Genomic DNA, 56,049 nt, shown 5'->3' with positions numbered 1-56,049 from the left:
CAGCCCGGCAGGGCCGGCGCCGATGATGGCGACGCGCGTCTTGATGTTCATGGAATATCTCCTCTGGATATGGTCTGAATCATGCGCCTCTCCAATCTCTTTTTGAATGGATTTTTGAGGATTAAACTTTCCCATATGGCATATTTTGAACACACGCCGATCTTCAAACTTTATGGCGGCCAGGAAGAATGGGCCCGGGCCGAGCGGGTGCACTGCGAGACCATCGCCTCGCGCAGCCGATTGCACAATTGGCATATCCGCCCACACCGCCATTCAGGCCTCTACCAGATCCTCTATCTGCATCGGGGACGGACCGTCGTCTGCCTGGACGGGACGCGGCACGCCGTCGCAGGTCCGGCGATCGTCGAGGTCCCGCAGGCCTTCGTACACGGATTCGAGTTCGATGAGGACTGCGCCGGCCACGTCGTGACGATCGCCTATCCCCTGCTGACGCGCCTGGTCCAGTTGCTGGGGCCACGCGCCGCCCTGCCCGCCCAGCCCCTCATCCACGCACTCGGACGCGGCGCAGGCACAGGCCTGCGCGATGCCTTCACGCACCTGAACGCCCAGTATCTGTCTCGGGACGATTTCCGCGACGCACGCATCGAGGCCTGGCTGACGCTGATCTACGCACAGCTACGCAGCCGCCACGCCGGCACGGCACCGGACGGCCCGCCCCGCGCTCGGGGCCTGGAGCACCACAGCCGCTTCGGCGAATTGCTGGAATCGTCCTATGCCACGCATCACGACGTGGCCTGGTACGCGGACCGGATGGGCATGACCGCCGCCCACCTGAACGTGATCACCCGCGCCCACGCCGGCAAATCCCCGCTGCAACTGATCCACGAACGGCTGGCGCTGGAGGCCGGGCGCAGCCTGGTCTACACGTCCATGGCCATCGGTGAAATCTCGGACGCCCTGGGGTTCTCCGAGCCCGCGCATTTCACGCGCTTCTTTCGGAAAACGGCCGGAGAATCGCCGCGCGCCTTCCGCCAGCGGGCCTGGGATGAGGGACATGCGGCGGACCGGGATCAGCGCCCGGCATCCCCCACGGACGCCCCGATCCCAGCATCGCCGCGCGCATAGTCCTGCCGATCGATGCCGTAGCGGCGCAGCTTGTCGTAGAGCGTCTTGCGCGGCAGCCCCAGGGTTTCAAGCGTGCCCCGGATCTCGCCCCCATGCGCGGCCAGGGCCTCGCGGATCAATTCCGCCTCGTAACGCTCCACCCGTTTGGGCAAGCTGCCGGCGCCCGCCGCCGACGCAAGCGGATCCCCGGCCGGCGCCGGCTGCACGCCCAGCACGCAGCGATCCGCGAAGTGCGCCAGTTCGCGCACATTGCCAGGCCAGTCGTGGTCCATCAGATGGCGCCACAGCGCGGGGTCCGCCGTCGGCACCGGGCAACCGAAGCGGCGGGCGGCCAGGCCCGCGAAATGGGCGAACAGCACCGGGACGTCCTCGCGGCGCTCGCGCAGCGGCGGGATGTTCACCGTCACGACATTGAGCCGGTAGTACAGATCCTCGCGAAAGCGCGCGCGCATGGCTGGATCGCCCAGGTCGACCTTGGCGGCCGCGATCACCCGCAAGTCCACGGCCCGCTGCTCATTGGTGCCCAGCGGCGCGACCTGACGCGTTTCCAGTACTCGCAGCAGCCGCACCTGCATCGCCGGTGACATGCTCTCGACCTCGTCGAGAAACAGGGTGCCGCCGTCGGCGTGTTCGATGCGGCCAACGCGACGCTTCTGCGCGCCGGTGAACGCGCCCGCCTCATGGCCGAACAGTTCGCTCTCGATGACGGATTCGGGCAACGCGCCGCAATTGATGGCGACGAAGGGCGCATCGCGCCGGCGACTGAGCCGGTGCAGGACCTGAGCCACGACTTCCTTGCCGCTGCCGGTCTCGCCGCGCACCAGCACGTCCACGTCCGCGTCGGCCACGTGCCGCAGCAATTCGCGGATCCGCACGATGGCCGGCGCATTGCCGATCAGCAACGATTCGGCAGCATCTCCGGGATACTGGGCCTGCGCTCGCAAGCGGCGGTTTTCCAGGGTCAGCCGTCGCTGCGCAGTGCCGTGGCGGATGGCGGCCAGCAGCCGTTCAGGCGCATAGGGCTTGGACAGGAAATCATAGGCGCCCTCGCGCATGGCTCCCACCGCCATCTCGATGTCTCCATGGCCGGTGATCAGGATCACCGGAATCTCGGGATCCAGGCGCCGCACCTGGCGGAACAGCGTCAGGCCGTCCATGTCGGCCATGCGCACGTCCGTGACCAGCACGCCCGAGAAGGTGTCCGTGAGAATGCCCAGCGCCTCGCGCGCGCTCGCGCAGGCCCGCACAGACACGCCCTGGAGGTCGAGCGCCTGCGCGTTGGCGTCGCGCACGTCCTCGTCATCGTCCACGAACAGCACTTCCATCGGACTCATTCCGTCGCCTCCATCAGTTCCAGTATCACCTCGAACGCCGCGCCCTCCGGGACGTCCAGGGCCTCGAGCGTCCCGCCGAACTCGGCCAGGATGTCGCGCGAGATCACCAGGCCCAGCCCCACGCCCTGCGCCCGGGTGGTGAAAAAGGGCGTGAACAGGCGCTCGCGCGCCGCCGGATCGATACCCGGCCCGTTGTCCTCGATCCGCACCCGGATGCCCCCCCCGTCACGTTCGACACTCAGGCGGATGCAGGGCCGGGTGGTGTCCGAGAGCGCCTCCAGCGCGTTGTGCAACAGGTTGACGAAGACCTGCTCCAGGCGCATGGCGTCCGCCCGCACCCGGGGCGACGGCCGCCCGGCACGCCCGTCCTCCAGGCGCACGCCCTGTCGGCCCAGGCGCGGCTCCGCCAGCATCAGCGCGCCGTCCAGGGCCGCGTCGAGCTCGACGGCGCCAACGCTCGCTGCTCGCTTGCGCGAAAACGCCCGCAATTCCTGCGTGATGCCGCCGATCCGCTCGGTCAGGCGGGCGATCGTCGACAGGTTCTCGCGCGCACGGTCGGCCTGGCCGCGTCGCAGGAACTCGCCGGCATTGTCGGCATAGGTCCGGATCGCGCCGACCGGCTGATTGATTTCGTGCGCCACGCCCGCAGCCACCTGTCCCAGCAGTGACAGCTTGTTGGCCTGGACCAGTTCGTCCTGCATCTCGTGCAGGCGCGCCTCGGTCCGGCGGCGTTCGTCCATCTCGGCGCGCAACCGCTCGTTGGCGTGCCGCAGTTCGCCGGTGCGCGCGCGGACTTCGGCCTCGAGCGCATCCCGCGCGGCCAGCAGCGTCCGGGCCCGGCGTCGGCGCTGCACGGCCCACCATCCCGCCATGCCCAGGGCGGCCAGCGCCAGCAAGGTCAGCGCCTGAGCGGCCAGCGCAGCCCGGGCCAGATCGACCGACACGGGCTTGAGCAGATGCAGGTGCCAGCCCCCCATGCGCGCCACCGCTTGTTCGATGTGCAGGACGCGCGCGCCCTTTTCCAGGCCGGCCGCTGCCCGGGTCAGGCGCAGCAGAGGCGCCGGGGATGCATCCTCGCTCGCCGGCAGAGGATCCAGGGGCAGCAGGTCCAGGGGCGCCGCGCCGAACTGCAGGCTGGTCCGGACCTGGACGGCCTCGGCCGGCGACATCGGCCGTGCCACCCGGTAATGCCAGTCCTCCGGATAGCCCAGCAGCACCACCTGGCGGTCGTCGGTGACGAATTGCGGCATGCCGCTGCGGGCCCAGGCGGACTCCAGGTCGCGGAAGCCGATCTTGAGCACGACCACGCCCAGCGGACCCTGCGCCCCGTTGATCCGCCGCGACAGATACAGGCCCGCCTCGTGGCTCACCACCCCAAGCGCAAAATGGGCAGCGTCCCGGGCGCCCATGGCATCTCTGAAATACGGCCGGAACCGGTAATCGTGGCCGACGAAGGAATCCGGCTGGCGCCAGTTGCTCGACGACACCGTCCAGCCGGACGCGTCCAGCACGTAGAGGACGGAAGGACCCAGTTCCCGAGCCAGCGTCTCCAGCCGGCGGCTCAGGTCCTCCAGTGCGGCTGGCGAGGGGGATTCGAGCACGGCTTCCAGCGCCGTGTCCTGCGCCAGCACGCGCGGAATGGCACGGAACTTGTCGAGCTTGTGGCCCAGCGCGGTCAGGCTCAGTTGCGCCGACACGCGGGCCTGCGCCTCCAGGTCCCGCAGGGTGCGGTCCCGCGCCCAGGCGCCAGCGCCCCAGAGCGCGCCCGCCAGCAGGGTCACGCCCACGATCGACAGCAGCCAGTGCGCCGCCCAGCCGGAGAGGCGGCGCGTCGAGGCACGCGGGGCGGCGGACGGACTCTGGAGCGACATATTCAATCTGGCGGATTTTCGGACATTCTATCGCATGAGCGTGCGGAATTCCGCCACATCAATCATGACAGCCACACTCTCACCCAATCAAAAATTAAGAAAATATCTTTTAAATCAAATAGATAATAAATAAACCAGTGATTGAAAAAACTGGCACAAGCTTTGCTTAGCTCTGTTCAGGCGGGCCGGTCACAGGCGCCGCCTTTCCTTGAAAAAATGCCGGTACCCACGAGATGGACTCGTCCCGCCCGGCCCTGTCTGGAGACACAGACCATGCTCGACATCCCGACCCCCGCCGCCCCCGCGCGCAGACTCCCGTTCTACCGGATTCTCTATGTCCAGGTGCTGTTCGCGATCGCCGTTGGCATCCTGCTCGGACACTACGCGCCTCAACTGGGAGAATCCATGAAACCGCTGGGCGACGGTTTCATCAAGCTCGTCAAGATGATCATCGCCCCGGTGATCTTCCTGACCGTCGCCAGCGGCATCGCCGCCATGAGCGACCTGAAGCAGGTCGGCCGCGTCACAGGCAAGGCCATGCTGTATTTTCTGACTTTCTCGACGCTGGCCCTGATCATCGGCATGATCGTCAGCCACGTCGTGCAGCCCGGCGCCGGCATGCACATCGACCCGGCGTCCCTGGACCAGGGCGCGGTGGCCTCCTATGTGGCCAAGGCGCACGACTCCACCATCAGCGGCTTCCTGATGAACATCATCCCGGCCACGATGTTCAGCCCCTTCGTCAGCGGCGACATTCTCCAGGTCCTGTTCATCGCCGTGCTGTTCGGCATTGCCCTGGCCATCATCGGCGAGCGCGCCAAACCCGTGCTGGACCTGCTCACCGCCCTGGCCGGCCCGGTCTTCAAGATCGTGGAGATCCTGATGAAGGCCGCGCCCATCGGCGCCTTCGGCGCCATGGCCTTCACCATCGGCAAGTACGGCATCGGCTCGATGCTGAACCTGGCGATGCTGGTGGGCACGTTCTACGTCACGGCCGTGCTGTTCGTGCTGGTCGTCCTGGGCGCAGTGGCCCGCTACAACGGGTTCTCGATCCTGAAACTGGTGCGCTACATCCGCGAGGAACTGCTGCTGGTGCTGGGGACCAGTTCCTCGGAAGCCGCCCTGCCCACCCTGATGCAGAAGATGGAAGGCGCCGGCTGTTCGAAATCGGTCGTGGGCCTGGTCATCCCCACGGGCTATTCCTTCAACCTGGACGGCACCAACATCTACATGACCATGGCGGCGCTGTTCATCGCCCAGGCCTGCGACATTCCCCTGAGCCTGGGCGACCAGATCCTGCTGTTGCTGGTGGCCATGCTCAGTTCCAAGGGCGCAGCCGGCGTCACTGGCGCCGGCTTCATCACGCTGGCGGCCACGCTGTCGGTCATCCCCTCGGTGCCGGTGGCGGGCATGGCCCTGATCCTGGGCGTGGACCGCTTCATGTCGGAATGCCGCGCCCTGACCAACCTGGTGGGCAACGCCACCGCCACCTTGGTGGTGGCCCGCTGGGAAGGCGAACTGGACAAGCGCCGTTTGGACGAGGCGCTGTCCTCGGGCGCAGCGCCGCTGACCACCGACGCCCACGCCCAGCCGATCGCCCCCATCGGCGCCGAGAACCAGGCCCAGGCCGCCTGAGGGCTTAGAAGAACCCCAACGCGTCAGGGCTGTAGCTGACCAGCAGGCACTTGGTCTGCTGGTAGGCATTCAGCGCCATCTTGTGGTTCTCGCGGCCGATGCCGGACTGCTTGTAGCCGCCGAAGGCCGCGTGCGCCGGGTACAGGTGATAGCAGTTGGTCCAGACCCGCCCTGCCTGGATCCGGCGCCCGGCGCGATAGGCTTGCGCGCCGTCGCGCGTCCACACCCCGGCGCCCAGGCCGTAATAGGTGTCGTTGGCGATGGCAATGGCCTCGTCCTCGTCTTTGAAGGTCATGACCGACGCCACCGGGCCGAAGATTTCCTCCTGGAAGACACGCATGTCGTTCTCACCGAACAGCAGCGTCGGCTTGACGTAGAAGCCTTCGTCCAGACCCGCGCCCGGGGCGTTGCGCGCCCCGCCCGTCAGGCAGCGGGCACCTTCGTCACGGCCGATGTCGATATAGCCCAGGATCTTGTCCATCTGCGCCTTGGACACCTGGGCACCCACCATGGTGGTCGCATCCAGGGGATGACCGGTCTTCATGGATTCCACCCGCTTGACGGCGCGCTCGATGAAACGTTCGTAGATCGATTCCTGGATCAGGATGCGCGAGGGGCAGGTGCAGACCTCGCCCTGGTTCAGGGCGAACATGCTGAAGCCCTCCAGCGCCTTGTCGAAGTAGGCGTCATCCTGGTCCATCACGTTGGCGAAGAAGATGTTGGGGCTTTTGCCGCCCAGTTCCACGGTGCTGGGAATCAGGTTGTCGGCCGCCGCATGCAGGATGTGCTTGCCGGTGGGCGTGGAGCCGGTGAAGGCGATCTTGGCAATGCGTTTGCTGGAAGCCAGCGCCGCACCGGCTTCCTTGCCGAAACCGTTGACAATGTTCAGCACGCCCGGGGGCAGCAGGTCACCGACCAGTTCCATCAGCACCAGGATCGAGGCCGGCGTCTGCTCGGCGGGTTTGAGCACCACGCAGTTGCCCGCCGCCAGGGCCGGACCGAGCTTCCAGGCGGCCATCAGCAGGGGGAAGTTCCAGGGAATGATCTGCCCCACGACGCCCAGGGGCTCGTGGAAATGATAGGCCACCGTGGTCTTGTCGATTTCGGAGATCCCGCCTTCCTGGGCGCGGATGCAGCCCGCGAAATAGCGTAGGTGGTCGATGGCCAGCGGCAGATCCGCCGCCATGGTCTCGCGCAGCGGCTTGCCGTTGTCGATGGTCTCGGCCACCGCCAGCAGGCGCAGGTTCTGTTCCATTCGGTCGGCGATGCGCAGCAGGACGCCGGCGCGTTCCGCCGCCGAGGTCTCGCCCCAGGCCTGGCGCGCCGCGTGGGCGGCGTCCAGCGCGGCATCCACGTCAGCGGCATCCGAGCGCGGGACTTCGCAGAACACCTGCCCGGTGATCGGCGACAGATTGTCGAAATATTGCCCCGCCACCGGCGCCACCCAGCGCCCACCGATGTAGTTTTCGTAGTGTTTCTTGTAGGGAAAACCGATATCGATGCCAAAGTGCTTCAGGTCGGTCATGTCCATGTTTATCTCCTGGTCGATGAGCCGGACCCCGAGCGAGCGGGACCCGGACGCGCCGCCGCGACGCGCGGCGGGCTCATTTTTATCAAAGCAAGGACCATGCCAACTTACGCCGAACATACGGGACCGGCGGGGCTTTCAAAGGCCGGGCGACGATGGCATACTGAGACAAAATGGCTTTTAAAACATGGGTTTGTCGCATTTTGCGACACTTTTCGCCGCAACCGGCGACAGTCTTTGCCGCGAACCGCGACAGGTCCGCGACACCCTCGGACAGAGGACTCCATGCAGACACCGCCCACGATTCATCTGGCGCCAGGCGCCCGCCCGCAAACGGCGACGCTCATCCACCAGTCCTGGGCGCGCTGCGCCGACCTGGACCCCGCCCTGCTGGCCGACCCCAATCCCCTGCCCCGTGCCGACCTGGACCTGCGCCGCGAAGCCCACCGGCACCTGTTGCGCCTGGCCGAGCCCAGCCTCGGCGCGCTGGGCGCCCTGGCGGACTCGGCGCACAGCGTCGTGCTGCTGGCCGACGCCAGCGGCCTGATCCTGCACGAACGCGGCAGCCACAGCTTCCAGGACAAGGCGCGCCGCGTGGCACTGCAGCCCGGCGTCAGTTGGGCCGAGCCCGCGCGCGGCACCAACGCCATCGGCACCGCCCTGCACGACGGTCGCGCCGTACGCATCCACGGCGCAGAACACTTCCTGGCCTGCAACAGCATCCTCAGTTGCCATGCCGCGCCCATCTTCTCCGCCACGGGGGACATCCTCGGCATCCTCGATCTGTCCGGCCCCGCCGACGACATGCGGGACTACGTGCTGGCCCTGGTGCAGCGCATGGCACGCGGCATCGCCGACCAGATCCTGGGCGAAAGCCCGCTGCGCCGGCTGGATTTTCGCCTCGGTCAGGGACCACAGGATGACGACCACGCGATTCTGCTGCTGGATGACGACGCCCGCATCGCCGGCGCCAACGAGGCCGCCCTGCGGACGCTGGACGCCGACTGGGGACGGCTCATCGGCACGCCCTGCGCGCAATGGATCGACGGCCCGCTGCATGCCCGGGACACCGCGCTGCACCGCCATGACGGCCGGCCCCTGACCGGCCGTCTGATCACGCCGCCGCCCGCAGTGACGCGTCCCACGCTCCCTCCACAGGCCCCGAAATCCCCAGCCCAGACGGGCAAACGCCCGACAGCCCGGCCCCTGCCCGCACCCGACACCGTCAGCAGCCCCCTGCTGGATCAGGCCGTGCGCGCCCTGGACACGGGCCTGGCCGTGCTGTTGTGCGGCGAAACCGGCACCGGCAAGGAAGTCCTGTCGCGCCACATCCACGCTCGCAGCGCCTGGCACACCGGCCCCTTCATCGCCATCAATTGCGCCGCCCTGCCCGAGCACCTGGTCGAATCCGAGCTCTTCGGCTACGAGCCAGGTGCCTTCACCGGCGCGCGGCGCGAGGGTGCGCGCGGCCTGCTGCGGCAGGCGCAGGGCGGTGTGCTGTTCCTGGACGAGATCGGCGACATGCCACTGACACTGCAGACCCGGCTGCTGCGGGTGCTGCAGGAACGCGAGGTCCAGCCCCTGGGTTCCGACAAGCGCATTCCCCTGGAGTTCGGTCTGGTCAGCGCCAGTCATCAGGACCTGAAGACGCTGGTGGCCCAGGGCCGGTTCCGTGCCGACCTGTACTACCGTCTGCAGGACATGCCCCTGCACCTGCCGCCGCTGCGTGGCCGGCCCGATCTGGCGGTCTTCATTGACGAAGCCTATCGAGCACTGGGGGGATCTCTGGCGAGAGACGCGCTGCTTGCACTGGTCCGCCACGACTGGCCAGGCAACTACCGCGAACTGTTCAGTGTGCTGCGGCGGCTGCGCTGCCAGCACCCGGGGCCGACGCCCGTCGCCACCGAGGGCCTGTTCCCGGATGGCACGGCGCCGACATCAGCCTTCCAGGCAGACGAGGGCCACGCGCCAGAAGACGGCGCCAATGTGCGCTCCAGGCCAGACACCGGCCTGCGTGCACTGGAACGTCAAGCCATCGAACAGGCCCTGCAGGCTTGCCAAGGCAACATCAGCCGCGCTGCGCGCCGCCTGGGCATCCACCGCAGCACGCTGTACCGCAAGCTGCAATAAAGAGACAAGGGGGCCCCCACGCTGCGCAGCCTGCGGCCGATTGCTGCCCCCCGAGGGGGCGCTTTTTGCCTTGGGGCGGCCCGGCGGCAAAAAGGGCCCCCCACGCTGCGCAGCGTGGGGGCCCTTGTCCATCCGGCAGAAACTTACTGCCCTTCTAGGAAGGACTTCAGCTTGTCCGCGCGGCTGGGGTGGCGCAGCTTGCGCAAGGCCTTGGCCTCGATCTGGCGGATGCGTTCGCGGGTCACATCGAATTGCTTGCCGACTTCTTCCAGTGTCTGGTCGGTGCTCATTTCGATGCCGAAGCGCATGCGCAGGACCTTGGCCTCGCGCGGAGTGAGCGAATCCAGGACTTCCTTGACGACATCCTGCATGGAACCATGCAGGGCCGACTCCGCCGGCGAGAGCGTGCCGGTGTCCTCGATGAAGTCGCCCAGGTGGGAATCGTCATCATCACCGATGGGGGTTTCCATCGAGATCGGTTCCTTGGCGATCTTGAGGATCTTGCGGACCTTGTCTTCCGGCATGTCCATTTTTTGCGCCAGGGTCGCGGGATCGGGCTCGGCACCGGTTTCCTGCAGGATCTGGCGGTTGATCCGGTTCATCTTGTTGATCGTTTCGATCATGTGCACCGGGATGCGGATGGTGCGCGCCTGATCGGCGATCGAACGGGTGATGGCCTGACGGATCCACCAGGTGGCGTAGGTCGAAAATTTATAACCGCGCCGGTACTCGAACTTGTCCACGGCCTTCATCAGGCCGATGTTGCCCTCCTGGATCAGATCCAGAAACTGCAGGCCGCGGTTGGTGTATTTCTTGGCGATGGAAATCACCAGGCGCAGGTTGGCCTCGGTCATTTCGCGCTTGGCCTTGCGGGCCTTGGCCTCGCCGGTCGCCATGCGCTTGTTGACATCCTTCAGGTCCTTCAGGGGCAGCACCACGTTGCGCTGCAGTTCGATCAGCTTCTGCTGGACTTCCTGGATCGCCGGGGCGTGGCGCGCCAGGGTCTCGGCATAGTCGTGACCGGCGGCGATTTCCTCGTCCACCCAGGTGAGATTGGTCTCGTTACCCGGGAAGGCCTTGATGAAGTGGGTGCGCGGCATGCCGGCGCGCGTCACGCAGATCGACATGGCGGCGCGTTCCTGGGCGCGGACTTCCGCGACCTGGACGCGCAGGGCGTCGGCCAGACGCTCGACCATCTTGGCGGTGAAGCGCACGCCCATCAACTGGCCGTGGATGGCTTCGCGCGCCTGGATGTAGGCGGTGGAACGGTAGCCTTCGGATTCAAAGGCCACGCGCATCTTGTCGAACCAGGTCTCGACCTCGTCGAAGATCTTGAGGGCCTTGGTGCGCAGGTATTCGAGCTGCTTGCTGCTCATGCCGCCGGCCGGACCGTCGTCCTCGTCGGAGGCCACGCCCGAACCGGCGTAGTCCTCGCCTTCCTCGTCGACCAGGCCGTCCACGACCTCGTCGATCTGGGCGGAACCTTCGCGTACGCGGCGCACGTGCTCCAGGATTTCATTGACCGTGGTCGGGCAGGCCGCAATGGCCATGACCATGTGCTTCAGGCCGTCCTCGATGCGCTTGGCAATCTCGATTTCGCCTTCGCGGGTCAGCAGTTCGACCGTACCCATTTCACGCATGTACATGCGTACCGGGTCGGTGGTGCGGCCGAAGTCCGAATCCACGGTGGTCAGGGCGGCCTCGGCCTCGTCCTCGACGTCGTCGTCGCTGGCGGCCGAAGGCACGTTGTCGCTCATCAGCAGGGTTTCGGCGTCCGGCGCCTGGTCGTAGACCGAGATCCCCATGTCGCTGAAGGTACTGATGATGCCGTCGATGGCCTCGGCGTCCACCAGATCGTCGGGCAGATGGTCGTTGATCTCGCCGTAGGTCAGGTAGCCGCGATCCTTGCCGAGCTTGATCAGGATCTTCAGGCGGTTGCGCCGGGCTTCCTGTTCTTCGGGCGTCATCTGACTGCGCGAGGGGCTGTCCTTTTCACCCTTGGCGCGCTTGCCGCCACGCTTGGGCAGAGGCTTGAGGTCGGGGATGACCTCGCCGTCCTCGACGTCGTCATCCACATAGTCGCCGCCGTCATTGCCGGCGTTCTTGGCCGGACGGCCGGGCTTGCGCCCCGAAGGCACGGCCTTGGCGGCCTTCTTGGGCGCTGCGGATTTTTCAGCCGCCGTCTTTGCGGCTGCGGTCTTTGCAGCCGCCGTCTTTGTGGCCGCCGTCTTGCGGACAGCCTTTTTCGCCACGGCAACTTCCGGCTCCGCAGCCACCCTGGCCGACTTCACCTCGGCTTCGGGCGCGACGCCTGCGGCCTTGGTTTTCTTGGCAGTCGTTTTTTTGGCGGCCACAGGGGCCTTGCCAGTTCCTTGGGTCATGTGTGGGTTCCGTTCCGTAGACTTGAAGTCTGATTGCTTGACAGCTTGCTGCACGACAACTTATTGAAAACCATATAGTTTACTGCATTCGGCAGGCCGGGGCACCCCCTGCCGCAACACCCCCCACGTCGCGCCTTGCAGGGCGCTCCGATTCGGCAGGCACAGGACAGTCCGCAGGGACTGTCCTGTGTCCAGCCTCATCCCGCCCCGGCCTTGAGCCTGGCCAGGCGACGGCTGAGCTCCTGATAGCGGCGGCTGTCTTCCTCCGTCACGAGCCCGGAGGCGATCAGCCGATCGCATTGTTCCTGCACGGACTGGCGCTCGATGGCGCGCAAGGCGTCATCCCATTCGGCCTGCGGGTCGGGCAGATCCTGGGCCATCAACTCGGTGGACAGATCCTGGATCGCCCGCGCAAGGTCCGATTCGGGATCGGCAGCCTGCAGCAACGCCCCCGCATGCGCAGCGCCGCACGTGCTGGCCAGGCCGACGAGCTGCCTGACCATACCCAGATGGGGATGGTGGGCCAATAATTCAAGCTGCTGGTCTCCCAGCCCCGCCACCAGGGCGGGATGCGCCAGCAACAGCCGCAGCAGCCGTCGCGCCATGGGCGTAACCTGGCGCGAACCACCTCTGCCCCGAGGCGGCTTCCGGCCGGCGCCTCGCGGCGCCTGCGACGGCACGGCATCCGCCCAAGGCGGCGCACCGTCCAGATCCATCCCTGCGCCCGGGTCCTCATGGCCCAGCCACGGCGCACCCTCCGGTTCCGACGCATGGCCGCCCTCCGGATGAGAAAAACGCGCGGTGCCATACGTGCCGGAGCCCGTGACACCACCCTGTCCGGCCTGCCGTCCCGTACCGGCAGACGGCCCGGCGCCACCCGCCGCCGGGCCTGCGGCGGCCAGCAACTGCGCCAGTTCCTCCGGTGTCAGGCGGACCTGGCGGGCGAATTCGCGCTCCAGTTGCAAGCGGAACCCACCCTCGGGCATCTGCGCGAACAGTGGCCGGGCCTCGTACACACAGGCAGCACGGCCTTCGGCCTCGTCCAGATCATGGCGCGAACCGAGTTCGTCGAGCATGAAGCGCGACAGCGGCATGGCCTCGTCCAGGCAGGCGCGCAGGGCCTGGACGCCGTAGGCCCGCACGTAGGAATCCGGGTCGTGGCTTTCCGGCAGGAACAGAAAGCGCATGGAAATGTCTTCGGCCACCCAGGGCAGGCAGGCCTGCAGGGCCCGCCAGGCGGCCTTGCGCCCGGCGCTGTCGCCGTCGAAGCTGAAGACGATGCGGTCGCTGGCGCGGCGCAGCTTGCGCAGGTGTTCTGGTGTGGTGGACGTGCCCAGCGTCGCGACCGCGTTGTTCAACCCGTACTGGGCCAGGGCCACCACGTCCATATAACCCTCGACCACCAGCACGCAGCCCTCGGCGCGGATGCCGGCACGCGCCTCGTGCAGACCATAGAGTTCGTGGCCCTTGGAAAACAGGCCGGTCTCGGGGGAATTCAGGTATTTGGGCTCACCCGCTTCGATCAGCCGGCCGCCGAAGCCGATCAACTGGCCGCGCTGATTATGGATCGGGAACATGACCCGGCCGCGAAAGCGGTCGTGGCGCCGGCCGTCCTCGGACTCGATCACCAGCCCCGATTCCAGCAACGCCGGGTCCTCGTAGTGCGAAAAGACCGTCGCCAGCCCACGCCGGTCGCGGCTGGCCCAACCCAGGCCATAGCGGGCGGCGATCTCGCCGCTCAGACCCCGGCGCTTCAGGTATTCGATGGCTTCAGGCGCCTGTTTCAGGGCGGCGCGATAGTGCGCCTGAGCCTGATCCAGGATGCGGTGCTGACGCGAGCCCTCCTCGCGGCGCTCGCGGTCGGCGGCGCGCTGGCGAGGCGTGCGGGATTCTTCGGGCACCGATATGCCGACACTGGCCGCAAGACTGCGTACGGCCTCGGGAAATGGGGCCCCGGTGTGCTCGGTCAGGAAGCGCAGCGCGGTACCGTGCGCACCGCAACCGAAGCAATGATAGAACTGCTTGGTCGGACTGACGGTGAACGACGGCGACTTTTCATTGTGAAAAGGGCACAAACCCAGCAGGTTTGCGCCCCCTTTGCGCAGCTTGACGTACCGGCCGACGACGTCGACGATATCGACGCGCGCAAGCAGTTCCTGAATGAAAGATTCAGGAATCAATCAATAGAGTCGCGGCGGCAGTTGTTGGCTGCGGATGCGCTTGTAGTGGCGCTTGACGGCGGCAGCGTGCTTGCGCTTGCGCTCGGCCGTGGGCTTTTCGTAAAACTCGCGCGAACGCAGCTCGGTCAAAAGACCGGTCTTTTCGATGGTGCGCTTGAAGCGCCGCAGGGCGGCCTCGAACGGCTCGTTTTCTTTGAGGCGGACAATCGACATGTAAATCCTTGAAAGCCTGTAGCGCATGGGCGGCGGATAACCAGGCTATCCGATGCGCACATGGTGAAGTTAAAGGAAAGGTTCAAATTAGACGTAGGATTCTAGCATGAATCCCAGGCCATAGCCATGTTTCGGGGGGCCGGCATGCAGCCGGGCCCCCGGCCCTATTTCGAATCCGGGTACGCCGTGCGCACGCCCTTGCGGATCCACGCTTCGAGCTGGTGCGGACGCAGGCTGTCGTAGTCCTCGAAGGGCTGGTGAATCCAGGGGTTGGTGGGCAGATGCTCGACAAAGTAGTCGGGCTTCACCTTGGCGTGGCCCTTCTGCCAGAGCACGGCCGTGCGCAATTCGGTGATGCCGGGGAACTGCTGGACCAGGTGGTCGCGCACACGGGTGAAGGTCAGGCCGGTATCGACCATGTCGTCCACCAGCAGGACCCGGCCGTCCAGCGTGCCGCGCGTGATGGTGATGAACTGGGCGATGTCGAGTTGGCCCTGGACCGTGCCCGCCGCCTCGCGGTAGCTGCTGGTCGCCAGAATGCCCAGCGGCAGGTCGAAGATGCGCGACAGCACATCGCCCACGCGCACGCCGCCGCGCGCCAGACAGAGGATCTTGTCGAAAGCCCAGCCGGACTCATGGACCAGCAGACCCAGGCGTTCGATCAGGCCGTGATACTGTTCCCAGCTGACCCAGAGGTCGCGTTCAGTGCTCGGTGGCATGCTCATCGGTGTTTCCCGTTCGTGTAAAAAGATGAGGCGTATGAAAAAACCGCAAGCGGGCTTGCGGTTTCGTTTTCTCCCGGCGCATCAACCCTGGAAGGGGTTGCGCAGGACGATGGTTTCCAGCCGGTCAGGACCGGTCGAGACCATGTCGATCGGCACGTCGCAGACCTCGGCAATGCGCTCCAGGTAGCGGCGCGCATTGACCGGCAGCTTGTCGTATTCGGTGATGCCCACCGTCGATTCCGACCAGCCAGCCATTTCTTCCAGCACGGGTTCGGCCTCGGCGGCCGCATGGGCGCCGTAGGGCAGCACGTCCAGGAAATTGCCCTTGTAACGGTAGCCCACGCCGATCTTGAGCTGCTCGACGCCGTCGAGCACGTCCAGCTTGGTGATGCACAGACCAGTCAGGCCGTTGATCATGACCGAGCGCTTCATGGCTGCACCGTCGAACCAGCCGCAGCGGCGCGGACGTCCGGTGACCGAGCCGAATTCCTTGCCGACCGTGGCCAGGCGCAGACCGGTATCGTCCAGCAGTTCGGTCGGGAACGGACCCGAGCCGACGCGCGTGGTGTAGGCCTTGGCGATGCCCAGCACATAATCCAGGGCCTGAGGGCCGACGCCCGAGCCTGCGGCTGCAGCGCCCGCCACGCAGTTGCTGCTGGTGACGAAGGGATAGGTGCCGTGGTCGATGTCCAGCAGCGTGCCCTGGGCGCCTTCGAACAGCAGGCTGTGCCCGGCGCGGCGCGCGATGTGCAGATTGCTGGAGACGTCGGCCACCATGGGTTCGAGCTGCGGTGCCAGAGCCATGACGATGTCGTGCACCTGGGCGGCGTCCACCGGCTTGGCACCCAGGTACTGAGTCAGCACGAAATTGTGATAATCGAGGACTTCGGCGAGTTTTTCGTCGAACACGGCCGGGTCGTACAGATCCTGGACACGCAGGGCGCGACGCGCGACCTTGTCTTCGTAAGCCGGGCCGATGCCGCGACCCGTGGTGCCGATCTTGCCTTCGCCCTTGCGGGCTTCGCGGGCCTGGTCGAGCGCCACATGATAGGGCAGGATCAGCGGGCAGGCAGCGGAAATCTGCAGACGCGAACGCACGTCCAGACCGGCGGATTCGAGTTCGCCGATTTCAGCCAGCAGCGCCTCGGGCGAGAGCACCACGCCGTTGCCGATGTAGCAGGTGACGTGCGGGTGCATGATGCCCGACGGGATCAGACGCAAAATGGTCTTGCGGCCGTTGATCCACAGGGTATGGCCGGCATTGTGGCCACCCTGAAAACGCACGACGCCCTGAGCCGACTCAGCCAGCCAGTCAACGATCTTGCCCTTGCCTTCGTCACCCCACTGGGTGCCGATCACGACGATGTTCTTGCTCATAATTCTTTCGAAAGGCGACGGAATGCCGCCATGGGAAACGGGTTAGTTTATACCATTGGTGACGGGATTCGACGAACACCGCCCTCAGGCGGCGCTGTCCAGGGGCCGTAGCGCCCAGCCATCGCCGGTGGCGGCCAATTCCTGATCGACGAAAAACTCATCCGGATACTGGGGTTCGCCCGGCAGCGCCTGGATCACGACACGGCCCTGAGCCCGCAGGTCGCGGATGGCCGTGATCAGGTCGGGATCGTCCGACCAGGGCGCACGAATGGCCTGAACGGGTTGTGCGTCGGGCAAGCCCGCGGACAGTTTGCGCAGATCCAGACTGAAGCCGGTCGCCGGACGAGCACGGCCGAATTTGCGGCCGATGCCGTCGTAACGGCCGCCACGCACCAGCGCGTCGTGCCAGCCCGCCGCGTAGATGGCGAACATGACGCCGGAGTGATAGCCGTAGCCCCCACCCATGTCCGCCAGATCCAGCGCGATCGGCGCGTCCGGCAGCGCCGTGCACAAGGTCCGCAGATCGTCCAGAGCGATCAGCACGGCCGGCAGACCGGGCAGGCATTCGCGGGCCCGGTCCAGCACCGACAGGTCGCCGTACAGGGCAGTCAGGGCGCGCAGCGCGTCCAGAGTATCGGCGCGCGCGCCGACCTCGGTGCACAGCGCCTGCAAGCCAGGAGCATCCTTGGCGCTGAGCAGTTCGAAGACCGCGTCGGCGACCTCGGCCAGGGCCTGATCGGCGTCCACCAGCGCCCGCCCCACCCCGGGATGGTTCAGGTCCAGACGCGGCTGGCTCACCCCTGCCCGACGCACGGATTCCAGCGCCAGACGGATCGATTCGATGTCAGCCTGCACACCCGCATGACCGAAGATTTCCGCACCGATCTGCAGCAGTTCCCGATCCGACATCAGGCCGCCCGCCCGTGCATGCACCACCGGCCCGCAATAGCACAGCCGGGTGACACCCTCGCGGTTGAGCAGATGGGCGTCGATGCGCGAGACCTGGATGGTGATGTCGGCACGCACGCCCATGGTCAGACCCGAGAGCTGGTCCACCAGCTTGCAGGTACGCAGACGCAGGGCCTCGTCGTTGGCCGGCATCAGGGAATCGAGGTATTCCACCATGGGTGGCGCGACGAGTTCAAAACCGTAGGTCCGGTACAGGTCCAGCAGTTCGCGGCGCAATTCCTCGATGCGGCGCGCCTCGGCGGGCAGAACGTCCGACAGATTTTCCGGCAACAGCCAGCTTGACATCATGGTCCGTCGATCCTCGTTCAGCGCGCGGCGGGCTTGTCGCCTCGGGCACGATCCCAGAAGCGGAAGAAGTCCGAATCCGGGCTCAGAACCAGGGTGCCATTCTGATCGGCAAAGGCCGAACGGTACGCATCGAGGCTTTTGTAGAAGCTGTAGAACTCGGGGTTCTGTCCGTAGGACTTGGCGTAGATGGCGGCCGCCGTAGCATCCCCCTCACCGCGCTTGGCCTGAGATTCGGCATAGGCCTTGGCCAGGATTTCCTGGCGCTTGCGATCGGCCTCGGCACGAATGCGTTCGCTGTCGGCGGCACCGCTGGCGCGCAGACGGTTGGCTTCTTGCTTGCGCTCGGCTTCCATGCGTCGATAAACGGATTCGGAAATTTCCGGGGCAAAGTCGATGCGCCGCAGGCGCACGTCAACCACGTCCACACCCAGCGGCTGGGCACGACGCGCCACGGCACTCTGGATTTCCTTCATGATGGTGTCACGGTCGGTGGCAACCACCTGCTTCACGGTACGCACGTTGACGGCGGCGTTCAGGGCGTCGCGAATCTGCGCCTGGAGACGTTCGACCGCCGCGTTGCTGTTGGCGCCAAAGGTGACGTAATACTGACGCGGATCGGCGATGCGCCACTTGACGAAGGAGTCGATCAGCAGGTTCTTCTTTTCGGCGGTCTGGATGCGTTCCGGATCGCGCGTTTCGATGGTCTGCAGCCGTTTGTCCAGGTAGACGACGTTTTCAAAAGGCGGTGGAAACTTGAAGTACAGGCCCGGTTTGGTGATGGTTTCACGGACTTCGCCGAGGGCGAACAGAAGCGCGGAATCACGCTCGCGCACGATGAACATGCACGAGGACAGCACCGCGACGAGCACGAGCAGACCGACCAGGGCGGGGAAAAAGCGTTGCATCTTGGGCTCCTAGTCCTAGTTCGAGTACGGGCTGGTCATCAGGCCGTCCAGGCCGGACGGCACGCCACGCGGCGCGGTACGGCCGGACCCGGACTGTCCCTGAGCGGCCTGGGCGGCCCCGGCAGCGGCCGGCGCCGATCCGCTGGACGAACCAGCGTCACGCGAACCCGATGACGAGGAACCCTCGACCGAGCGCGCGGCCTGGCCCATGATCTTGTCCAGCGGCAAGTAGAGCATGTTGTTGCTGACCGAGGCGTCGATCATGACCTTGGCGCTGTCGCTGAGAATGTCCTGCATGGTTTCCAGATACAGGCGTTCGCGCGTGACGTCGGGCGCCTTGGTGTATTCGGCAACGATGCTGTCAAAGCGCGAGGTGTCACCCTGAGCCTTGCCGATGACCTGGGCGCTGTAGCCCTCGGAGTCCTGGATCATGCGGGCCGCCTGGCCCTCTGATTCAGGGACGACCTTGCTGGCGTAGGCATTGCCTTCGTTGACCTGGCGTTCACGGTCCTGACCGGCCTTGACGGCGTCGTCGAACGCGGCCTGGACCTGTTCGGGCGGCTGCACGTTCTGGATGGCCACAGTGGAAATCTGGATGCCGGTCTTGTAGCGGTCCAGGATGGACTGCGCCAGGGCCTGGACCTCGGAGGCGACCTCGGTACGACCCGAATACAGGACAAAGTCCATGGGCTTGCGGCCGACGATTTCGCGCATGGCGGTCTCGGCCGCCTGACGCACGGATTCGTCGGGCTGGCTGGTATTGAACAGATAGGCCGGCGCGCCATCGGGCAGCAGCCGGTACTGCACCACGAACTGCACGTCGACGATGTTCTCGTCGGTGGTCAGCATCAGGGATTCAGGCAGCACCTTGTTGCGCGACGAACCGCGGAAGCCGACCTCGAAGGTCCGCAACTGTGCGATATTGACCGGCTGGGCAGCTTCGATGGGATACGGCAGGCGCCATTGCAGACCCGGATTGAGCGTCTTGACGTACTGCCCAAAGCGGGTGACCACGGCCACCTGGCCTTCCTGGACGATCATGAACCCGCTGCCCAGCCACAGCAGCACGGCGACCACGACCAGCAACAGCACGAAGCGGGGCGACGGCCCAGGCAGCGACGGCAAGCCGCCCGACGGCGGACGGGGACCGCGTCCGCCGCCCCGGCGGCCGAACAGGCCGTTCAGGCGCTTGCTGAAATCGCGCCAGACCTCATCCAGATCGGGGGGACCGGAGGATTGATCGGGTTTGCCGCGCGGGTCGTCGTTATTCTGGTTCTGGTTGCCCCGTCCCCAGCCCGGATCATTCAGGTTGAACAGTTTCATCAAACGCATTGTTTCCCGTAGGCTCCCCACCAAATTCAACAATCGACTGCCGCAAACCGTCCAGCCCGCTGCGTTGCAGCGCACTGACGAAGACTCGCGCAATCGTACCATGTTCATTTCGCTCGACCCGGGGTTCATATCCGGCCGTGTCGATTTTGTTGTAGACCAGAATCTGCGGGATATCGTGGGCCTCGATGTCGCGCAGAACCTGATTGACCGCCGCCGCCTGCTCGTCGCGCTGCGGACTGGCCGCGTCGATCACGTGCAGCAACAGATCGGCATGAATGGTTTCCTCCAGTGTCGCCCGGAATGCCGCGATCAGCATCGGCGGCAGGGAGCGGATGAAGCCCACGGTGTCGGACACGACGATCTGGCCGGCGCCTTCGATCCAGACGCGGCGGGTCGTGGTGTCCAGCGTGGCGAACAATTGGTCGGCGGCGTACGCGTCGGCGCGGGTCAGCGCGTTGAACAGCGTGGATTTGCCCGCGTTGGTATAGCCGACCAGGGAAACCGACAAGGTCTTGCCACGCACCCGGGCGCGGCGCTGGGTCAGGCGCTGGCGCTGGACGCGATCCAGGCGTTCTTTCAGGGCGCGCACGCGCACGCCGATCAGGCGCCGGTCGGTTTCCAGTTGCGATTCGCCGGGACCGCGCACGCCGATACCGCCGCGCTGGCGTTCCAGGTGAGTCCACATCCGGGTCAGCCGGGTGGACAAGTGTTGCAACTGGGCCAGTTCGACCTGAAGCTTGCCTTCGTGACTTTTGGCACGCAGCGCAAAAATATCCAGAATCAGGGCCACCCGGTCGACGACACGGACCTCGAAATGGCGTTCCAGATTGCGCTGCTGGGCGGGGGTGAGCGCCTGGTCGAACAGCACGACCTCGGCGCCGGTCGCCTTGACCAGGGCGGCTGCCTCTTCGATCTTGCCCGAACCGATGAAGCCTGCGGCATCCGGCCGGCTGCGCCGGGCGGTGAGGACTTCAACGATGTCGGCCCCGGCCCCGCTGGCCAGCATGAGGAATTCCTCGGCGTGGGCGGCGTAGTCCAGGTCGCCCAGATCGACACTGATGACAAGCGACTTCATGTGTATGTGCAGCCCATCACAAAGCGAATGCCCGCCGGAGGGCGGGCGAAAAGGCGAACCAATCGCAGTGACTTATTCGGCAGAGTCATCCACCTGGAAGGAAACGGGACGGGCCGGCACGACAGTGGAGATGGCGTGTTTGTAAACCATCTGGGTGACCGTATTGCGCAGCAGCACGACGTATTGGTCGAACGATTCGACCTGGCCTTGCAGCTTGATCCCGTTGACCAGGTAGATCGAAACGGGCACGTGGTCCTTGCGCAAGGCGTTCAGGAATGGGTCTTGGAGAATTTGCCCTTTGTTGCTCATGGACGGGGCTCCGGTTATTGAAGTTATGGTGGAGGGTCTATTTTAATGCGTTTCAGTATTGTTGCATCGCAGCGGTGCGGCCGTCGGCTCAGGCCGATAGCAGCGCACGCAGGGCGTCGCACAAACGGGCGCATTGTTCCGGCGTGCCCACGGTAATCCGCAGGTACTGATCGATGCGCGGCGCACTGAAATGCCGCACCAGGATGCCCGTTTCGCGCAAGCCGGAGGCGATGTCGCGGGCGTCACGGCCCGGATGGCGGGCAAAGACGAAATTGGCCTGGGATGGCAGCACCTGGAACCCCAGAGCCCGCAGATCGCGCGCCAGTTGTTCGCGGGCGTCGATCACGGCCCGCCGGGTGCGGTCGAACCAGGCTTCGTCCTCGATCGCCGCCTGGGCGCCGGCCAGGGCCACACGATCCATGGGATAGGAATTGAAACTGTCCTTGACGCGCGTCAGCCCCGCGATCAGGTCGGCATGCCCCAGGGCGTAGCCCACTCGTAGGCCCGCCAGAGCGCGGGACTTGGACAGGGTGTGGATGGCCAGGATGTTGGGGAAGCGGCCGATCAGCGCGGCGGCCGACTCGGCACCGAAGTCCACATAGGCCTCGTCCACCACCACGGCGCTGTCGGGGTGCGCCTGGGCGATGGCGGCGATCTCGTCCAGCGTCAGGGACCGGCCGGTGGGCGCATTCGGATTGGCGAATATGATTCCCGCGGGTTCCGGATCGGCCGGGCCGGTGTAGTCCGCCACGCGCAGGACGAAATCCTCGTCCAGCGGGATCAGACGGTGCGGCACGGCATACAGGCGGCAGTAGGTCCTGTAAAAGCTGTAGGTCACATCAGGCAGCCACAGGGGCCGGCCGCCGCGCAGGAACAGCGCGTTGAAGACGTGTGCCAGGATTTCGTCGGAACCGTTGCCAAGGAACACCTGATCCGGCGCCAGACCGAAGCGGTCCGCAATCGTGCGGCGCAGGTCCAGGGCCTGATAATCCGGGTACAGGCGCATGTCGTCGGTCAGGGCGGCGCGCATGGCCTCGATCGCCCGGGGCGAGGGTCCGTACGGGTGTTCGTTGGTGTTCAGCTTCAGCAGGTTCGGGATGCGGGCCTGCTCACCCGGCACATACGGCACCAGGCCAGCGATGTGGTCGCTCCAGAGCGTGCTCACGACTCGTCCTTCAGGTAGGGGTTATGCGAGGATTTGAATTCCACCGACAGCGGCGTGCCAGCCAGCTTGAAGGCCTCGCGGAACTGGCCTTCGAGATAGCGGCGGTAGGAATCCGGCACCGCATCCAGGGCGTTGCCGTGGATGATGATGCGCGGCGGATTCTGCCCGCCCTGGTGGGCGTAGCGCATCTTGGGCCGGAAAATGCCCTTGCGCGGCGGCTGCTGCTGTTCCACGGCCGCCAGCAGGGTACGGGTCAGTTTCGGGGTGGACAGTTTTGCAAAGGCGGCGGCGTGCGCGGCATCCACGGCCTTGAGCACCGGGCCGACCCCCTGCCCCTTCAGGGCCGACAGGTTCAACACGCGGGCAAAGGACAGAAACCGCAGCTTGCGATCATATTCGCGCTGCACCCATTCGCGCTGCTCCTGATTCACCGCATCCCACTTATTCAGGCCCACCACCAGGGCGCGGCCCGTTTCAGTGATGAAACCGGCAATGTGGGCGTCCTGGTCGGAAATGCCTTCCTGTGCGTCGATCAGCAGCAGCACGACGTTGGCGGCCTCGATAGCCTGCAGCGTCTTGATGACCGAGAATTTTTCCACGGTCTCGAAAACCTTGCCCCGGCGGCGCAAGCCGGCGGTGTCGATCAGCGTATAGCGGCGATCGCCCCGTTCGAATTCGATCTCGATGGCGTCGCGCGTGGTGCCCGGAAGATCGTAGGCGATGACCCGGTCCTCGCCCACGAGGGTGTTGATGAGCGTGGATTTGCCGACGTTCGGCCGCCCGGCGATGGCGAGCTTGATGCGGTGATCGGGCGCTCCGCCCTCGCCTGCGTCCGTTGCGTCCGGGTCCACGGAGGACTCGGCCACTTGCGCAGCCCGTTCAGCCAGCAAGGCGGCCAGCGCCTCTTCGGCCAGGGTCGCCACGCCGTCGCCGTGTGCGGCCGAAATCGGGTGCGGCTCTCCCAGCCCCAGCTCGTGGAACTGGGCCAGGTCGGCATGATTGCGCATGCCTTCGGTCTTGTTCACGGCCAGCAACACGCGCTGGCCGGACTTGCGCAACAGACGGGCGATTTCATGGTCGTGGGCGTTGATGCCTTCGCGCCCGTCCACCAGGAAAATCACCACATCGGATTCGGCGATGGCCTGGGCGGTCTGGCGCGCCATCTCGACCAGAATGCCACGGGTGGCGACCGGCTCGAAGCCGCCGGTATCGACCACGATATAGGGATGCTCGCCCACCCGCCCCTCGCCGTAATGGCGGTCGCGGGTCAACCCGGAGATGTTTGCCACCAGCGCCGCGCGTGAACGCGTCAGGCGGTTGAACAGGGTCGATTTGCCGACGTTCGTGCGCCCGACCAGGGCCACGACCGGCTTGAAACGCGTATCAGCCACCGACGCCCACCAGAATCAGCTTGCCGTCGCCCGTCTGCACGACCACCCCGCGCGGGGTCGGCACCAGCGCCGAGACGACCGGCCCGCCGCCCACTTGCAGGCGGGCCATCAGCGCGCCATCGGCGCGCGACAGGAAATGTACGTAGCCCTCAAAGTCACCCACGGCCACGGCGGCACCTGCCGGCGCGGGGGCGCTCAGACGGCGGTTGAGCAGCGCCGCCTGTTTCCAGATTTCGTGGCCGTCCTGCAGGTCCAGGGCATGGACCGTATCGCGCGCGTCGGCCAGGTAGAGGCGCTGGCCATCGGTGCTCATGCCGGTCGCGGAGGAGACCTCTGCGGACCAGACGGCGCGGCCGCCCTGGGACACGTCGAAGCAGGTCGTGCGGCCCTGGTAACTGACGCCGCACAAGGCGGGACCGACGATGACCGGCGCACCGACCACGTCAGTGATGCGTTCCAGGTCGGATGCCCCGCGCGAAGCGGAGACCGAGCCTTCCCAGCGCACGGCGCCGGAAGCCGCATCGATCACCATCAGGCGGCCGTTGGGCATGCCGGCGATCAGCAGATTGGGCACCGACAGCATGCGGATGCTGGTCCGCAGCGCCAGGGCGGGACCGGGGCGCTGCACATTCCAGCGCAACTTGCCGGTGGCCGCGTCGAAGGCCTGGATGCGGTAATCGGTGGTACGCACCGCGACGATGCCGTTGCCCACGGCAGGCGGTACATTGATGGCGCTGGCGGCCTGGCTACGCCAGAGTTCCTTGCCCTGGGCATCGTAGGCCACGACCATGCCGGACTGAGTGGCCACGGCAACCACCCGCCCGTCACTGCCGGTGCCGGCCGACAAAGGCCCGGCATCGACGCGCCAGCGCAGCGCACCGGAAGCGGCATCCAGTGCTGCAACAGCACCCGAGGGGGTCGCAGCGTACAGGGTATCGCCCACCAGTTCGGGGGAGAAACTGTAGCCGCCGCCACTGCCGATCGAAGTCGACCAGCGCGCCGACACCGCCAGCGAGGGCGCGTAGTCGGCCAGCGGCGCCGGATCGAAGCGGGCGTCGGTCTGGGAAAACAGGCCGCAGCCGGACAGCCCGACGGCGACCAGGCCGACGAGCGCCGCGCGAAACAGGCGGGAGGAGGATTGCATGGGAATCAGGCTCCGTTCAAGGCGTCGATTTTCAGTTGGACGATCTGGGCGGCGGGGTCCGCGCCCAGGGATTTCAGGGCTTCTTTCCAGGCCTCGACAGCCTGCGCGGACTGTCCCTGGGCGGCAAGAATGTCGCCGCGGCGATCGGCGTACAGGCCGGCGAAACCGGCTGGCGGCGTGCCCTGAAGCTGGGCCAGGGCGGGTTCGTACTGCTGCTGGGCCAGCAACACACCGGCCAGACGCAGGCGGGCCACCGCGCTCAGCGCCGGAGCGGACTTGTCGCGCGTCAGCCATTCGAGCTGTTCGCGGGCACCGTCCAGGTCCTTGCGTTCCTGCAGCGCCTGGGCCGCCACCAGCACGCCGCGCGCGGTGTAACCCGAACCGGCGTAACCGTCGCGCAGGGCCGCGCTGGCGGCCTTGATGCGGGCCACCGCATCATCGCCCGGCTGGGTGGCGGCGGCTTCGAGCGCCTCGTAGTAGCCCATGGCCTGATTGGCCTGGTGCGACTGATACCACTGCCAGCCGCGCCAGCCGGCGAACGCAGCCAGCACGGCGAAGACCAGGGCCATGGAAAGCGTGCCGTAGCGTTCCCACCAGGCCTTCAGCGCGTCGATTTTTTCCTGTTCTTCGAGATCGTATGCCATGCCTGTGTTCAGATCCTTTGTTGGAGTTGCTCGGCCAATTGGTCGAAAGCGACCGATTCCTGCTGCCCGTCTCCGGCATCGCCGGCGCGCAGCCATTTCACGGTCGCCCGGCCCGAGGCCAGTTCGTCGCCGCCGATGATGACGGCGGCCACGGCGCCGCTGGCGTCAGCCCGGCGAAACTGTGATTTAAACCCAGTCGAACCGGCATGGACAAGTGCCCGCAGTCCGGCGTCGCGCAGCGACTCGGCAATCTGCGCCGCCCGCCGCTGGGCCTCGTCGCCCTGGTGAACCAGATAGACCTGGCATTCGGCCGGATCCTGCTCGGGTGCGTCCTGCTGCCAAAGATCGAGCAGGCGCTCCATGCCGATGGCAAAACCCACCGCCGGCGCGGACTTGCCGCCCAGCAGCTCGATCAAGCCGTCGTAGCGTCCACCGCCGCAGACCGTCCCCTGGGCGCCCAGGCGGTCCGTGACCCATTCGAAGACGGTCAGATTGTAATAATCCAGCCCGCGCACCAGGCGCGGATTCAGCGTGTAGGCGATCCCGGCGTCGTCGAGCCGGTCGCACAGGCCGCGATAGTGGGCCAGCGATTCTTCGCCCAGGAAATCGAACAGGCGCGGCGCGCTGTCGGCCATGTCCTGCATGGCGGGATTTTTGGTGTCCAGCACGCGCAGCGGATTGCTGTGCATGCGGCGGCGGGCTTCCTCGTCGAGCACGTCAATGTGCTTTTCCAGGTGCACGATCAACGCCGCGCGGTGGGCGGAACGTTCGGCCGCCTGGCCCAGGGAATTGAGTTCCAGGCGGATGTCCTTCAGGCCCAGCAGGCGCCACAGGCGCGCCAGCATCAGAATCAGTTCGGCGTCCACGTCCGGACCGGCGAAACCCAGAGCCTCGACGTCGATCTGGTGAAACTGGCGATAGCGACCACGCTGCGGGCGCTCGTGCCGGAACACCGGCCCCATCGCATAGACGCGGCGCGGCCGGTCGTAGAGGAAATTGTGCTCGATCACCGAGCGCACGATGCCGGCGGTGAATTCGGGCCGCATCGTCAAGCGTTCGTCGTTCAGTGGATCGACGAAGGAATACATTTCCTTTTCGACGATGTCGGTGACTTCGCCGATACCGCGCGCGAACAGGCGGGTCTGCTCCAGCACCGGCGTGCGCAGGTTCTGGTAGCCGTAGCCGGCCAGCCAATCGCGCACCAGGGCTTCGAGCCGTTCCCAGCGCGCCGTTTCCGGCGGCAAGGCATCCTTCATGCCGGTCAGACCGGCGACTTTCTTGAATTCAGACATGGATTTCAGTGAATATCGCGCGCCACGACGCCGGGACGGCGCGCGGGCGCGTCGCCCTGCTGCCGTCCGTAGCGCCGGGCCACGTAGTTTTCGACGATGGCCTGGAATTCCTGGGCGATATGGTCGCCCTTGAGCGTCACGGTGCGTTCGCCATCCACGAACACCGGCGCTGACGGGATTTCGCCCGTACCGGGCAGGCTGATGCCGATATCGGCATGGCGGCTTTCACCGGGACCGTTGACGACACAGCCCATGACGGCCACGTGCATGTTCTCGACGCCCGGGTATTGGTTCTTCCAGACCGGCATCTGGGCCCGCAGAAAGGCCTGGATGCTGGCGGCCAGTTCCTGGAACACCGTGCTGCTGGTGCGCCCGCAACCCGGGCAGGCCACCACCATCGGGGTGAAGGCCCGCAGGCCCATGGTCTGCAGAATTTCCTGGGCCACGACGACTTCACGGCTGCGGTCGCCGCCGGGTTCGGGCGTGAGCGAAATACGGATCGTATCGCCGATGCCTTCCTGCAGCAGCACCGCCAGAGCCGCCGTGGAGGCGACGATGCCCTTGGAGCCCATGCCGGCTTCGGTCAGGCCCAGGTGCAGCGGATAATCGCAACGGCGCGACAGTTCGCGATAGACGGCGATCAGGTCCTGGACGTGGCTGACCTTGCAGGACAGCACGATGGCGTCGCCGCGCAGACCCAGCGCCTGGGCACGCTCGGCGTTGGTGATGGCCGAGACCACCAGGGCCTCGCGCATCACGGCGTTGGCCGACCAGGGCGTGGAGCGGGCCGCGTTTTCGTCCATCATCCGCGCCAGCAGTTCGTGATCCAGGCTGCCCCAGTTCACGCCGATGCGGATCGGCTTGTCGTGGCGGCAGGCGACCTCGATCATCTGCGCGAAGTTGTCGTCGCGACGCTTGCCGCCGCCCATATTGCCGGGATTGATGCGGTATTTGGACAGCGCCTGCGCGCAGTCCGGAAACTGGGTCAGCAGCTTGTGGCCGTTGTAGTGGAAGTCCCCCACCAGCGGGACCGGCACATTCATGCGGTCCAGCGCGTCGCGCAGGGCGGCGACCTGAGCAGCGGCCTCGGGCGTGTTGACGGTGACGCGCACCAGTTCGGAGCCGGCCTGCCAGAGCTCGCGCACCTGCAGCGCGGTGGCCTGGGGATCCGCCGTGTCGGTATTGGTCATGGACTGCACCACGACCGGGGCGTCACCACCCACCCGGATCACATGGCCGCCCCAGCGCACGGCGACGGCGCGGGTTGGCCGCCGGGTCGCGGCAGCCGGATCGGAACGCACAGAATCAAGAGTCATTGACGCAAAGCCTTCAGCCAATCGAACACCAGCCACTGTTCAGGCACCCAACCCCGGTTGATCGCGTACACGCCGACCACGCAGAACAGCACCAGAATCAGCAGCAGCCAGGCCCACGTGCGGTGGGCCGGTTCGCCCTTGGGGCTCATGTCGGCCTGCTGCAGGGCGCGGCGCGCGCCCAGGGCCGTGACGGCGGGCCTGGGCCGGGTCGGACCGACCGCATCGTCCAGGAGTTTCAGGGCGGCATCCACGTCGGTGCCCAGGAAACGCGCATAGTTGCGCACCAGGCCGCGCAGAGGCACGCCTTCGGGCAGCCGCGACCAGTCGCAGACTTCCAGGTACCCCAGTTGCACGGCGGAATACTTGATGCGTGCGGAGACTTCGGACAGCGACAGGCCGCGCGTCTCGCGCATGGCCTTCAGCGCATCGCCCAGCGACAGCGCCTCCTGGCTCTGGGTCGCCTCCGGGCGCCGCAGACCATCAGGGGAGGTTTCGCTCATCCATGCTCCTTTTTGCGTATGACGATCTTGGCCCGGTCGGGCAGCCGTTCGGTGATGCGTGTCCGGTCGCGTACTTCCCCCGCCAGTTGACCGCAGGCAGCGTCGATGTCGTCGCCGCGCGTCTTGCGCACCGTCACCACCAGCCCTGCATCAGTCAGCAACTGGGAGAACAGGCGGATGCGCGCCGCCGGGGAACGCCGCAGGCCGGACTGCGGGAAGGGGTTGAAGGGAATCAGGTTGAACTTGCAGCGCACCCGCTTTGCAATGTCGATCAGCTGGCGCGCGTGCTCGTCGGCGTCGTTCACGCCGTCGAGCATAATATATTCGAAGGTGATGAAATCGCGCGGCGCATGCTCCAGGTAACGATTGCAGGCGTCGAGCAGTTCATCCAGCGGGTGCTTGCGGTTCAGCGGCACCAGCCGGTCGCGCAATTCGTCGTTGGGCGCATGCAGCGACACCGCCAGCGCCACCGGGCAGTCGTGCGCCAGGCGATCCATCATGGGGACCACGCCGGACGTGGATACGGTCACGCGGCGGCGCGACAAGCCGTAGGCGTGGTCGTCCAGCATCAGGCGCAACGCACCCAGCACCTGGTCATAGTTGAGCAGGGGTTCGCCCATCCCCATCATGACCACGTTGCTGACAGCCCGGGGGGATTCCGCCGAGCCGCCCAGCCGCGCAGCCGCGGGATCGTCGCGCAGGGCACGGTTGGCGTACCAAAGCTGGCCGATGATTTCGGCGGTATTCAGATTGCGACTGAAGCCCTGATAGCCCGTGGAACAGAACGGGCAGGCCACGGTGCAGCCGGCCTGGCTGGAAATGCACAGCGTGCCGCGATCGTCCTCAGGAATGAAGACCGTCTCGATGGCGTTGCCCAGCCCCATGTCGAACAGCCACTTGCGCGTGCCGTCGGAGGAACGTTTTTCCAGATTCAGGGGGGGCGCCTGCACGACGCACCCGGACTCCAGGCGCGCGCGAAAATCCTTGGCCAGGTCGCTCATGTCCTGGAAGCGGTCGACGCCGCGCTGATGCACCCACTGCGACAACTGGCGCGCACGGAAGGGCTTGCCGCCCCACTGCGCCACGAGCGATTCGAGGGAGGCCGGGTCCAGACCCAGAACGTTGATGATTTCGTCGGACATGAGCGGGTATTTCAGCCGGACCCCGGCCGCAGCCAGGGTCCGCGCCGCGATCAGCGGCTGTGGATGTTGCTTTCGGGAAAGAAGAAGGCGATTTCGACGGCTGCCGTTTCCGGGGCGTCGGAGCCGTGCACCGCATTGGCGTCGATGCTCTCGGCGAAGTCGGCGCGGATCGTGCCCGGCGCAGCCTTCTTGGGATCGGTCGCGCCCATCAGGTCGCGGTTCTTGGTGATGGCGGATTCGCCTTCCAGCACCTGAACGAACACCGGGCCCGAGATCATGAAGTCGACCAGATCCTTGAAGAAGGGGCGTTCCTTGTGCACGGCGTAGAAGCGCTCGGCGTCGCCGCGCGAGAGCTGGCGCAGTTGGGCGGCGACGACGGTCAGGCCGGCCTGTTCGAAACGGGCGACGATCTGGCCGATGGCGTTCTTGGCGACGGCGTCGGGCTTGATGATGGAGAGGGTACGTTCAATAGCCATGGAAGTTTCCGGTAAGGAATGGAAAACGGGGTTTCCCGGTGAAAATGTAGAATGACACCGCCGTAGCCGCCCCGAACACCAGGTCGGCAATTGGGTCTTGTGGTCAACCGCACATTTTACCATGGGCGGTTTTCTTCCCATGCGCCTAAAATGATCGTTTTTCGCCGTCAGCCCCCCCTCCAGTTTCCTCGATTCAGATTCAGAAGAACCCATGAGCGATTCCGCCTCCCCTTCCCTGCCCAAGAGCTTCGAACCCCAGGACATCGAGTCCCGCTGGTATGACGAGTGGAATCGCCGCGGCCTGTTCGCAGGCGGCCAGCACACTGAACCCGCCCCGGGGCACGCACCGGAATCCTTCGCCATCCAGTTCCCGCCGCCCAACGTCACCGGCACCCTGCACATGGGGCACGCCTTCAACCAGACGATCATGGACGGCCTGATCCGCCATCACCGCATGCGCGGCGATGATACGGTCTTCATCCCCGGCACGGACCACGCCGGCATCGCCACCCAGATCGTGGTGGAACGCCAGCTCGACGCACAGGGTGTGTCGCGCCACGACCTGGGCCGAGACAAGTTCCTGGAACACGTCTGGGCCTGGAAGGAACAGTCCGGCAGCACCATCACGGGCCAGTTCCGCCGTCTGGGCTCGTCCTGCGACTGGACGCGCGAGTATTTCACCATGGACGAGCGCCTGTCGCGCGGTGTGGTCGAGGTCTTCGTGCGCCTGTATGAACAGGGCCTGATCTATCGGGGCAAACGCCTGGTGAACTGGGACCCGGTGCTGGGCACGGCGGTGTCGGACCTGGAGGTCGTCAGCACCGAAGAAGACGGCCACATGTGGGAAATCCGCTACCCGCTGGTCTCGCCCGCAAACGGGCTGACCCATCTGGTCGTCGCCACCACCCGTCCGGAAACCATGCTGGGCGACGTCGCCGTGATGGTGCACCCCGAAGACGAGCGCTACGCCCATCTGATCGGCCAGAAGGTGACCCTGCCCCTGGTCGGGCGCGAGATCCCCATCATTGCCGACGACTACGTCGACCGCGAATTCGGTACGGGCGTGGTCAAGGTCACCCCCGCGCACGACTTCAACGACTACGCCGTCGGTCAGCGCCACGGCCTGGACATGATCAGCGTCCTGACCCTGGACGCCAGGATCAACGACGAGGCCCCCGAAGCCTATCGCGGCCTGGACCGCTTCGAGGCCCGCAAGCGCATCGTCGCCGATCTGGAATCGCAAGGCCTGTTGCAGCAGGTGCGCGCCCACAAGCTCATGGTGCCGCGCGGCGATCGCACCAACAGCGTGATCGAGCCGATGCTGACCGACCAGTGGTTCGTGGCAATGAGCCAGCCCGCACCCGAAGACAGCCTGCATCCGGGCAAGAGCATCACCCAGGTGGCTCTGGACGTGGTGGCCGACGGCCGCGTGAAATTCGTCCCGGAAAACTGGACCACCACCTACAACCAGTGGCTGGAAAAAATCCAGGACTGGTGCATTTCGCGCCAACTGTGGTGGGGCCACCAGATCCCCGCCTGGCACGCGCCCGACGGCCGGATCTTCGTCGCCCGCTCGGCCGAGGACGCCGAACGCCAGGCGCGCGAGGCAGGCGTCGACGGCCCGCTGACGCGCGACCCGGACGTGCTGGACACCTGGTTCTCATCCGCCCTGGTGCCCTTCACCGATCTGGGCTGGCCCGACAAGACCCCCGACCTGGCGCGCTACCTGCCCTCCGGCGTGCTGGTCACGGGCTTTGACATCATCTTCTTCTGGGTGGCGCGCATGATCATGATGAGCATGCACCACACCGGCGAAGTGCCCTTCCGTACAGTCTATGTCCATGGTCTGGTCTGCGACATGGAAGGCAAGAAGATGTCCAAATCCAAGGGCAACACCATCGATCCGGTGGACCTGATCGACGGCATCGCCCTGGACCCGCTGATCGCCAAGCGCACCGCCGGCCTGATGAACCCGAAACAGGCCGACGCGATCCGCAAGCGCACCCGCAAGGATTATCCCGACGGCATCCCGGCCTATGGCACCGACGCGCTGCGCTTTACCATGGCGGCCTACGCCACGCTGGGACGCAACATCAATTTCGACCTGAAGCGCTGCGAGGGCTACCGCAATTTCTGCAACAAACTCTGGAACGCCACGCGCTTCGTCCTGATGAACGTCGAGGGCCACGACCTGGGCCAACCCCAGCCCGGCGATCTATCCTTTGCCGACCGCTGGATCATCGATGGCCTGCAGCGCCTGATCGACGAGGTGGACGCCGGGTTCGGCCAGTACCGCTTCGACCAGGTCGCCGACCGCCTGTACCACTTCATCTGGGATGAGTACTGCGACTGGTACGTCGAACTGGCCAAGGTCCGCCTGCAGACGGGCGACGCCGCGCAGCAGGCTGCCGCGCGCCGCACCCTGATCCACGTGCTGGAAACCCTGCTGCGCCTGATCCACCCGATCATGCCCTTCATCACAGAAGAACTGTGGCAGAAAGTCTCGGTGGCGGCTGGCGTGCGCGCCGAGGCCACGCCGGCCAGCATCAGCATCCAGCCCTGGCCGATCGCCCGCGACGACTTGCGCGACGCGGCAGCGGCCGAACGCATGACCGCGCTGAAATCGCTGACCGACGCGATCCGCGCTCTGCGCGGGGAAATGGGTCTGGCGCCGGGCCAACGCGTGCCGCTGCTGGTCCAGGGCTTTGACGCCGGGCTGGACGAACTGGCCCCCTATCTGGTGGCGCTGGCCCGCCTGGAGAGCGTCCAGGGGGTGGACAGCCTGCCGGATCTGGGCGCGCCTGTGCAGGTCGTGGGCGCCACGCAGTTGATGCTGCACGTGGAAATCGACGTCGAAGCCGAACGCATACGCCTGGACAAGGAAATCGATCGCCTGGAAAAAGAAATCGCCAAGGCCAGCGGCAAGCTGTCGAACGCCAGCTTCGTCGAACGTGCCCCGGCGGCGGTGGTCGAGCAGGAAAAGGCCCGGATGGCCCAGTTCGGCGAAACACTGGAACGGGTGCGGGCACAGCGGCAGAAGCTGTAGACGGCAACGGGCCGGCGGCTTGCGCCAGCGGCCCGTTCGGCATCCATCCGCCATGCGGATGCACCAGACAGGGCGCGACTCTCAGAGCCGCGCCCTGTTTCTTCATCAACCCCGGGACTTCAGCGGGCAGGTGTTGATGCCCAGCACGGCGTACAGCGGACAAAAGCGGAACAGGGCCGTAGCCACCGCCACCAGGCCCAGCCAGCCCCACCAGCCGATGGTGCCGTTGGCGGCCAGCACGATGAGGACGAGGCCGAGGATCAGGCGCAGGATGCGGTCGATCGTGCCGATGTTGAGTTTCATGAAGACTCCTTCGTAGGCTGAGGCTGCAAGGACGCAGCAGGAACGGCATCCCGGAACCGGCGGTTCCAGGGCATGCGCATGAGGACGCGGGCCAGGCCGCAGAATCCGGACAGGCCGGCGAACATCAGACCGCTGCCCACGAACCCGGACAGCAGCAGAAACCACGGCGACAGCCATGCGCCCGCGACAGTGCCCGCCAGTACCAGGCCGCCGGCCACGATCTGCACCTGGCGGGACAATTCCAGAGGCTGGCCGGGATCGGCCTGAACAGGCAGACCGGCCCGCTTCCAGGCATCCAGGCCGCCCTCCAGGATGTAGGCCTCGCCCGCCGCGCTGGTTTCGAGTGTTGCCGCCCCCATGCGGGTACGGTTGCCCGAGCGGCAATAGAAGATCACAGCCGTGCCGGACGGCAAGCCGGTCCGGTCACCCCGGGCCAGGCGGTCCAGCGGGACGCAGCAGGCCTGCGCGATGCGCTCACGGGCGAACTCGTCCGACGGACGGACGTCGACCAGTACGGCGCCGCGGACCAGACGGTCACGCGCGGCTTCGGGTGTCAGGGTTGAAATAGTCATGAGATGAATCTCCAGCGAAAATAATGTCCCTACGCCACGTCCCAGGCAGCACTTTTTGCCTTGGGGCGGCCCAGTGGCAAAAAATGCCCCCACGCTGCGCAGGCCTGCGGCCAGCTTGCTGCCCCCCAAGGGGGCGCTTTTTGCCTTGAGGCGGCCCGGCGGCAAAAAACCCGCGTCAAGGGCAGAAAATCTGCTTCAAAGTCGCAATCAAGCGCTCTACGTCGGGATTGGCGATGCGGTAGTACAAGGTCTGCGACTCGCGCCGGTAGACCACCAGACCCTCGTCACGCATGCGAGCCAGATGCTGAGACAGCGCCGACTGGCTGAGCGGCAACCGTTCCAGCAAGGCCCCTACGGGCAGTTCTCCCCATTCAATCAACAGACACAGGACCAGCAGCCGGTGCTCGTTGCCCACGGCGCGCAGCAGTGCCGCTGCACGGGCCGCGCCCGCCTGCATGAAATCCTGACTCTGTGATTCTTTTAGCATGGTAGACAAGGTGATTCCTTGTTTTACATCAGTGTTTTCTAATTTAGCATCTGCTAAACTAATAAGCAAGCCTCGGACCTTCCGGGTGCGGCGGATGCTGCGCACCGGGCAGCCGTCTTTCACATTTTCGTCGCTTCGGCGCACCACAAGGAGAACACCCCATGCACACCGGCCCCTATCGGGAACTGACCCAGACGATCAGCCAGAACCTCAAACCCCTGCGCGCAGGCATGCCGCAACTGATGCAGGGCTTCGGCTCCCTGAGCAAGGCCGCGATGGCGGCGGGCACGCTGGATCCCAAGACCAAGGAACTGATCGCACTGGCCATCGGCGTGGCTACACGCTGCGACGGCTGCATCGGTTTCCACACCCAGGCACTGGCACAACTGGGCGCGACGGACGCGGAAGTCCAGGAAACGCTGGGCGTAGCAGTCTACATGGGCGGCGGACCTTCCCTCATGTACGCTGCCAGCGCCCTTGCGGCCTTCGGGGAATGCCAGACGCAGCAAGCGGCCTGACGCGCGCACAGGCCTCGACGGGCAGCCTCTCCGCCCGGATCAGAACGTCGAGGCGCAATGCCCGCCGCTGGGCGCCACGCCCGAGCCCGCCGCGATCAGCGGCGGTTCGGCGCGCACATTGACCGGTGCGCTGTGCGTCCAGTCCCAGGCGAAAAAGCCCACGAGCACGATCCAGAAGGCGATGGCCAGAAATCGAAAACGCATGATGGCCCCCCCTCAGAAAGCGTAGCGACGGCGCACCCGCACACCGATCAGGGATCCCAGGAAAGCCATGGGCACCCAGATCCAGCCGTGCAGGCTGCCGGTGGAAATCCCGCTGACCATGGCGCCGATGTTGCAGCCGAAGGCCAGCCGCGAACTGTAGCCCAGCAGCAGGCCGGCAGCCAGGCCGATGGCCCATTGCGTGCCGTTCATGGGTTGTGCGGCAGCGGCCGGCTTGCCCGCCGCGATCCACAGGGCGCCTGCCAGAATGCCGATATTGGTGATCGAGGTCACATCCAGGAACACCGACTGCGCCAGCGTCGCCGCGTTGACCGGCTCGCTCCAGAAGGCATTGGTCGACGGATCGAACACATGCGCCGCCGTGGCCAGCTTGGCCGCCCACAGGCCAAACCCGTAGACAATCCCCCAGGGCTGACCCGCGATCACCAGATTCAGCACCGCGAGAACCGCCAGCAGCACGGCGCCCCACAGCAGCTTGCGGTTCCACAGCGGTGCCGCACGCCCGGCCCAGCGCACCACGCCGAAGCCGACCAGGGCCAGACCCGCCAGTGTCAGCAGCAAGGCGACAGGCGCACCGAAATGCGTCACCAGGCCATAGGGCGGCAAGGCGCCCAGGGCCAGCCAGCGGTCCAGCGTGGCCGAACCCAGGAAACTGCCGATGGCAAACAGCGGCAGGATCGCCATGTTCAGGGGGATGCCCAGGCCCGCCTTGTACAACGTGCCCGAGCCACAGCCGTCGGCAACCTGCATGCAGGCGCCAAAGACGAAGGCGCCCACGATCAGGCTGACGCTGGGCGGCCCCAGCGCGGCGCCCAGATCGGTGGGATAGGCGGCCAGCAGCGGCATGGACACCGCCGCCGCGATCGCCAGCAGCACCAGTTGCGCCAGCACGCCGGACGGATCGCGTTGCTCGATCAGCCGCCGCCAGCCAGTGGTGAAGCCGAAGCGCGCACCCGCGAGCACCGCGCCCAGGCCCATGCCGACCAGGAACAGCAGCGCCTGTCGCAAGGCCACGGACCAGGCCAGAAAGCCGCAGAAAGCCAGGATCAGGACTGCGAGAGGAAATCGTTTCATGTCTCAGCGTGTCTCAGATCAACCGAATACGCCTTTCAGCTTGTCCAGGATCTGGCTGCCCCGGCCCGGAACGTGCTCCATCGGCCGGTTCGGGTCCTGGGACCACTCGGCCATGGATTCGGGATACATCCGCACATTTTTCTGGCCGACGATCTCCGACAAGGCGAACCAGTCGGTGGCCGCCCAATGGCCGGTGTTGCAGAACGCGATCGTTTCGGCCTTCGCATCGGGGAGGAGTTCGGCAGCAATCTTGCGGGCCTCGTCCGGCGAGACGAAAATCGACGTGCCGGGCTTGAACCAGCGACCGTTTTCCACATTGACCGCGCCCTGGATGGTGCCGGGCACCTGCGCCGTCGGCGCCTTGACCTTGCCCAGGTAGAAATCCACCGGCCGGGCGTCGACCAGTTGCGTCTGCGGATTGCCGACCTGCGCGGCCACCTGCTCGGTGGTGGCGATGATGGACTCATCCGGCTTTGGCTCGAAGGCCGTCGCGACGACCGAGGGTGCCACCTGGTCCTGCGGCAGGCCGGCATCGGCCCAGGCCTTCAGCCCGCCGTTCAGGACGGACAGGTTCCTGAGGCCCAGGTATTTCAAGCTCCAATACACCCGCGCCGAAGCGCCGAAGTCGGTGCTGTCGACCCCCGACGAAACCACCACCGCGTGCGTATCCTGATCGAGACCCAGGCTGCGCACCAGTTGCGTCAGCGTGTCCAGCGGCGGCAGTTGACCTGGATTGTCCGCCGGGCCGCGCCATCGCGCGTAGGGCGCCGAGACGGCTCCGGGGATGTGGCCGGCGGCATAGGCGTCCGGCGGACGGATGTCGATGACACGCACGGCCGGCTGCTGCCGCGCGGTGTCCAGTTCAGCCGGCGTCAGCAGCGGCTGGGCGGCCCAGGCGGCCGTCGTCGCGCCACACGCAAGAACAAGCGCCCCCAAGCGGGCGGACAGGAATTTCATGGTGATGCCTCTGAGGAGTAACGATCGCTCATTTTCCCAGATTCGATCGTACGGCTGGCGATACCGATAGAACCGGAAGTTATGTAGACCGATGCAGGCGGCCCGAAATCAGACCGAGACAAGGGTTCGCCCTCAAGTCCTTTCAGGTGCGCAACGGACCGGCCAGATTGGCGGGGATCACCTGAATCACCCGGGCGGCGCTGTCGGTGGCGGCGGCCAGCGCGTCCATGGGAGCAGCCCCGCCGGCCCAGGCGTGGACGAAGGCGGAAGCAAAGGCATCGCCCGCACCGATGGTGGACAGCGGCGTGACGATCTTGGCGGGATGAAAGTGACCCTGCTCGCCGTCATGAAACAGGGCCCCGCCCTGCCCCAGCGTCACCAGAACGGACTGGCCGGGCCGACGCAGCAGCCGGCGCGCCAGATCCCGGGCTACGTCCGGCGTGGGGGCGTCCGTGTCCAAAGCCACGTCCCCGCACAGCCGGGCAGCCTCCTGGGCATTGACGCACAGCAGATCGGTCCGGTCCCAAAGGCCGCGCAGAGCCAGGGGATCGGCCAACTGGCGCGCGCCGGGCGTGACCGCCAGCCGATGACGCGACGTGGTCATGCGCGCCAGGGCCTGTTCCAGCCAGGCCTGGGATTCCAGCGACAGTCCCGTCACATAGACGACGTCCGCCGTCTCCAGGCCGGGAAAACCCTGCTCCCCGACCCAGGTGCTGGCGCCGCGCTGCGCGTAGGCCCGCGCCGCGCCGGTCTCGTCCACCATCACCACGGCCTTGCCCGTGGGCAGCGCGTGGTCGGGGATGGCGGTCTGGATGCCATGGCGCCGCAGGATGTCCCGCAGCAGATCGCCTTCCAGATCGCGCCCCACGCAGGCATGCACGGTGACGCGGGCGCCGCGCGCGGCCACGTTCAGCGCGGCGTTCACCGCGCCGCCGCCCGCGTACAGGCCGATGTGCTCCACGTCCTGCTTGGCAACGCGCATGGGCTGGACGCGGGACACGACGATGTCGACGATGGCTGCGCCGATGGTGGTGAATTGCATGAATGATCCGTCTGGAAACACCGGGTTCGGAACACCCGGAATCGGAGAGAACGTACCGACGGCAAAAGCGCCGGGAGGCCGTCCGTGGACTCCGAAGCGTAGCCGCTCACTGCGCTGGACGCAACACGGCGGGGTCATGACCAGGTTCTGCCGACGCCGGGCGAAGCACAACCTGTTCAGGGTTTCCCCTGGGTAAAATAGCGGGTTTTCCCATCCGCCGGATCTTTCATGCCTCAACCATCCACTGCCCGTGCCAGGCCACAGGCGTCCGCCGGACTGGTGATCTTCGCTCTGGCGATCGGCGCGTTCGCCATCGGCACCACGGAATTCGCCACCATGAGCCTGCTGCCCTACTTCGCGCCGGATCTGGGTATCGACGCGCCCACGGCGGGCCATGTCATCAGCGCCTATGCGCTGGGCGTGGTGGTGGGCGCCCCGCTGCTGACCGTGCTGGCGGCCCGCGTCGCGCGGCGCACCCTGCTGGTGGCGCTGATGGGGCTGTTCACCCTGTTCAACGGCCTGTGCGCCTTTGCGCCCAGCTACGAATGGCTGCTGGTGCTGCGCTTCCTGAGCGGTCTGCCCCACGGCGCGTACTTCGGCATCGGCGCGCTGATGGCCGTGTCGCTGGTGCCGCACGCCAAGCGCAACCAGGCGGTGGGCCGCATGTTCCTGGGGCTGACAGTGGCCACCATTCTGGGCGTGCCTTTTGCCAACTGGCTGGGGCACGCGCTGAACTGGCGCTGGGGTTTCGCCCTGGTCAGCCTGTCCGGGCTGCTGACGATGGGGCTGGTCGCCTGGCTGGCGCCCCACAGCCCGCCCGAACCGGGGGCCAGTCCCTGGCGCGAACTGGGCGCACTGCGTCAGCCGCAGGTCTGGCTGACCCTGGCGGTCGGCGCCATCGGCTTTGGCGGCCTGTTCGCCGTCTACACCTATCTGGCCGATGTGCTGCTGGAAGTGACGGGCGTGTCTCCCGGCACGGTGCCCCTGGTGCTGGCGGTTTTCGGCGTCGGCCTGACCGTGGGCAACATCCTGGTGCCCTGGCTGGCCGACCGGGCCCCGATGCACACGGCGGTCGGCCTGCTGCTCTGGAGCGCGGCCATGACCGCGCTGTTCCCCCTGGCGGCCGGCAACGTCTGGACGCTGTCGGCCAATGTGTTCTTCATCGGCTTTGGCGGCGCGCTGGGCACCATTCTGCAGACCCGGCTGATGGACGTGGCGCGGCATGCCCAGGGGCTGGCCGCCGCCTTGAACCATTCCGCCTTCAATTTCGCCAACGCGCTGGGACCGTTGCTGGGCGGTCTGGCCATCGCGCGCGGCTACGGCTGGACTTCGCCCGGCTGGGTCGGCACCGGCCTGGCGCTGGCCGGGCTGGCGATCCTGGTGCTGTCCTTGCGACTAGATCAGGCTGACTCGCCCTGAACCTTGTCCTGGGGGCCTCTGAATAAGTCGCGCGGAAAGCGGGCGCTGCAGACCGCTCGATTCCGCAGATGCACGCGGCGTGAGGACTTGTTTAAAGGTCCCCTATGTCCGGGTATTGAAATCCGCCGCGTCGTGGCGTTCCAAGAGCTGCTCGGACGGATCGCCGGACGTGCGGTTGACCATCCGCCCGCGCCGCACCGCCGGACGCTCGCCGATGGCCTTGGCCCAGCGCAGCGCGTGGCGATAATCCCCGGCCGACAGGAATTCCGCCGCGCCATAGACATAGTTCAACAGCACCCCGCCATACCAGGGCCAGATGGCGATGTCGGCGATGGTGTAGTGATCCCCCGCCACGAACTCATGCTCGGCCAGGCGCTTGTCGAGCACGTCGAGCTGGCGCTTGGCCTCCATGGCGAAACGGTTGATGGCGTATTCGATCTTCACGGGCGCATAGGCGTAGAAATGGCCGAAGCCACCGCCCAGGAAGGGAGCGCTGCCGACCTGCCAGAACAGCCAGGACAGGCATTCGGCCCGCGCCGCCGGTTCGGTCGGCAGAAAGGCACCGAACTTTTCCGCCAGATGCATCAGGATCGCCCCCGACTCGAAGACCGGAATGGGCGCCGGCCCGCTGCGATCCACCAACGCCGGGATCTTGGAATTGGGGTTGACGTCGACAAAGCCGCTGCCGAACTGGTCGCCTTCGCCGATCCGGATCAGCCAGGCATCGTATTCCGCGCCCGCATGCCCCTGCTCCAGGAGCTCTTCCAGCATGATGGTGACCTTGATGCCGTTGGGCGTGCCCTGGGAATAAAGCTGCAAGGGATGCCGCCCGACGGGCAATTCGCGCTCATGTGTCGGTCCGGACACGGGACGGTTGATGTTGGCGAACCTGCCACCGCTGGGCTGATCCCAGGTCCACACTCTGGGGGGCTGGTATTCGGACGACTGACTCATGCTGCATGCTCCTGGTGGGCCGCCTCCGATGGTGCGGCACGGCAAAAACGTTTACGTTAACAGCATCGGCCGGCGCTGTGAACAGAGTCCGACGGCGACACGCCGCGCTGGACGAGCTCCTTGCCCGGCCCTATGATGTGCCCGAACCCTTGAACCTTGAAAGGAGCATCACATGGGTATCATCAGCATGATCATCGTCGGTTTCATCATCGGCCTGATCGCACGAGCGATTATGCCTGGCGAGCAGAAGCTGGGCATCATCCTGACCACGATCCTGGGGATCGTCGGATCGGTCGTGGCCGGCTACCTGGGCGATGCGTTGGGCATCTACCAGGCCGGCCAGGGCGCGGGCTGGATCGGCTCCATCGTGGGGGCCCTGATCGTGCTGTTCATCTACGGCCTGATCGCCCGAAAAGCCTGAAGGGGCATGGCGCGCCGGCCCGATGGCCGGCGCAATCCCGCGAGCGGCCGGTCCGCGATCAGTAGTGCGGCGGCCGTTCGTCAGCGCTGCCGCCCGGTCCGGGCGCACCACTGGCCACGAATTGCTGGCGCAAGGCCAGCAATTCACGCGCCAGGGATTCGATCTGCTGCTGCTGGCGAAAGATCGTGTGGTTCAAGCGATCCAGCAGGTCGTCGGCATACGCGGCCTTGACCTCCAGATCGACCAGGCGTTTTTCTCGCAGCGCATCGAGATCGGTATCGGCGTCGTTCATGTCCGTTTCCTGTCAGGCTTCCAGAGTTCAGCAGCCAGCATGCTACTCGGATTCGCCCACAGCCAGAAAATCCGCCAGCAGACCGGCAATCACCCGGGTGGCGCCGCGCAAGTCCTCCAGCATCACGTGCTCGTCGGACTGCTTGGCACGCGATTCCATGACGGTGCGCGGCCCCGCCCCGTACATGACGGTCGGCACGCCGTGTTCGGCGTACAGACGGGCGTCAGCATACAAAGGCGTGCCGACGGCGGGGATGTCTTCGCCGAACACCGCGCGCGCGTGGGACTGCAGGCTGGCAACCAGTTTTTCATGGCCAGGCAGCGGCCGCAACGCACGCGCCAGCAGGATGCGTCGCACCTCGACGGTGATGCCCGGCAGACCGGCCACGGCGGCCGCGATGAAGGCGCGCACGTCGGCCTCGACCGCAACGGGGTCTTCCTCGGGGATCAGGCGGCGATCCATCTTCAGTACCACCTTGCCCGGCACCACATTGGTGTTGATGCCGCCGTCGATGCGGCCCACGATCATGGTGGGATGGGTGATGCCGTCGATCCGGGAATCAATGCCATCGAGCGCGTCGGCCTGACGGTAGATTTCGTCCAGAATGCGGCTGGCGGCCCGCAGGGCGTCGTGCCCGGTCCTGGGCGCAGAACCGTGCGTGGCCTTGCCGTTGACAGTGATCTCGAACTGCAGGCAACCATTATGCGCCGTGACCACGGCGTAGCTGAAACTGGCGCAGACCACGTAGTCCGGCTTGGTCAGGCCGCGCTCCAGCAGCCAGCCCGGCCCCTTGAGCCCACCAAATTCCTCGTCGTAGGTGAAATGCAGTTCCACGGCGCCCTTCAAAGGTGCACCGCTGGCCTCGAGCGCGCGCACGGCGTGCAGGTAGGTGGTGAAATCGCTCTTGGACACGGCCGAGGCCCGGCCATAGAGACGCCCGTCCACGACCTCGCCACCGTAGGGGTCATGGGTCCAGCCTTCGCCCGGAGGCACCACGTCGCCGTGTGCGTTGAGCGCCAGCACCGGACCACCCGCGCCGTAGCGGCGGCGTACGATCAGGTTGGTGATGCTGCGCATGCCGTAGGTCTGCATTTCCTCATCGGGCACGCGATGACGCTCGACTTCCCAGCCCCAGCCTTCGAGGAGGGCGGCCACGGTCTCGGCATGCGGGGCGTTGTCGCCCGGCGGCGTGTCCGTGGGCACGGCCACCAGGCGTTGCAGCAGCGCGACCTGCTCGTCGAAATGGGCGTCCACCCAGGCGTGCAGGGCGGCCTGCAAAGACTTTTCCATCATCAACGAACCAGGCGGCCCCAGATCCGCACGCGGCTGATGCCGCCATCGGGGAACATGTTCACCCGCACGTGCGAGACCGGGCCGATCTTCCGGATCACATCGCCTTCGTAGAAGTGCTGCTTGTCCATCTCGGTCTTTTGTTCGCTCAGCAATTCAGGCCAGAACATGGCCTGGGTCACCAGCGACTGGTCGGTCGATTCGGCCACCCGCGCACCCTGCAGCGAGACGCGATCGGGGTAGTTTCCCTTGAAGTGCGCCGTGTCGATTTCAATCTTTTCCACGATGACCGGATGGCCCATTTCCAGGATCAGCCAGTCATTGCCGGGCTCGCGGCGGCGGCGGGTTTCCCAGCCATCGCCCATATTGACGCCACGGCCCGCCTGGATGACGGTGGTGGGCGTGCCGAAGTGAGCGTCGCTGTAAGCGACGATGCGCCCGCCACTGGCCAGCGCCGACACTTCGTACAGGGCGTCCGGGTCGCACCGATCCCAGTCGCAGGCCGGCTGTCCGTAGACGCGCAGGCGGGCCACGCCGCCGTCGGGGAAGATGTTCACGCGCAGGTGAGTCCAGACGCGGCTGTCGCCGATCTCGACAAAGTGGTGGGAATTGCCCTGCAGCGACTTGGCCGGGACGAGTTCGACCCATTCGGTCTGGGCGTCGGGCTCACCCGCGCAGAACGCCGCCTGGACGGACGCGGCGGGCGGGAAATTGCCGGTGAAGTGGCTGGTGTTGATGTCCAGGCCCTTGATCGTGCCCGGCAGGCCCAGCTTGACGATGGCGTGGTCATGGCCACCGTTGCGGCGGCGGCGGGTTTCCCAGCCGTCCATCCACTTGCCGTGGTCGTCGAACTTGCCGACGATGAAGACGGGCTCGGCATCCTGCAGCATCCGCTGCGCCGAGGCAAAGAATTCGTCCGAGCAGGACAGCACACGAGCGCCCAGGCTTTCGCTGGCGAGATTCGGATGACGGGTGGCGAAGACGGGCAGATCGACTGCGGGGGCGTCGATGACGGTGCCGACGGGCAGATTGGATGAGGCCATGGGGGTCAGTTCCAGGGAAAAAGGGATCAGGCGGGCTTGTAGGGGTGTTCTTGCACCCAATGGCGGGCGATGTCGGCGCGCGTGGCGACCCAGACGCGGTCGTGCTTCTGGATGTGATCCAGGAAGCGCTGCAGACCGGCGAAACGACCCGGGCGACCGATCAGGCGGCAGTGCAGGCCGACCGACAGCATCTTGGGCGAGGTCTCGCCTTCGGCGTACAGCACGTCGAAGGCATCACGCAGGTAGGTGAAAAAATGATCGGCGGTGTTGAAACCCTGCGGCGAACCGAAGCGCATGTCGTTCGTGTCCAGGGTATACGGCACCATGAGCTGGGGATGGGTCTTGCCGTGACCCAGGTCCACCTCGGTCCAGAACGGCAGATCGTCGCCATAGTAGTCGGCGTCGTACAGAAATTTGCCTTCCTCGGCGACGATGCGCAAGGTATTGGGGCTGTCGCGCCCGGTGTACCAGCCTTCGGGGTGGCGGCCCAGCAGCTTCGTGACGATTTCCACACAGCGCTGGAAGTGCTCACGCTCGATGCTCTCGGGTACGTTCTGGTAATGGATCCAGCGGTAGCCGTGGCAGGCGACCTCATGACCCAGCTCGACGAAGGCGCGCGCAACCTCCGGGTTGCGCTCCAGCGCCATGCCCACGCCGAAAACCGTCAGCGGCAGGTCACGGCGCTCGAATTCGCGCAGCAGACGCCAGACGCCGGCGCGCGAACCATATTCGTAGATCGACTCCATCGACAGGTGGCGCTCGGGATAGGCCGCCGCGCCAATGATCTCGGACAGAAATTGCTCCGACCCCGGATCGCCGTGCAGGACGCAATTTTCCCCGCCTTCCTCGTAGTTGAGGACGAACTGCACGGCCACGCGGGCCTGGCCCGGCCAGTTGGCGTGCGGGGGAGTGCGGCCATAGCCGATCAGATCGCGGGGATAGTGCTTGTCTGCCATGAGAGTCTCCTGTGAATGAGGTCAGATCGATGGGGTCAGCGTGTGTCGCTGGAACGCGGCCCAGGGATCGGCGCCTGGGCCGGGCGTGGTGTCCATCCGCTGTTCGCAATCCTTGAGATGATGGTCCATGGCGGCCCGCGCGCCCGTGGCGTCGCGCCGCGCGATACAGTCCAGAATGTCCCGATGCTCCAGATATGAACAGGCGCTGCCCTCGGTGGTGTCCCCCAGAGCGATGATCAGCGTGGTGCGGGCGCACAGCCCGGCCAGCATGTCCGTCAGCACCTGGTTGTCCAGCACGCGGGCAAGTTCGACGTGAAAGGCATTGGACAGGCGCAGCCAACTGATGCGGTCTCCCTGCTCGAAGGCGCGCTGCTCGCGTTCGACCATCCCGCGCAAGGGCGCCAGCCGGTCGGCCACATCGTCCAGCGCCACCAGCATGTCGATCACGATGCACTCCAGCGCGCGGCGCATGGCGAACACGTCGTGCACTTCTTTGGATTCGGCCTGCCAGACGTAGGCGCCGCGATTGGGTTCGATCGCCACGAGCTTGTCGTGCGCCAGCCGCGCCAGCGCCGCCCGCACCGTGCCGCGCGAACAATCGAAGGCCGTGCACAGCGCCGATTCGGTCAGTTTGGTTCCCGGCAGCAGTCGTCGGTCCATGGCGGCGTCGAAAATTTCCCCGTAGACGCGATCGACGTCCGACGGTTCACCGGCAGGCTTGGGATCGCGCAAGGTGGAGGCGCGCGGCGCTTTCAGATCCTGGGCGGCGCGGTCGGGCTTCAATCGGAGCATGGCCATAAGGGAAAACGACAGGTTTGATTGACGACGGAAATTGTTGACAATTATTGTGTATCGAGCCAGAATCGTCAACACAAATTGTTCACAATATTTGATCCGTCCTGCCCCGAAGTCCGCCGGCCCGCTCCGGCGCTTCGCGAACCGGCGAACCATTCGCCGGGTCCGGCTATACCGGGGGCCTATTGGCAGGATACTGACCGGCATAAATCCCATGGGAAAACTCTCCACCCATGTCCTGGACACCGTGCACGGTGTGCCAGCCCAGGGCGTCGCCCTTGAACTCTATCGCCTCGATGGCGATTCCCGCACTCTGCTCACGCAAACGGCCACCAACCACGATGGCCGCTGCGACGCGCCCCTGCTCAGCGGTCCTGCGCTGACCAAGGGTGTCTATGAGCTGGTCTTCCATGCCGGCGATTATTTCGCCCGCAAGGGGGTGTCCCTGCCCGAACCCCGGTTCGTCGATCAGGTCGTGCTGCGCTTCGGCGTAGCCAACCCGGACGAGAACTATCACGTCCCTCTGGTCGTGACGCCGTGGACCTGGTCTACCTATCGCGGCAGCTAAGCGCCACGCCGACCCCGGCACCCCCTATATCGAAGAATCCAAGAGGAGACTCTCATGGAAAGCTTTTTCCTTGAGTACGGCAACCTGTTGCTGCGCTGGCTGCACGTCATCGCCGCCATTGCCTGGATCGGTGAATCGATCTATTTCGTCATGCTCGACCTGAGCCTGCACGCGCCCAAGGGCGAACAGAGCAAAAAACTCGGCGTCTACGGTGAAATGTGGGCCGTCCACGGCGGCGGTTTCTACCACAACCAGAAATACCTGACCAACCCGGCCGAACTGCCCGATGATCTGCACTGGTCATTCTGGAAGGCCTACACCACCTGGCTGTCGGGCTTCGGCCTGTTCATGCTGCTGTACCTGCTGCGCGCCGACATCTACCTGGTCAACCCGGCCAGCCCCTGGGAATGGGCACGCAACATGAACGGCACCGAGGCCGGCATCCTGGCCGTGGCCTTCCTGGTGATCGGCTACAACGTCTATTCTCGCCTGTGCCGCATCATCAGCCCCACCGTCAATCGCGACGGACTGCTGAGCGTGGCCGTGGGCGTGATGATGGTCCTCGTTGCCTGGCTGACCACGCAGATCTTTCCGGGCAGAGCCGCGTTCCTGATCACCGGCGCGTTGATGGCGACCTGCATGTCGGCCAGCGTGTTCTTCTGGATCATTCCCGGCCAGCGTCGCATGGTCAAGGCCCTGAAGGCCGGTGAAAAGCCCAATCCGCTGGACGGCGCCTGGGGCAAGCAGCGCTCGGTGCACAACACGTATTTCACCCTGCCGGTGATCTTCCTGATGCTCAGCAATCACTATTCGTTCACCTACACGAATGAATACGCCTGGGTCATCATGAGCCTGTTCATCTTCGCCGGCGCGGTGATCCGCCAGTATTTCGTGCTGCGCCACACCGGCAAGAACGATCTGCGCTATCCGCTGGCCGGCATCGTGATGCTGGCGCTCATCGGCTGGATCGCCGCTCCGGCCCCCGCGCCGGCCGTCGCTCCCAGTGCGCAGACCAGCCAGACCCAGGCCGCCGTCACGGTGGATCAGGTCCACGGCATCATGACCGCTCGCTGCACGGAGTGTCACTCGGCCAAGCCCACGCAGCCCGGTTTCGCCGCCGCGCCGGCCGGCATCCTGCTGGACACCAAGGAGCAGATCCTGCTGCACGCCGACCAGATCAAGCAGGCCGTCGCCAGCAAGTACATGCCGCTGGCCAACCTGACGCAGATGACGGACGAAGAACGCGCCGTGATCGCGGCCTGGAGCGGCAAGTAAGGCAGGCCCTCTGCGCGGGGCGGTTCGACAGAGTCCGCCCCGCGTGCGCTGCATGACGCACCGCGATCACACCATTCGCCGGCGCATCCTCCTGCCCCCGCACCAAAACGCAGAGGCCGACAGCATTCATTGCCGCGCGACACACAGGTACCCCACGGTCCAGCCTTCCGGTGCGACGAGCGACCCGGTTTCGGCCACCTGTACCATGGCGTAACCGGGTGGACACGAGCACGCGCCGGTCACCGGGTTGGCCGAAGATCCGCCCGTGGCATTGAAACAGCCCCGGCGGCTGTTGAGCATGTAGCCACCCCCGGGAGGCCGTACCAGCAAGGCCCAAATCCCCTGCCGGCAAACCATCATTCCCACCCCGTCCCTGGCACGGCCCAGCACGCCCTCTGGCGCGCACATTCCGCCAACGCCCCAGCCCTGTTCCAGGTACAGGCCGTTGCGCGCGACCAGGTAGGACCCGCTGCTCACCTGGCCCTGGACCGTGGCATCGCCCTGAAAGTCCGGATCGCGGGCATCCCGCACCCGCAGATAGTCATCGCCACCCCCTGCCCCGGCTTCGCTGCCGTGCACCGGGGCAGTCCGGGCGGCCAGCGCCACGACGCCCGGCGCCCAGTCGGCGGTGCCCGGCTCTGGTACTGGCACGCGCAACCCCGCGCCTCCCAGAAATCCAGGCTGGCGCGGCCAGACCACCAGCCCGCGACCCTCGGCGGCCTGCAGCCATTCGGCCACCAGCCCCTCATCCACCCCGCCGGCGGGCGTTCGCAGCGCGGGACGCGCATGCAGCAACGCCCACACCCGGCAGGACGCCCCCGGGCACTCACCATCGCGCACCACCCGCAGCCCCAGAGTCCGGTGCAAGGGTCCCGTGGTCTGCCAACCCGCGCCCAGCAGGCCCGCCGACCGCAGTTCGTCCCAACGCGGCGCCGTCCAGTCGGCGTAGCCCCGGTCCGCCAGTGCATCGGCTGCCCCGGCTCCAGAGAGTTCGGCCGCATGGCGCGCCAGGAATGCCTCGGCCGCGTCCCGGGCGATGCCCATCCAGGCTGCCAGGGAGCGGGCCTGCAGCGCCCGGGTGCGTTGCGCCCACTCCTGGCTGGCCCAGATCGCAAGCACCAGGCTCAGGACCGCGACGACCATGAGCTCCAGCAGCAGAGAGCCACGCTGAGCGCGCGGGCGGGCGCAGCCCCCTCCCCTGAAGGCGGCATCAACTGACATGGAACACGAACTGGTTGACGTCTCCCTTGGCGCAGGCCGATTCCGCCGACAGCGCGTTATAGGTCGTGGCGGCGTCCTTGACCGTGCGTGCGGCGGCGCCATTGGCCTCGACCGTGATGCGATCGGCCACACGCTGCAATACCGAGGCGATCGAGGGGCAGGCCACGTGGTTGACCTGCTTCAGCCGCAACAGGAACGCCGCGCCGGCATCCGCCGATTCGACCTCGACCGTGCCGCCGCCTCCCAGGCCGTGCAGCACCGTACCGTCGTTTGCCAGGGTCAGCACGGTGGAATCCGCCACCATGGCCGCCAGATTGGTCGTGCCGATGTCTTCATAGGGCGCGTCGCCGGAGGTTCCGGCATTGACGCGCACGTGCATGACGAAACGGGCCAGTTCCTGGCCGACCTTGGGCACTTTGTTTTCCATCACGTAGCCACCGATCGCCGGAATGCCGATGACTGCGATCAGCAGCACGATGGCGGTGACGATCGAGACCTCGACCAGAGAGAACCCCGCCTGTCCCGTCCGGCGGCGCATGGCGCGCGATTGAGCCAATACTTGCATGAAGCCTCCTTTGCCGGATGCCCGGCGCACGAATGAACCGGCTCTCAAGAGCCGGCATGAAACATCATCCAGCCGCGTCGCAGTTCGTCGAGTGCGGCGTAGTGCCACAGGCCGATCCCCAGCACGACCGCCACCCCCGACAGCAGCGCCGCCCAGCGCAACGCCAGGGCCTGGAGCCGGACACGGTCCAGCCAGCGGCCGGCCATCCGCCGGTGGGCGGCCTGCACTCCGGCCTGCAGACCGCGCGCGGCGGCCATGTCTTCCAGATACCAATACAGCTCGCGATCCAGCAACTCCGTATCGAAGGCCGCCGCGCCGGCCAGGCCCTGATCGATGCGATCGGCGATGCGCTCCAAGTGATCTCCCAGCCAGGGGCTGGCATCCTCCAGGAACAGCAGGATCACCGGCCGCAACTGGGTCGAACTGCCCGAGCCCGGTTGCAGCAGAATCGAAATCAGCGCAAGCAGGCGCAGGGCCTGGACCTGACGGTACAGGCGCCAGGGGCCGTAGCGATCCAGGCGGCGGCGCCACGGTCCGTGCCAGCGCGGCAGAGTGTAGAGGCCTGCTGCCAGCAGCACGAGCAGCCCGGCCGGCAGCCCCGCGCCCCAGGCACGCAACCAATCCGCACCGGCAAACAGCGCCCGCGACCAGTCGCCCAGATAGGCGGACGGCAGGCCCTGAAAAGCCTGCCGCAAGGCCGGCACCGTCCATTGGGGCAAGGCCAGCAGCAACAGACTGGCCACCAGCAGCGCCACGCCCGCCGAACCCAACGTAGCCCAGAGCATGCGCCGGGCCTGGATCAGCAGCGCCAGATGCTCGGACAGGGCCTGGAAGCACGCCAGCAGCCGGGCATTGCCATAGGCCTGGGCGGCTCGCACCAGGGCCAGTTCGTCTGCCGGAAAACAGCCCATCCAGGTGGCACGCAGATCGCCGCCACAGGCCTCGCAAGCCCGCGCCCAGGCTCTGGACAGGCGTCCGCGTACCGTGCCCGGTCCATGGCGCGCGGCATCCCGATCGAACAGTTCACGTACGGTCAGCCGGCCTTGCGCCCCCAGCAGCACGGCCTGGAGATAATCGAAGTAATCCGCGCGTCCGCCGGCAAAGCGCCAGGCATCCAGGCGCAGGCGCAGACGCGCCAGCAGCGCCCCGCCCCGCGTCATCGATACGCTCCCGCGTCGTGCGGCACAGCGCCGCTGGCGGACAGCCGTCCCTGGCGCAGCAACAGGGTTTCAAAGGCCATGAACCGCACTTCGACGTCACGCGGGTCCACCTGCCCGGCGACGACTTTTTCCATGGCGTGCGCCATCGCGCTGGCGCGCGGGTCCGGCACGTAACCGTCGCCGCCGTCCGCACCGGGCAAGCCCGGTTCCAGGCACTCGGCGGCCACGGTCCGCCCGTCGTAACCGAACAGTTCGGGCAGCGCAGCACGACGGCACTGCGTGCAACCGTCCGGATTGCGCAGGCGCAGACTGGCCGGATCGATCCCCCAGGCCTGCCCGACCCAGCCGAGCCAGCGCCGCCAATGGCCGACGTCACCACCCGGCTGCTGGCGCACGAGTTCGGCCGGCGCCGCCGGCAGCGCACAATCCAGACACAGCCGGGGCAACAGCGCCTGATAAACGAGCAGCTTCAGGATGCCGGGCGTAGTCAGAAAATCACGCGGTACGGCAATGAAATCGGAAGCCAGCCGATCGACAATGGCGCGCGCCGAAGGTGCGTGCACAGTGGTGTAGACATTGACGCCAGACCCCGCCAGATCCATGAAGGCCAGCCCGCTTTCGGCATCGCGGATTTCCCCCAGCAGGACGTCGGTCATGGCCGAACGTTTCAGGGTCCGCAGCTTGGCGGCGTAGCGGCCATGCGCCTGCTGATCCAGGTCGCGGCCGATGGTGTTCTGCACGGCCCGGTCGATCCGGTATTCCACCGGTTCTTCCAGGGTAATGATCTTGCGGTGCGCCGGCAGGCCCCGGATCAGGGTCGCCAGCGCCGTTGATTTACCCGACCCCACGGTGCCCGCGAACACCAGAGCGCCGCCCTCGGACTTCAGTACCCGCTCGAAACAGGCCACCTGGTCGGCCCGATAGCCCAAGCCGTCCAGCGTGGCGGGGCCGGACCCGGCATCGCGCGACAGGAAGCGCAGGCAGACGCTGGGGCCCCGGTCGGCGGCCAACGAAGCCCAGCGCAGGGTGTAGGCTCGCCCATCCACGCGGCGCAGCAGACTGCCCTGCTGCTCCAGCAGCGGGTCGAAGACCGCCCCGTTGCCCCCCTGAATGTCCATCCAGGCGACCGCCAGCACATCGCGCAGCAATCCGGTCGGCATGTGACGGAAGCGTTCCGGGGCCACGTAGCGGCCGGCCACGGTATAGCGGACTTCGGATTCCGCCGCGTCACGCAAGACGTTCAGGTGCAGATCCGTCGCCCCCTGGCGCACACCCCATTCGACCAGGTCCTGAAACACCCCGGCCAGGGCCGTCGGCGTGCGGTCTCCCGCCTGCGCCAACGCCGCCGCGCCGCCCTCTCGCGACAGGGCCAGCAACAGCGCCGCCGGCAGGACATAGCGGGCCGGCTCGGACAGGGTGCGGCCAGCGGCCCGCAGCCGCCGTTCGAGCGCGTCGGCCTGATCGCTGCCGACATATTCGGCCCGAGCCAGCAGCGTAACGCTGCCATCGGCCCGTTCCACCGGGCAGATCCGGTCCGCCAACGACTGGACGCCCAGGTCCGGCGCCAGCACGCGCCGCACCGCCGGCCGCAGCGCCGACAGATGCCCGGGATGATCGATCACGCCGGCCCGGGCCGGGTCGAAGGGCGGCGGGGGCTCGGCCAGCGACAGGACGGAAGACCAGGGTTTCATGGCCTCACCTCGCCCAGCAGCATGCGCAAGCACAAAGAATGACGGTCCTCGCCGCGTTCGAGCTGAACGCAGGCGCCATTCATGCCACGCAACTGATAGACGCCCTGATCCCCGGCATGCCCGGCGGGCCAGGCCTGGCCGCGCACGTACAGATAGGCCCGGCGGCCCACCTGAATCTCGGCCATCAAGGCCTGACCGACGCCGTACAAAGCCACCAGACGGGGCGCCAGCACGGGTTGCACCCCCGCGCCTGTATCCGTACGGCGGGCGGTTTCGGCGTCAGCGCTCGCTGCCGAGGTGCGCAAGGCATCGCGCAGGTCCTGCTGCATCAGTTCGCGTACCGACTGGGTTTCCCAGCGGACCTGATGGTCTTCCGGCACATCCCCGGCCAAGGTCGTTGCTCTGGCCGATCCGGTTCCAGACACGGCATCTGCCCAGACAGTCATCGGCCCCCCCGCCCCCAGCACCAGGCACAGCCACACCATCCCAAGCAGGACGCCGCATCCTCCAGGCGGCTGTTCCCGGCCCGGAAGGACGGTCCGGCCTGTCTGCAGCCTGCGCGGGCGGTCATGATCGGTTTTCATAGACGGTTCCTTCGAGATGCAGGATCAAGCGGCTGGCACGCAGGCCCGGCCGGGCGCCCGGTGCCAAAGTCAGCGCAGCCTTGTGCCAGGAAACGGCTCGCGCCAACGGCGCCAGCAGCGCACCCGAGCGCAACGGCCCTTCGACCCGCAGGACGCGTACGGCCAAGGTGGGCAAGTCCTCGGGCTGCGGCAATTCCTGGCCTTGGGCATCACGCGGTGCTGGCACCGCCAGCGGGCGGGATGCCTCCAGCCGCAGCACGGAAAAGGCAGGCAGTACCGCCTGCAATTCGCTGACCCAGTCGCGGGCCAGCAGCCCCGCGCGCGGCAGGCTGTGCGGTTCCGGTCTCAGCCCGGGCACGGTCACGGTCCAGGCCGCGCGGGCGACATCCAGGGACGGGAAATCCAGCCGCCAGCCGGTGGGCGCGGCCCGCAGCAAGGCGCGGTTATCGGCCTCGAATCCTTGGCGGCGATATTCGCCGACACAATGCCAAAGCGCGTCGGCTGGCCGGGGCTGGCAGCGCAGATCGTGCAGGGACCAGCCTCCGATTCGCGCCGGTTGGCGGTACAAGGCATCCAGCAGGGCGCGCGTGCCCGCTTCGCCATGCAGCGGATGCCGGGCCAAAGTGCGCGCCAACGCCGCGTGCCAGTCGGCCCGCGCATCGGGATCGGGTACAGCGGACGCCGCCGCACCGCTGCCCCAGCGCAACCAGCCGGCCGCGCTCAGGGCCACCGCCATCATCAGCAGCGTCAACCGCAGACCGCGCCGCCGCGTCAGCGTCAAAGGACGACAGCCTCCCGCCTGGCGCGCCAGTGTCTGCAGCAGCCCCGCAGTGTCCGGACCCGCTTGAGCGGCAAGCAGTTCCAGTTTCGGGTGCGCCCGGCGCAAGGCCTCGATCGCCTCGCAGGCCAGGGTTTCGTCGGGATAGGCGCGATCGGCGCGCGCCAGAGCGACCCCTTCGTGGGCGGCCAGGACATGCCAGAGTCCCGCGTCGAGCGGCAGCATGCAGGCCACGGTGCCGCGCGGGTGGCGACGCGCCAGCAGGTCCGCCGCCGACCAACAGGTCAAACCGGACGGCAGGCCACGGGCCAGGCCCAGTGCGGCGGGCGGATCGCCCGACACGACCCGGTGGGACGCCCCCTGGCGGCGCGCCTGCGCCTGGGCGGCCTCCGGTTCGCCCAACAGCGGCACCCAGTCCAGCCCGAAGGCGAGCGGCACCTGATCCACCCAGACGAGACGAGCGACGCGCGCCATGTCAGAGTCCCTCCTCGACCTGAGCAGTGATGATCAGCACGGTGGTCAGCCGCTGGGTGTTGAGCTGGTTGCCGCCGCCGAACACCGCAGGCACGCCGGGAGTCAAGCGGCGCTCGGCAGATTCGGCCGTTTGCCGATCGAACCCCGACACCACCAGCGGCTGCCCCGGTTGCAGGGCCAGTTGCTGCACGGTGCCATTGCCCTCGATGGTCAACTGCTGCAATTGCAGGGGATGATCCTTGTCGCCGAAGGTGACCGTCTTGAGCGGCTGGGCGACGGTATTGTCATAGGCCAACGACAGCAGGATCCGGCCGTCTTCCTGGGCATCGGGCACCAGGGTCAGCAAAGATCCGACGGTTTCGGCCTTCTGGTTGACGGACACGGCCGGCACCGCCAGACCGGTGGCGCCGGAAACCGGTGTGGTTTCAATCCTGTCAATGTAGGAGAACGTCGTGCGGACCGCATGCGATACTGGCCGCCGGTTCAGGCCCAAAATGGGCACACTGCTGCGCCGCACCAGTTGAACGGACTCGCCCAGCGCGTGGATGACGGCCTCGCTGCCGGAAAAAGGCCCCTGGACGATATTCACCCCCAGTTGCCCGCTGGAGCCGCTCGCCAGGGCCGGCACCGCCAGCCCGGCGGCCAGACGCGCGCCGGAAAAGATCAGATTCCAGTCGATGCCGGCCTGGGCCTGTTCGCTCAAGGCTACGGTCAATTCTTCGAAAATCAGCCGCACGCGGCGCGTCAAGGCACGGTTTTCCCGCTCCAGGTACAGCGCAATGCGATCCAGGACATCGGGTGTATCGGTGACCACGACGGACGTCCCGGCGCCGGATTCGGCCGACAGCACACCCGCCCGGGACAGGAACGGCTCGATCCGGGCGCGGATGGTTTTCATCACGTCCTGCTCGCCTCCGCTCAGACGGGTCCCGGAGGTACTGACAAAACCGCCATCGGTCGCGTCCCGCCCTTGTCCCAGCGAAGCCTGGACACGCGAATCCAGCGTCAAGGCCTGGACATCAAAAACCCGGGTATCGGTACGGAAGAATTCGATGCGGTCCCGCTCGTAGCGCCAGCGCACCCCCAGATGCGCGCACAGGCGATCCAGAATGTGCGGCAGCGGGGCCGGGCCGGTCGCCAGATCGAAAGGCTCCGGCGGCTCGGCGGCCTGCATGCCCTGCCCCGCACCATCCGCCAGGCGCGGCAGAAAGAGCCCGGACGGCAGCAGGGCATCGGGACGCACATGGACCGGAATGCCGGTGACGGCGGCGATGCGCCGCGCGATCCGGCGCAGATCATCGGTACCATCGGCGAACAGCAGGGTCGTGTGCACGCGGGCGCGCAGGGGCGCAGGCAGCTTCAGTTCGCGGGCCAGGGGTTGCGCCTTGCCGGCAATCCAGGGCTGATCGATGTTCTGGGCGGCGCGGCGCGCGTCGGCATCGGTTGCGGCCCGGGAGAATCGCCCATGTTCCCGGGACGCGCTGTCGTCCGCCTGCCGGAACTCGTCTGCCGCCCGGCGCAGGCGCTCGGAAAAGGCGCAGCCGGACAAGCCCAGACACAGGGACAGGATCAGCAGTCCCAACCGGCAGCGGGACCTCATGATGCCACCCCCGGGACCTGGGTCCGATCGCAACGCTGCGCCAACGGCACGACACGCAGCACCCGGTTGGCGTAGAAACAGGGCTGGACCGGCCGGTCCCCAAGTTCGGTGGCAGACAGCAGGCCGCGCACGGCCGTGCGGAACGAGTCCCCGAAGACCGCAGAACCCGCCAGAGGGATATCGACGTCGACGTCCCAGTGCTCTGGCTCGAAGGTCCAACCCGCAGTCTGTGCCCAGCGCCCCAGGGCCCGACGGACGTTGCCATCGGCCGGCGTCACCTCGAAGGACAAGGCGCGCGCCCTGGCCGAGGCTGCAGGCGCGGACGGAGCCGGTG

53 protein-coding genes (1 of these 53 only partly in view) are annotated in these 56,049 nt (G+C 66.6%); 9 read left to right on the top strand and 44 right to left on the bottom strand.

The features are described 5' to 3' along the window. Positions 1-45 carry the 5' portion of a 4-hydroxybenzoate 3-monooxygenase gene (gene pobA / locus WA983_RS08830; protein WP_424248115.1) on the bottom strand. Its footprint begins 1,134 nt before the window's first position, so only the first 45 of its 1,179 coding nucleotides appear in the window; the start codon lies at positions 43-45; its stop codon lies beyond the left edge, outside the window. Between the two features lie 90 nt (positions 46-135). Between pobA and WA983_RS08825 the strand changes: the two genes are divergently transcribed. Then, complete coding sequence (locus tag WA983_RS08825; protein WP_424248106.1) at positions 136-1,086, top strand: helix-turn-helix domain-containing protein; 951 nt, start codon at positions 136-138, stop codon at positions 1,084-1,086. Here the strand turns inward: WA983_RS08825 and WA983_RS08820 are convergent. Both WA983_RS08820 and WA983_RS08815 read right to left on the bottom strand, forming a co-directional pair. Beyond that, positions 1,032-2,420, bottom strand: coding sequence for a sigma-54-dependent transcriptional regulator (locus WA983_RS08820; RefSeq protein WP_424248108.1), 1,389 nt, complete (start codon positions 2,418-2,420; stop codon positions 1,032-1,034). The genes WA983_RS08825 and WA983_RS08820 overlap by 55 nt on opposite strands. Beyond that, entirely contained in the window at positions 2,417-4,291 is a 1,875-nt protein-coding gene (locus tag WA983_RS08815) for a sensor histidine kinase (protein ID WP_424311924.1), read from the bottom strand. Before WA983_RS08815 ends, WA983_RS08820 begins: the two co-directional genes overlap by 4 nt. A 273-nt stretch (positions 4,292-4,564) precedes the next feature. Between WA983_RS08815 and WA983_RS08810 the strand changes: the two genes are divergently transcribed. Continuing rightward, on the top strand, positions 4,565-5,926 hold the full coding sequence (locus WA983_RS08810) for a dicarboxylate/amino acid:cation symporter (RefSeq protein WP_424311923.1): 1,362 nt from the start codon (positions 4,565-4,567) through the stop codon (positions 5,924-5,926). 4 nt (positions 5,927-5,930) lie between these two features. Here the strand turns inward: WA983_RS08810 and exaC are convergent, their stop codons facing one another. After that, positions 5,931-7,457: an acetaldehyde dehydrogenase ExaC gene (gene exaC, locus WA983_RS08805; RefSeq protein ID WP_424248111.1), complete on the bottom strand. Its 1,527-nt coding sequence runs from the start codon at positions 7,455-7,457 to the stop codon at positions 5,931-5,933. A 282-nt stretch (positions 7,458-7,739) separates the two neighbouring features. Here exaC and WA983_RS08800 point away from each other — a divergent pair, with 282 nt between their 5' ends. Further along, positions 7,740-9,584, top strand: coding sequence for a sigma-54-dependent Fis family transcriptional regulator (locus tag WA983_RS08800; RefSeq protein WP_424248113.1), 1,845 nt, complete (start codon positions 7,740-7,742; stop codon positions 9,582-9,584). Between the two features lie 143 nt (positions 9,585-9,727). Here the strand turns inward: WA983_RS08800 and rpoD are convergent, their stop codons facing one another. From rpoD to ndk, 19 genes are all read right to left on the bottom strand, one after another. Beyond that, a complete protein-coding gene (rpoD, locus tag WA983_RS08795; protein ID WP_424311922.1) occupies positions 9,728-11,965 on the bottom strand; it encodes an RNA polymerase sigma factor RpoD in 2,238 nt (745 codons plus the stop codon). Positions 11,966-12,162: 197 nt separating this feature from the next. Continuing rightward, positions 12,163-14,145: a DNA primase gene (dnaG, locus tag WA983_RS08790; protein ID WP_424311921.1), complete on the bottom strand. Its 1,983-nt coding sequence runs from the start codon at positions 14,143-14,145 to the stop codon at positions 12,163-12,165. Next, positions 14,146-14,358 carry a 30S ribosomal protein S21 gene (gene rpsU, locus WA983_RS08785; RefSeq protein ID WP_424251931.1) on the bottom strand — a complete coding sequence of 71 codons (213 nt, stop codon included), beginning with the start codon at positions 14,356-14,358 and terminating at the stop codon, positions 14,146-14,148. 164 nt (positions 14,359-14,522) lie between these two features. Then, entirely contained in the window at positions 14,523-15,083 is a 561-nt protein-coding gene (locus WA983_RS08780; protein WP_424251928.1) for a phosphoribosyltransferase, read from the bottom strand. 81 nt (positions 15,084-15,164) lie between these two features. Beyond that, the gene (locus WA983_RS08775) at positions 15,165-16,460 is read right to left on the bottom strand and encodes an adenylosuccinate synthase (protein WP_424251926.1); all 1,296 of its coding nucleotides are present in this window, start codon (positions 16,458-16,460) and stop codon (positions 15,165-15,167) included. 84 nt (positions 16,461-16,544) lie between these two features. After that, positions 16,545-17,714 carry an ATP phosphoribosyltransferase regulatory subunit gene (locus WA983_RS08770; RefSeq protein ID WP_424251935.1) on the bottom strand — a complete coding sequence of 390 codons (1,170 nt, stop codon included), beginning with the start codon at positions 17,712-17,714 and terminating at the stop codon, positions 16,545-16,547. A 20-nt stretch (positions 17,715-17,734) separates the two neighbouring features. Further along, a complete protein-coding gene (gene hflC / locus WA983_RS08765; RefSeq protein ID WP_424251924.1) occupies positions 17,735-18,622 on the bottom strand; it encodes a protease modulator HflC in 888 nt (295 codons plus the stop codon). A 15-nt stretch (positions 18,623-18,637) separates the two neighbouring features. Further along, the gene (hflK, locus tag WA983_RS08760) at positions 18,638-19,954 is read right to left on the bottom strand and encodes an FtsH protease activity modulator HflK (protein WP_424251922.1); all 1,317 of its coding nucleotides are present in this window, start codon (positions 19,952-19,954) and stop codon (positions 18,638-18,640) included. Then, entirely contained in the window at positions 19,923-21,029 is a 1,107-nt protein-coding gene (gene hflX / locus WA983_RS08755; RefSeq protein ID WP_424251920.1) for a GTPase HflX, read from the bottom strand. The genes hflK and hflX overlap by 32 nt, the downstream gene beginning before the upstream one ends. 72 nt (positions 21,030-21,101) lie before the next feature. Continuing rightward, positions 21,102-21,338, bottom strand: coding sequence for an RNA chaperone Hfq (hfq, locus tag WA983_RS08750; RefSeq protein WP_043681925.1), 237 nt, complete (start codon positions 21,336-21,338; stop codon positions 21,102-21,104). Between the two features lie 88 nt (positions 21,339-21,426). Continuing rightward, the gene (hisC, locus tag WA983_RS08745) at positions 21,427-22,503 is read right to left on the bottom strand and encodes a histidinol-phosphate transaminase (protein ID WP_424311920.1); all 1,077 of its coding nucleotides are present in this window, start codon (positions 22,501-22,503) and stop codon (positions 21,427-21,429) included. Then, the gene (gene der, locus WA983_RS08740) at positions 22,500-23,894 is read right to left on the bottom strand and encodes a ribosome biogenesis GTPase Der (RefSeq protein ID WP_424251915.1); all 1,395 of its coding nucleotides are present in this window, start codon (positions 23,892-23,894) and stop codon (positions 22,500-22,502) included. Before der ends, hisC begins: the two co-directional genes overlap by 4 nt. Continuing rightward, entirely contained in the window at positions 23,887-25,038 is a 1,152-nt protein-coding gene (gene bamB / locus WA983_RS08735; RefSeq protein ID WP_424251913.1) for an outer membrane protein assembly factor BamB, read from the bottom strand. The genes der and bamB overlap by 8 nt, the downstream gene beginning before the upstream one ends. Before the next feature lie 5 nt (positions 25,039-25,043). Then, the gene (locus WA983_RS08730) at positions 25,044-25,682 is read right to left on the bottom strand and encodes a tetratricopeptide repeat protein (protein ID WP_424251911.1); all 639 of its coding nucleotides are present in this window, start codon (positions 25,680-25,682) and stop codon (positions 25,044-25,046) included. Positions 25,683-25,690: 8 nt separating this feature from the next. Next, positions 25,691-26,974 (bottom strand): histidine--tRNA ligase, encoded by a 1,284-nt coding sequence (hisS, locus tag WA983_RS08725; RefSeq protein WP_424311919.1) that lies wholly within the window; start codon positions 26,972-26,974, stop codon positions 25,691-25,693. A 5-nt stretch (positions 26,975-26,979) separates the two neighbouring features. After that, a complete protein-coding gene (gene ispG, locus WA983_RS08720; RefSeq protein ID WP_424311918.1) occupies positions 26,980-28,290 on the bottom strand; it encodes a flavodoxin-dependent (E)-4-hydroxy-3-methylbut-2-enyl-diphosphate synthase in 1,311 nt (436 codons plus the stop codon). Further along, positions 28,287-28,790: a helix-turn-helix domain-containing protein gene (locus WA983_RS08715; RefSeq protein WP_424251905.1), complete on the bottom strand. Its 504-nt coding sequence runs from the start codon at positions 28,788-28,790 to the stop codon at positions 28,287-28,289. Before WA983_RS08715 ends, ispG begins: the two co-directional genes overlap by 4 nt. Then, positions 28,787-29,932, bottom strand: coding sequence for a 23S rRNA (adenine(2503)-C(2))-methyltransferase RlmN (gene rlmN, locus WA983_RS08710; protein ID WP_424251903.1), 1,146 nt, complete (start codon positions 29,930-29,932; stop codon positions 28,787-28,789). Before rlmN ends, WA983_RS08715 begins: the two co-directional genes overlap by 4 nt. A 50-nt stretch (positions 29,933-29,982) precedes the next feature. Further along, entirely contained in the window at positions 29,983-30,408 is a 426-nt protein-coding gene (gene ndk / locus WA983_RS08705; RefSeq protein ID WP_376813900.1) for a nucleoside-diphosphate kinase, read from the bottom strand. Positions 30,409-30,619: 211 nt separating this feature from the next. Between ndk and WA983_RS08700 the strand changes: the two genes are divergently transcribed. Beyond that, positions 30,620-33,454, top strand: coding sequence for a valine--tRNA ligase (locus WA983_RS08700; protein WP_424311917.1), 2,835 nt, complete (start codon positions 30,620-30,622; stop codon positions 33,452-33,454). Positions 33,455-33,559: 105 nt separating this feature from the next. On the opposite strand, the gene WA983_RS08695 is transcribed toward WA983_RS08700, so the two are convergent. The 3 genes from WA983_RS08695 to WA983_RS08685 all read right to left on the bottom strand — a co-directional run bounded on the left by WA983_RS08695 (position 33,560) and on the right by WA983_RS08685 (position 34,816). Next, on the bottom strand, positions 33,560-33,757 hold the full coding sequence (locus WA983_RS08695) for a YgaP family membrane protein (protein WP_376813896.1): 198 nt from the start codon (positions 33,755-33,757) through the stop codon (positions 33,560-33,562). After that, entirely contained in the window at positions 33,754-34,329 is a 576-nt protein-coding gene (locus WA983_RS08690; protein ID WP_424246950.1) for a rhodanese family protein, read from the bottom strand. The genes WA983_RS08695 and WA983_RS08690 overlap by 4 nt, the downstream gene beginning before the upstream one ends. Before the next feature lie 175 nt (positions 34,330-34,504). Then, complete coding sequence (locus WA983_RS08685; protein ID WP_424311916.1) at positions 34,505-34,816, bottom strand: ArsR/SmtB family transcription factor; 312 nt, start codon at positions 34,814-34,816, stop codon at positions 34,505-34,507. Between the two features lie 161 nt (positions 34,817-34,977). Between WA983_RS08685 and WA983_RS08680 the strand changes: the two genes are divergently transcribed. Further along, positions 34,978-35,334 (top strand): carboxymuconolactone decarboxylase family protein, encoded by a 357-nt coding sequence (locus WA983_RS08680; RefSeq protein ID WP_424248684.1) that lies wholly within the window; start codon positions 34,978-34,980, stop codon positions 35,332-35,334. A gap of 39 nt (positions 35,335-35,373) precedes the next feature. Here the strand turns inward: WA983_RS08680 and WA983_RS08675 are convergent, their stop codons facing one another. The 4 genes from WA983_RS08675 to WA983_RS08660 all read right to left on the bottom strand — a co-directional run bounded on the left by WA983_RS08675 (position 35,374) and on the right by WA983_RS08660 (position 38,629). After that, positions 35,374-35,538, bottom strand: coding sequence for a hypothetical protein (locus WA983_RS08675; protein WP_424248683.1), 165 nt, complete (start codon positions 35,536-35,538; stop codon positions 35,374-35,376). Between the two features lie 12 nt (positions 35,539-35,550). Next, positions 35,551-36,630, bottom strand: a complete 1,080-nt coding sequence (locus WA983_RS08670) for a YeeE/YedE thiosulfate transporter family protein (protein ID WP_424248681.1) — start codon at positions 36,628-36,630, stop codon at positions 35,551-35,553. Between the two features lie 18 nt (positions 36,631-36,648). Next, the gene (locus tag WA983_RS08665; RefSeq protein WP_424311915.1) at positions 36,649-37,587 is read right to left on the bottom strand and encodes a sulfurtransferase; all 939 of its coding nucleotides are present in this window, start codon (positions 37,585-37,587) and stop codon (positions 36,649-36,651) included. Between the two features lie 142 nt (positions 37,588-37,729). After that, a complete protein-coding gene (locus tag WA983_RS08660) occupies positions 37,730-38,629 on the bottom strand; it encodes a carbohydrate kinase family protein (protein ID WP_424249390.1) in 900 nt (299 codons plus the stop codon). Between the two features lie 228 nt (positions 38,630-38,857). Here WA983_RS08660 and WA983_RS08655 point away from each other — a divergent pair, with 228 nt between their 5' ends. Continuing rightward, positions 38,858-40,048: an MFS transporter gene (locus tag WA983_RS08655; RefSeq protein WP_424249392.1), complete on the top strand. Its 1,191-nt coding sequence runs from the start codon at positions 38,858-38,860 to the stop codon at positions 40,046-40,048. A gap of 102 nt (positions 40,049-40,150) precedes the next feature. Here WA983_RS08655 and yghU read toward each other — a convergent pair whose 3' ends face one another. After that, a complete protein-coding gene (gene yghU, locus WA983_RS08650; RefSeq protein ID WP_424249394.1) occupies positions 40,151-41,002 on the bottom strand; it encodes a glutathione-dependent disulfide-bond oxidoreductase in 852 nt (283 codons plus the stop codon). A 172-nt stretch (positions 41,003-41,174) separates the two neighbouring features. Here yghU and WA983_RS08645 point away from each other — a divergent pair, with 172 nt between their 5' ends. Further along, positions 41,175-41,423, top strand: coding sequence for a GlsB/YeaQ/YmgE family stress response membrane protein (locus WA983_RS08645; protein ID WP_424249396.1), 249 nt, complete (start codon positions 41,175-41,177; stop codon positions 41,421-41,423). 58 nt (positions 41,424-41,481) lie between these two features. Here the strand turns inward: WA983_RS08645 and WA983_RS08640 are convergent, their stop codons facing one another. Genes WA983_RS08640 through WA983_RS08620 form a run of 5 tightly spaced genes read right to left on the bottom strand, consistent with a single transcriptional unit; the run spans position 41,482 to position 45,796 of the window. After that, positions 41,482-41,715: a SlyX family protein gene (locus tag WA983_RS08640; protein ID WP_424311914.1), complete on the bottom strand. Its 234-nt coding sequence runs from the start codon at positions 41,713-41,715 to the stop codon at positions 41,482-41,484. 42 nt (positions 41,716-41,757) lie between these two features. Further along, positions 41,758-43,008: a M20/M25/M40 family metallo-hydrolase gene (locus WA983_RS08635; RefSeq protein WP_424248454.1), complete on the bottom strand. Its 1,251-nt coding sequence runs from the start codon at positions 43,006-43,008 to the stop codon at positions 41,758-41,760. After that, positions 43,008-44,048, bottom strand: a complete 1,041-nt coding sequence (gene alc, locus WA983_RS08630; protein ID WP_424248452.1) for an allantoicase — start codon at positions 44,046-44,048, stop codon at positions 43,008-43,010. The genes WA983_RS08635 and alc overlap by 1 nt, the downstream gene beginning before the upstream one ends. Before the next feature lie 26 nt (positions 44,049-44,074). Beyond that, the gene (gene puuE, locus WA983_RS08625) at positions 44,075-45,004 is read right to left on the bottom strand and encodes an allantoinase PuuE (protein WP_424248450.1); all 930 of its coding nucleotides are present in this window, start codon (positions 45,002-45,004) and stop codon (positions 44,075-44,077) included. A 21-nt stretch (positions 45,005-45,025) separates the two neighbouring features. Then, the gene (locus tag WA983_RS08620) at positions 45,026-45,796 is read right to left on the bottom strand and encodes a GntR family transcriptional regulator (RefSeq protein WP_424311913.1); all 771 of its coding nucleotides are present in this window, start codon (positions 45,794-45,796) and stop codon (positions 45,026-45,028) included. A 217-nt stretch (positions 45,797-46,013) separates the two neighbouring features. Here WA983_RS08620 and uraH point away from each other — a divergent pair, with 217 nt between their 5' ends. Together uraH and WA983_RS08610 are read left to right on the top strand one after the other, a co-directional pair. Further along, positions 46,014-46,367 carry a hydroxyisourate hydrolase gene (gene uraH / locus WA983_RS08615; protein ID WP_424248446.1) on the top strand — a complete coding sequence of 118 codons (354 nt, stop codon included), beginning with the start codon at positions 46,014-46,016 and terminating at the stop codon, positions 46,365-46,367. A gap of 54 nt (positions 46,368-46,421) precedes the next feature. Next, positions 46,422-47,642, top strand: a complete 1,221-nt coding sequence (locus WA983_RS08610; RefSeq protein WP_424248444.1) for a urate hydroxylase PuuD — start codon at positions 46,422-46,424, stop codon at positions 47,640-47,642. Between the two features lie 126 nt (positions 47,643-47,768). On the opposite strand, the gene WA983_RS08605 is transcribed toward WA983_RS08610, so the two are convergent. The 8 genes from WA983_RS08605 to WA983_RS08570 form a co-directional block, all read right to left on the bottom strand. Next, complete coding sequence (locus WA983_RS08605) at positions 47,769-48,863, bottom strand: pilus assembly FimT family protein (protein WP_424248442.1); 1,095 nt, start codon at positions 48,861-48,863, stop codon at positions 47,769-47,771. Then, positions 48,853-49,428 carry a type 4 pilus major pilin gene (locus WA983_RS08600; RefSeq protein ID WP_424248441.1) on the bottom strand — a complete coding sequence of 192 codons (576 nt, stop codon included), beginning with the start codon at positions 49,426-49,428 and terminating at the stop codon, positions 48,853-48,855. The genes WA983_RS08605 and WA983_RS08600 overlap by 11 nt, the downstream gene beginning before the upstream one ends. A 44-nt stretch (positions 49,429-49,472) precedes the next feature. Then, the gene (locus WA983_RS08595) at positions 49,473-50,588 is read right to left on the bottom strand and encodes a hypothetical protein (protein ID WP_424311912.1); all 1,116 of its coding nucleotides are present in this window, start codon (positions 50,586-50,588) and stop codon (positions 49,473-49,475) included. Beyond that, the gene (locus WA983_RS08590; RefSeq protein WP_424248437.1) at positions 50,585-52,279 is read right to left on the bottom strand and encodes an ATPase, T2SS/T4P/T4SS family; all 1,695 of its coding nucleotides are present in this window, start codon (positions 52,277-52,279) and stop codon (positions 50,585-50,587) included. Before WA983_RS08590 ends, WA983_RS08595 begins: the two co-directional genes overlap by 4 nt. Next, positions 52,276-52,863 carry a hypothetical protein gene (locus WA983_RS08585; protein ID WP_424248435.1) on the bottom strand — a complete coding sequence of 196 codons (588 nt, stop codon included), beginning with the start codon at positions 52,861-52,863 and terminating at the stop codon, positions 52,276-52,278. Before WA983_RS08585 ends, WA983_RS08590 begins: the two co-directional genes overlap by 4 nt. Beyond that, positions 52,847-54,115, bottom strand: coding sequence for a hypothetical protein (locus WA983_RS08580; protein WP_424311911.1), 1,269 nt, complete (start codon positions 54,113-54,115; stop codon positions 52,847-52,849). The genes WA983_RS08585 and WA983_RS08580 overlap by 17 nt, the downstream gene beginning before the upstream one ends. Before the next feature lies 1 nt (position 54,116). After that, a complete protein-coding gene (locus WA983_RS08575; protein ID WP_424248353.1) occupies positions 54,117-55,715 on the bottom strand; it encodes a hypothetical protein in 1,599 nt (532 codons plus the stop codon). Further along, the coding region (locus tag WA983_RS08570) for a toxin co-regulated pilus biosynthesis Q family protein (RefSeq protein WP_424311910.1) at positions 55,712-56,049 on the bottom strand (338 nt) is incomplete at its 5' end. The genes WA983_RS08570 and WA983_RS08575, both read right to left, overlap by 4 nt.

This window comes from Castellaniella sp. (genome assembly GCF_049650445.1).
In the GTDB taxonomy this organism is placed as follows: Bacteria; Pseudomonadota; Gammaproteobacteria; order Burkholderiales; family Burkholderiaceae_B; genus Castellaniella.
This window is presented reverse-complemented; position numbering and strand designations above follow the sequence as displayed.

What these genes read in the sequence shown, in the direction of transcription:
- WA983_RS08685 (WP_424311916.1), bottom strand. Translation starts at nt 34,816, where the DNA reads ATGCTAAAAGAATCACAGAGTCAGGATTTCATGCAGGCGGGCGCGGCC.
- alc (WP_424248452.1), bottom strand. Translation starts at nt 44,048, where the DNA reads ATGGCCTCATCCAATCTGCCCGTCGGCACCGTCATCGACGCCCCCGCA.
- WA983_RS08605 (WP_424248442.1), bottom strand. Translation starts at nt 48,863, where the DNA reads ATGTCAGTTGATGCCGCCTTCAGGGGAGGGGGCTGCGCCCGCCCGCGC.
- WA983_RS08680 (WP_424248684.1), top strand. Translation starts at nt 34,978, where the DNA reads ATGCACACCGGCCCCTATCGGGAACTGACCCAGACGATCAGCCAGAAC.
- WA983_RS08635 (WP_424248454.1), bottom strand. Translation starts at nt 43,008, where the DNA reads ATGATGGAAAAGTCTTTGCAGGCCGCCCTGCACGCCTGGGTGGACGCC.
- WA983_RS08645 (WP_424249396.1), top strand. Translation starts at nt 41,175, where the DNA reads ATGGGTATCATCAGCATGATCATCGTCGGTTTCATCATCGGCCTGATC.
- WA983_RS08700 (WP_424311917.1), top strand. Translation starts at nt 30,620, where the DNA reads ATGAGCGATTCCGCCTCCCCTTCCCTGCCCAAGAGCTTCGAACCCCAG.
- yghU (WP_424249394.1), bottom strand. Translation starts at nt 41,002, where the DNA reads ATGAGTCAGTCGTCCGAATACCAGCCCCCCAGAGTGTGGACCTGGGAT.
- WA983_RS08690 (WP_424246950.1), bottom strand. Translation starts at nt 34,329, where the DNA reads ATGACTATTTCAACCCTGACACCCGAAGCCGCGCGTGACCGTCTGGTC.
- WA983_RS08655 (WP_424249392.1), top strand. Translation starts at nt 38,858, where the DNA reads ATGCCTCAACCATCCACTGCCCGTGCCAGGCCACAGGCGTCCGCCGGA.
- WA983_RS08775 (WP_424251926.1), bottom strand. Translation starts at nt 16,460, where the DNA reads ATGAGCAAGAACATCGTCGTGATCGGCACCCAGTGGGGTGACGAAGGC.
- WA983_RS08580 (WP_424311911.1), bottom strand. Translation starts at nt 54,115, where the DNA reads ATGGCGCGCGTCGCTCGTCTCGTCTGGGTGGATCAGGTGCCGCTCGCC.
- bamB (WP_424251913.1), bottom strand. Translation starts at nt 25,038, where the DNA reads ATGCAATCCTCCTCCCGCCTGTTTCGCGCGGCGCTCGTCGGCCTGGTC.
- ndk (WP_376813900.1), bottom strand. Translation starts at nt 30,408, where the DNA reads ATGGCTATTGAACGTACCCTCTCCATCATCAAGCCCGACGCCGTCGCC.
- WA983_RS08585 (WP_424248435.1), bottom strand. Translation starts at nt 52,863, where the DNA reads ATGAAAACCGATCATGACCGCCCGCGCAGGCTGCAGACAGGCCGGACC.
- puuE (WP_424248450.1), bottom strand. Translation starts at nt 45,004, where the DNA reads ATGGCAGACAAGCACTATCCCCGCGATCTGATCGGCTATGGCCGCACT.
- WA983_RS08815 (WP_424311924.1), bottom strand. Translation starts at nt 4,291, where the DNA reads ATGTCGCTCCAGAGTCCGTCCGCCGCCCCGCGTGCCTCGACGCGCCGC.
- hflX (WP_424251920.1), bottom strand. Translation starts at nt 21,029, where the DNA reads ATGAAGTCGCTTGTCATCAGTGTCGATCTGGGCGACCTGGACTACGCC.
- hflC (WP_424251924.1), bottom strand. Translation starts at nt 18,622, where the DNA reads ATGCAACGCTTTTTCCCCGCCCTGGTCGGTCTGCTCGTGCTCGTCGCG.
- rpoD (WP_424311922.1), bottom strand. Translation starts at nt 11,965, where the DNA reads ATGACCCAAGGAACTGGCAAGGCCCCTGTGGCCGCCAAAAAAACGACT.
- WA983_RS08620 (WP_424311913.1), bottom strand. Translation starts at nt 45,796, where the DNA reads ATGCTCCGATTGAAGCCCGACCGCGCCGCCCAGGATCTGAAAGCGCCG.
- WA983_RS08695 (WP_376813896.1), bottom strand. Translation starts at nt 33,757, where the DNA reads ATGAAACTCAACATCGGCACGATCGACCGCATCCTGCGCCTGATCCTC.
- hfq (WP_043681925.1), bottom strand. Translation starts at nt 21,338, where the DNA reads ATGAGCAACAAAGGGCAAATTCTCCAAGACCCATTCCTGAACGCCTTG.
- WA983_RS08660 (WP_424249390.1), bottom strand. Translation starts at nt 38,629, where the DNA reads ATGCAATTCACCACCATCGGCGCAGCCATCGTCGACATCGTCGTGTCC.
- WA983_RS08770 (WP_424251935.1), bottom strand. Translation starts at nt 17,714, where the DNA reads ATGTCAAGCTGGCTGTTGCCGGAAAATCTGTCGGACGTTCTGCCCGCC.
- WA983_RS08665 (WP_424311915.1), bottom strand. Translation starts at nt 37,587, where the DNA reads ATGAAATTCCTGTCCGCCCGCTTGGGGGCGCTTGTTCTTGCGTGTGGC.
- WA983_RS08715 (WP_424251905.1), bottom strand. Translation starts at nt 28,790, where the DNA reads ATGAGCGAAACCTCCCCTGATGGTCTGCGGCGCCCGGAGGCGACCCAG.
- WA983_RS08610 (WP_424248444.1), top strand. Translation starts at nt 46,422, where the DNA reads ATGGAAAGCTTTTTCCTTGAGTACGGCAACCTGTTGCTGCGCTGGCTG.
- hisS (WP_424311919.1), bottom strand. Translation starts at nt 26,974, where the DNA reads ATGTCTGAATTCAAGAAAGTCGCCGGTCTGACCGGCATGAAGGATGCC.
- WA983_RS08670 (WP_424248681.1), bottom strand. Translation starts at nt 36,630, where the DNA reads ATGAAACGATTTCCTCTCGCAGTCCTGATCCTGGCTTTCTGCGGCTTT.
- WA983_RS08675 (WP_424248683.1), bottom strand. Translation starts at nt 35,538, where the DNA reads ATGCGTTTTCGATTTCTGGCCATCGCCTTCTGGATCGTGCTCGTGGGC.
- WA983_RS08600 (WP_424248441.1), bottom strand. Translation starts at nt 49,428, where the DNA reads ATGCAAGTATTGGCTCAATCGCGCGCCATGCGCCGCCGGACGGGACAG.
- WA983_RS08800 (WP_424248113.1), top strand. Translation starts at nt 7,740, where the DNA reads ATGCAGACACCGCCCACGATTCATCTGGCGCCAGGCGCCCGCCCGCAA.
- WA983_RS08590 (WP_424248437.1), bottom strand. Translation starts at nt 52,279, where the DNA reads ATGAAACCCTGGTCTTCCGTCCTGTCGCTGGCCGAGCCCCCGCCGCCC.
- WA983_RS08730 (WP_424251911.1), bottom strand. Translation starts at nt 25,682, where the DNA reads ATGGCATACGATCTCGAAGAACAGGAAAAAATCGACGCGCTGAAGGCC.
- ispG (WP_424311918.1), bottom strand. Translation starts at nt 28,290, where the DNA reads ATGACTCTTGATTCTGTGCGTTCCGATCCGGCTGCCGCGACCCGGCGG.
- WA983_RS08820 (WP_424248108.1), bottom strand. Translation starts at nt 2,420, where the DNA reads ATGAGTCCGATGGAAGTGCTGTTCGTGGACGATGACGAGGACGTGCGC.
- WA983_RS08780 (WP_424251928.1), bottom strand. Translation starts at nt 15,083, where the DNA reads ATGAGCATGCCACCGAGCACTGAACGCGACCTCTGGGTCAGCTGGGAA.
- hflK (WP_424251922.1), bottom strand. Translation starts at nt 19,954, where the DNA reads ATGCGTTTGATGAAACTGTTCAACCTGAATGATCCGGGCTGGGGACGG.
- WA983_RS08825 (WP_424248106.1), top strand. Translation starts at nt 136, where the DNA reads ATGGCATATTTTGAACACACGCCGATCTTCAAACTTTATGGCGGCCAG.
- WA983_RS08575 (WP_424248353.1), bottom strand. Translation starts at nt 55,715, where the DNA reads ATGAGGTCCCGCTGCCGGTTGGGACTGCTGATCCTGTCCCTGTGTCTG.
- exaC (WP_424248111.1), bottom strand. Translation starts at nt 7,457, where the DNA reads ATGGACATGACCGACCTGAAGCACTTTGGCATCGATATCGGTTTTCCC.
- WA983_RS08810 (WP_424311923.1), top strand. Translation starts at nt 4,565, where the DNA reads ATGCTCGACATCCCGACCCCCGCCGCCCCCGCGCGCAGACTCCCGTTC.
- rlmN (WP_424251903.1), bottom strand. Translation starts at nt 29,932, where the DNA reads ATGTCCGACGAAATCATCAACGTTCTGGGTCTGGACCCGGCCTCCCTC.
- WA983_RS08595 (WP_424311912.1), bottom strand. Translation starts at nt 50,588, where the DNA reads ATGACGCGGGGCGGGGCGCTGCTGGCGCGTCTGCGCCTGCGCCTGGAT.
- rpsU (WP_424251931.1), bottom strand. Translation starts at nt 14,358, where the DNA reads ATGTCGATTGTCCGCCTCAAAGAAAACGAGCCGTTCGAGGCCGCCCTG.
- uraH (WP_424248446.1), top strand. Translation starts at nt 46,014, where the DNA reads ATGGGAAAACTCTCCACCCATGTCCTGGACACCGTGCACGGTGTGCCA.
- WA983_RS08640 (WP_424311914.1), bottom strand. Translation starts at nt 41,715, where the DNA reads ATGAACGACGCCGATACCGATCTCGATGCGCTGCGAGAAAAACGCCTG.